Origin of the sequence: Rhodopirellula sp. UBA1907 (assembly GCF_002337565.1) — a bacterium.
Lineage (GTDB): Bacteria > Planctomycetota > Planctomycetia > Pirellulales > Pirellulaceae > Rhodopirellula > Rhodopirellula europaea.
Map to the genome: position 1 here is coordinate 81,064 of NZ_DDGH01000084.1, position 43,483 is coordinate 124,546.

Genomic DNA, 43,483 nt, shown 5'->3' on the forward strand with positions numbered 1-43,483 from the left:
TCGCGAACGGTTGGTTGGCGAAGAAGCGGTTCTTCGGGAAGGAAGTACAGAGGTGCTTTGGAGTCCAATTTGGATGTCTTGATTGCCGCGTTCAATGCGGTCGATTGATCGTCGGGGACTTGGTTGATAATTGTCGCGATCAGTTGAGCACCTCGGTCGACGAAACTTTCGTTTCCAATCAGCACCGATTGAACGCACTCATCGACCGAGCGATTTCCCATCGCGTAAACCGACAGAACACGGGAACCGATGTTCGCGGCGATGTCCGCGTTCAATTCGAATTCGAGTTCGGGTGCCAGGCCTTGGTAGCTGGTGCCTTCTACAACAACGAAGTCGGCTTTTGCTTCGAGCGTTTTGAATCGTTGTTGAATGAGTTGAATCAGATTGCTGTAGCGATCGTCGGCCAGCAATTGCCTGGCCTGGGTACGCGTGACGCCAAACATCTCATCGGACGGAGTGACGATCCCGTATCGAGATCGCATCATGCGGATGCTTTGGTCCTCGTCAGGGCCGACACGAACGACTGGCGAAAGAAAGCGACGCGACCGAATCGCCGAGCGGCCAGTTCCATCATGCCCAAGGCGACCATGCGTTTGCCGGTCGCGTTGCCATTGGTGCCGATGTAGATACTTCGTTGAATCACAGGTCTACCGTGCCGCAGTTTGAGTCGCCCATCCGAATCACGAAGTCGTCAACGTAGACGCCCCCGCAGACCGCGGCAACTGCGGCAGAAGCGACCTTCGCCGGACAGCCTAATTTCGGATTCCGATGAGAACCGGATCATGATCCGAACTGCGATAAGGATCGGCATGAAAGAGTTCGGCAGGGTTGTACTCTTGGTTGTAGTCCAAAGATCGTGGCTCATCAGCGTTGATGTGCCATGTTGCGACGCCGGAAACGTTGTTCGCCAATGCCTCGGTGGCGAAGGCATGGTCGAGGCTGCCGGACTGCCCGTAATAGACGTACGAATAGGGAGTCTTCTCATTGCCGGTTTCAGAGCTTTGCTCAAAGCGTGCCTGCAAATCCACCAAGCCATTGGCTCGCAAGACGTCGATCGGGTCCTCTTGTTGGTAGGCATTCAAGTCGCCGATGACGAGGACTCTTGGTTCTGTGCCATCTGACTTCAGCGAAACGATGTGTTCACAAATCGCCAAGGATTGAGAACGTCTTCCCGCGTTGAAGGCACCTTGCCCGTCACCTTTGTTTTTGTTGTCTGGTTTTGCGTCGCTTGCACCGCCCTTCGATTTAAAATGGTTGACGATCACCGTGAATGGTTCGCCTCCATCGTTTGTTTGGAAGGATTGTGAGATCGGAGTTCGGGCAATGTGAAAGGCGTCGTCGCGAATCATGGCGACATCGCCGTTGGGTGAAACTCGATCGGATCGATAGATAATTCCAACGCGGATCGCGTCCCGCCCACCTGGTGCATTTCGAAAGTCATCGGGCAAGCCACAGCCCTGGAAGGCTTCTTTGCCGATCGCTTTGTTCAACGCCGCAACGAGTCGTTTCTCAGCGTCGAGGTTGTTCTCGATTTCCATCAGACCGATGACATCGGCGTCCAACGCAACCATCGCGGAAACGAGTTTGGCTTCCTGGCGTTCCAGTTCTGCAGCGGAGTCCGCACCGCGAGCGTTGTTGTTTCCATTGTCGAGTGTGGTGAAGTAGTTCAGCACGTTGAAGCTGGCCACGGTCACATCCGCTTCACCAACGTCGGGGCGTTGCGGTCGCTCGGCGGCTGTCCATCGCAGAGGTTGATCTGCAACGAGAAGAAGTTTGCTGCCGGCCTGGACCATCTTTCCTGAGACGCCATGCAAGACCGATCCTAGCCGGACTGTCGCATCCGTTGTCCCCAAGTTCGGGAACAACAATGGTGGAAAGATGTTTTGGGTTGCCGGTCCATCATCGAGCGTGATGATGGCGGTGTCGTTGAATTTCTGAGCCTCGGTCACTTTGGCAACGTTGCTGCCGCCCTCAAAGGAGTTGGCACTCGGATCAACGTCGTTTGGGTCCACTCGGCTGGTCGGCACATACAACCGTTGGCGGGCCACGTTGATCTGTCCCCGGCGGACGAGATCGTAGGTGTCCACGATGACGAGGTCGCCTTCGATGGCGACCTTCTTTCCGACCAGCGATTGCCAATCAACCGAGTTCAAGTCGCCGCGAATGACGACTTCATCGGTGCTGGATGCTCGAGTCTCAGGCTGCTGCAAATCCGACGTGACGGTCAATGCTGAGGTATCGGGCGACTCTGGCGTTTCAAGCGTGGTGTCTACGGAAACGTCGGGTGCAGTTGCTGGTTTGCATCCCAATGATGTTAGCAAGCCAAACGTCAGCGAAGAGATTAGGGCGATTCGAATTGGATTGTTCAATTGATGCATGAATCGTAGAAGTGGCTGTAGCGGGAAGAGGGGAGCGGTCCTCACCCAATGATCTCCACGCTAGGGATTCTTTGAACATGATCTTCGAGATGGTGGTTCGCCTGTCAATCGTGATAAACGCTCTTAAGGAGGCTCTGGTTTGGCAAACGTTCTTTCTAAACCGATTCTTCATGGATCGTTCGCAGCCTCAAGCTTCTAGCCCGTAGAAAGCGAGCGTCGGTTCATCGAAAAATCAGGCTTTACCGAGGTTCGGGCAATTCGTCTTCCTTCGATTGTGGATAGGATGTTGCGGACCGCACACCTGGGAGCCATTCAATGCGAAGCGTTTTAATTTTTCTGTCCGCCAGTCTTCTGAGTGGTTTGCCCTGTTCGGTTGGGTTGGCTGAAAGACCGCACATCCTGTTCATCATGGCGGATGACATGGGATGGAAGGATTTGCACTGCCAGGGCAACGACGTGTTGCGGACGCCCAACATCGATGCATTGGCAGAATCAGGGGTGCGTTTCGACAACGCCTACGCGGCTTCCACGGTCTGTTCTCCAACTCGTGCGGCTCTGATGACGGGGCTTGCTCCCGCGAGATTGCACATCACTCAGCACGGGGCGGATAGCAATTCTTTCTGGCCGGAAGATCGATTGATTCAACCTCCGTCGACCAAACATGAATTGCCTCACGAAACCACGACGATGGCGGAGCGATTGAAGGCAGCGGGGTACACCACTGGATTCTTTGGCAAGTGGCATCTCGGCAGCGACAAAAAGTACTGGCCCACCGAACATGGTTTTGATGTCAACGTTGGCGGTTGCGGGCTGGGGGGACCTCCGACGTACTTTGATCCTTATCGAATTCCCGCGTTGCCACCTCGCAAAGAAGGCGAGTACCTGAGCGATCGTTTGGCCGATGAAACAATCGATTTCATGCGGCGTGAGAAGGACCAACCGATGTTCGTGTGCCTGTGGACTTACAACCCACATTATCCATTTGAGGCACCGGAGGATTTGATCGAACACTACAAAGGCAAAGAAGGTCCCGGCCTGAAGAACCCCATTTACGGCGGCCAGATCGAAGCCACCGACCGCGCCGTCGGACGCGTGCTGCGTGAGTTGGATTCGCTCGGCATCTCGGACGAGACCTTGGTGGTGTTCACCAGTGACAACGGTGGTTGGTCGGGTGCGACTGACAACCGACCGCTGCGAAAAGGAAAGGGGTATCTGTTCGAGGGCGGTTTGCGAGTGCCTTTGATCGTTCGCTGGCCTGGCGTGACCGAAGCGGCGACGGTGAATGCAACTCCTGTGATCAGCATGGATCTGACAGCAACCGTGTTGGATGCTGCAGGGGTCGGGCTTGCCGGCGATGAATCACTTGATGGCGAAACATTGCAACCGTTGTTCAGCGGTGGCAATCTGCAGCGTGATGCGTTGTACTTTCACTACCCACACTTCGCGTTTCACAAAGACAATCGTCCTGGTTCGGTGATTCGCAGCGGCCAATACAAGCTCATTCTCCGTCACGACGATGATTCCGCTGAACTGTATGACTTAAAGAATGATCTGAGCGAACGGAAAGATTTGGCCGCTGACAAACCTGAGATGGCTCAGAAGTTGAAGGGTCGCTTGACGGAATGGCTGGAGGAAACCGGCGCTGGGATCCCTGCAAAGCGATAGACAAGCTGTCTCTCGTTTCGCGGCAAGCTGAAGGCAGTTGTGTTGGGAACTCACGACATGCGATGGATCGCCTGACCTTCCATGAAAGACGGTGGGCGACGATGTTGGGTGTGTCTCCCTCTGTTTTTCAACTGCAACGATTTTTCAGGAATACTCCCGCGTGACGATCGCCATCGCTTTTTGTTGGGGTGTGTTCGTCATCGTGGCGATTCAGGCTGCGTTTTCACTGATTTTCGTCGTGTGGATGTCACGACGAGCCCGTTTGCCTGAGCAGAGCTTCACACCCAAGGCAGCGGTCATCCTGTGTCTTCGCGGGGCGGACCCGTTTTTGAAGCAGTGCCTGCGGAGCTTGCTCGACCAGGATTATCCCGAGTTTCAGTTGCAGGTGGTCGTGGACAGTCAAGAAGATCCTTCACGAGCCGTTCTTCGCGAATTCGAATCCGACGAACGAGTGCGGGTCAGTGTCTTGCGGGATCCACCGGAAACATGCAGCCTGAAGTGCGCCGCGATTGTTCAGGTGATCCGAGAGCTCGACCCATCGTTTGAGGTCGTCGCGTTTTGCGATGCAGACACGGTTCCACATCCAATGTGGTTGGCTGAACTGGCTGCACCGCTTCACGACCCAACGGTGGCGGTGACGACCGGCAATCGTTGGTACCAGCCTCAGGATCCAACTGGTGCTTCCTTGGTTCGGTACCTTTGGAACATCCCCGCCGCCATCAACATGATCGTCTTCCGGATCGCTTGGGGCGGCAGTCTGCTGATTCGACGGCAGTTGGTTGATGAAGCCGGTTTGTTGAAGAAATGGTCGCATGCTTTTTGCGAAGACACGATGCTCGATCGAGTTGTGCGTCGTCAGGGGTACCGACAGGTCTTCGTGCCCAACGTGATGGTCGTGAACCGGGAAACGTGCACCTTCTCTGATTTGATGAACTGGGTGCCTCGGCAATTGCTGACCGCGAAGCTTTATCATTCGAGTTGGCCAGCGACAGTCGGCTACGGCATCATTTCGTCGGCCATTCCGTTCCTCGCTGCCGTCGTCGCGATTGTGGGATGGATGCATTCTGATTGGGGATCGATGCGAGCCGCTTTCTTCGCGTTCATCGCCTTCGAGATTTCAAACGTGGTGTTGGTTTTGTTGTGTGAAACCAGCTTTCATCGAAGTGGATCCCACTGCGGCGCACCGACAAGTGGTTTGTCCACGGCGTCACTCGTGAAACTGCCGTTTTGGATTGTTGTCAGTCAGATCGTTTCACCGTTTTGGTTTTGCAAGTGCTTCTTCACGACCAAGGTGACTTGGCGCGGAATCGTCTATCACGTGCGAGGCGACAAGATTCAACGCGGGCCGCACACCTCGTATTCCGAACCCGCGCCAGAGACTCGATCGCTGTGATCGAACGGCAGTCTGGGGATGTTTGCAGAAGCTTCGTTGCAGGACAGGTTCTTTGATTGGGCGACTTTGCGGGTTAGGTGGTCCGGTCGGGAGATGCCGGTATTGCTGCCGGGGCGTGCTTACAACTCCGATAAACGTTCAGGTCCGGCAATCTCAAAGCATGCATCCGAGGACTCAGCGAACCACGAATGCGTACTTCGCGATCATTCGAATTGACTCACCATGCGATCGCATCGCTGCTGATCGCGTTGGTGACCACCAGTTTCCCGGGATGCCGGACGTGGCTCCCGCGTGCGCCACAGCAACCACGGATGACGGAATCAGATTGGTCGGCGATCTCACTTGAGAAACCCGTGGGGAAACCCGCCATTGGCCAGTCGAACCAACCGCCTGAGATCGCGACGGTTTCGCATCTCGAATCGGTGGGGCAGCGATCGCCGCCAACCGCCGACGAGTTTGATCAACTGACGCCTTGGCCATTGGCGTTGGACGAAGCGATCCAGTTGGCGCTCGGAAACAGCCAAGTCATTCGCGACCAAGGTGGCCGAGTGTTGTCGTATCCGGACATGGTACGCACGACGTTGGACCCGGCGGTGCTTCGCAACGATCCGAACCTGGGGCTCGACGCCAGCTTGTCCGCTTTTGACACCCAGTTCCAATCGAGTTTTGTTTGGAACGGCGATGGCAACTCAGTCAATTCCGCGTTCTCAAACGGCCAATTTGGTGTGTTTTCTCAGCCCGAGACGTTGGCAAGATTGGGTGTCGGCCGCATCTTGCCATCGGGAACTCAGGTGTCGATCGGCGGTATCGGTGGTTATGACGAGGAGCTGGCCGGTGGGCTGTATGCGGCTTATGGAGCAGAAGTTCGGCACCCGCTGATGCGAGGGTCGGGAACCGAGATCAACCAGATCGCAGGTCCTTTGGCCAAACCCGGTGTGTACCGAGGCATTCGGATTGCCCAAATCGATCACCAACAGGTCAGCCTCGAAGTCGAGCAAGCGGTCTCTGAATTGGTGCGAGATGTCTCGATCGTTTATTGGGAGTTGTTCTTCGCCTACCAAGATCTTGAGGCCAAGCGAACGGCGATGGAGAACGCTCGTCAAGCGTGGCAATTGGAGCAGCAACGCGTCGAACAACGAGTCAGTCCGCCTGATGTCGAAGCGTTGGCGAGACAGCAGTTCTATTCTGCCGAGGCCGCTGTTCGGAACGCAATCTGTGGCACGGTTCCAGGGCAAACCGGCGTCTACAACGTCGAGCTGAAACTGCGAACGTTGCTGGCCCTGCCGGCTTGCGGCGACCGGTTGATCCAACCCATCGGGCCTCCGCTGCAGGCACCGATTCGATTCGATTGGCATGAAAGTGATGCGCTCGCGCAAGGCAGCCGAATCGAGCTTCGAAAACAACAGGCGGTCATCACCAAGCGTGTGCTCGAAATCAAAGCCGCAAAGAACTTGCAACGTCCGCAATTGGATTTTATCGGCCAGTATCGACGACTGGCTGATGACCCGACCAATGACACCGAACTGTTTGACAGTGCGTTGCAAGGTTGGCAGGTGGGAGTCGACTACAGTCGGCCCGTGGCAAACCGACGAGAGAACGCGGCGGTTCGACATGCTCAACTTCAATTGCAACGAGAGCGAGCGATCGCCGAGGAACAACGCCGACAAATCTCGGCGCAGCTTCGCACCACGTTCATTGACCTGGATCGCGCTTATGGCACCATGAACTCAATGGCAAAGAGCCGCGAAGCGTCACAGATTCGGTTGGCTGCCCAGTCGCAACGGCATGCGGAAGGCGAGATTCAAGTGGAGGACGTGTTGGAAGCTCAGATCCGTGCCACGAAAGCGGAGACCGAGTTTCAACGCAGTGTGGTCGACTACAACCTCGCGTTCATCAAGGTCCACCACGCTCGGGGCACATTGTTGCAAGCGATGGGCGTGGGCTTTGGCCAGCCAACCTACGACGAATGTCGATTCGCGTTGAACTCAGCTTCGGTGTTTGCCCGGCCTGAGAAACTCGACAACAACATGACTGGCACTCGAATCGCCAGCCCATCGGCGACTCAGCGAAGAGCAATGCCGCAGCCGGGAACGTTTCGCTAACTCGTGTTGGGGCAACCGTCATTTGGGGCGACCGTTCGTGTCGGCTCGTCTACCGAAGCGTTTTGACCTTCGGAATGATTCTGGCCAGCGTGGTGCGTTTGACTTCGCCAACCACCACCGGTGAATCTGGGGCCAAGCCAGTTCCGATCACTTCGGTCTGCACGCCGTCGTCGATACCGACTTGAACCGAGATCGGACGGACTTTCCCGTCGCGGGACGGCACCCAAATGTAGGCGGTGTCGCCTTTGTCGGGGCCACTGGAATCAAGGCTTGGAGAGATCAAATCAGTGGCGATGGTCCGTTCCATCTGTTCCGATTCTGGCCACCACTGAAGAGCACCCGTGGGCACCAGCCAAGCTTGTTCACGCTTGGTGATTTCAAATTCGACGTCGGTGGTCATGTGTGGCAAGAGATTTAAATCGGTTTGATCAATCGCCACGATCACGTCGTAAGTCACGAAGTTGCCGTGCATCCGGGCGTTGAGCAAGATCTCTTTCACGTGACCCGTCATCACTTGGTCGCGATGGGCGTCAACGGTGAAGGTGACAGGTTGGCCTCGTTGGACTTTGCCGATGTCACTTTCGCTCACGGATGCCCGGATTTGCATTTGGTCCAGGTCCTTCGCCAATAGAAAGAGTCCCGGATGACCAACGCTGACGTACTGGCCCAGATTGGCGCGTCGGTCGATCACGATGCCGTCGATTGGGGAGCGGACGTTGGTGTTCTCCAGGCTCACTTTGGCGTGATGAACTTCGGCTTCGGCTTCCTCCAACTTGGCTTTGCCCACGGCGAGCATAGCCGTCGCCATTTCGTTGGCGGTGACGATCTCATCGTAGACACTTTGGGCATTGGTCGATCGCAGGCGGTTGGCTCGATCAAGGTTTCGTTGAGATTGTTGAAACTGTGCCTCCAGCCGAACCAAATCGGCATTGGCCAATCGGTAAGCGGCATTGGCCTTTTCCAAAGCAATCTCGTATTGCTGCGTGTCCAGTTGGAAGAGCACCGTGCCTTTGGCAACACGTGATCCAACACCGATGGATTTGTTTGGATCACGCGAGTCCATGCCGAAGCGGACGATCTTTCCGGCCACATCGGGCCCCACTTGGACAACTTCGTCGGGTTCGATGGTTCCTGTGGTGCCGACCGTGATGACCAGGTCTCGACGCTCGACATTGACGGTGCGTAGTTCCGGTAATTCGTTGCGTTGGCTGAACAGACGCAATCCGATTGCTGCCACAAGCAGGCAGCCAGCGGCAAGCGTACCAATCAACAGACGGGACGACAGCGAGTGTTTTCTAGCGGGGTGACTCAAGCGGTCGTTCCTTGCCTCGACAGGACTTTCAGTTCGTCCGTCAGTGATGTTTGCCACACCGTTGACGCCAGTGCCATTGGAGTCTTCGCTCGATCGCCAATGCATGGACCTACTCCATCGGCGTGCCTCCGTTTAGCAAAGTCGGTCCAGCGAACCAATAGCATTCGGGGGCCAAGATGGCTTCCTGCATTCAAAATCCGAACGAATGAACGCGAAAGGGGCTTTGTCGAGTCGCGGTTGCGTTCGCCGCCAAAGTTGACCTCGCCACGGTGTTTGCGTAGCTTGCTGCCGGTCGTTCTCAAAATGATTCGCCGACTATGGCCTCACTTTCAAATGTTCGCATGACTCTCCTTTACCTAGCGACATTTGCGTTTTGGGCACTCATCGGATTTGCCGCGGTCAATGCACTGTGCACGACGATCACTCTGGTGGCACTGTTTCGGCACCGCCGCGAGAGGTCCGATGACAGGGAACTGCCACGGGTTGCCATTTTGTTGTGCTTGCGGGGTGCCGATCCTCAATTGGCGGGCGGCCTGCGACGGTTGATGAATCAGCAGTACCCCGACTACGAAATATTCATTGTCATTGATTCCGAGACCGATCCGGCCTGGGGAGTCGTGAAACAGAGCGTTGACGACGCGGGCGGTAAGTCCGCCGCGTGCCAGGTTCACATCTCGACGCTTCGCCAGCGATTGGAGACGTGCAGTCTGAAATGCAGTTCGTTGGACCAGCTTTTGGATCAAATCGATAATTCGTTCGAGGTGGTTGTGCTTGCCGATTCCGATCTGGAAAGCCATCCCACTTGGCTGCGTGAATTGGTGGCTCCGCTGGATGACCCACGCGTCGGAGCTGCTTTTGGAAATCGATGGTTTCTTCCGGCCGCCGGTTGGATGGGATCGCTCGTACGCCAGGTTTGCAACGCGATCGGCGTCGTCACGATGCATCTCGGGCAAATTCCGTGGGGCGGTTCTTTGGCGATCCGAGCATCAGTGATTCAAGAAAGCGGATTGCGAGAGACACTGACCCGATCCATCGTCGACGATGGACCTGTCCGAGTGGCGTTGAGAGAACAGGGACTCAAGCTTCAATTTGTCCCCTCGTTGTTGATGGCCAATCGAGAAGACTGTGATCTGCGATTTGCTCACAACTTTCTCACTCGCCAATTGAAGTGGACGCAAACCTACATGAGCAGCCAATGGCCGGTCATGTTGGTTTACACCTTGGGCGTGCTTGGCATTTATATGGTCACCGTGGTGTTGGCCATTGTTTGTGCGCTCGCGGGATTCGTCGACGAGGCTATTTGGTTTGCGGTTGGCGCGGCAATCTACAGCGGGACGGTCATGACGCTCTGGTTTTTGTTGGACGTTGCTGCCCGCCGAATCATCCGTGCCCAGGGCGAGCCGGTTCCAGGATTCTTTGGTGTCCAATTGTTGAAGCTTCCCATTGCGATGCTGTTGGCGGTTGTCATTCATGTTTCCGCCATGGTTCGTGCGTCGGTTCTTCGACGCGTGATCTGGCGGGGTGTGACCTACGAAGTGCTCGGGCCCAACGAAGTCTATTTGTTGAATGAACAGGCGATGGAGGCATCTCTGGAATCAGCCAACGTGTCACTTTGAAACACGCATCACTTTGAGTTTTTGAGCTCCATCAAGAGCGACCTGATCGTGTGAACGATGCCTGGCCAAGCCTTGGGATGCCAACCGAATTGCATCGTCCGCAACAATGCTCGCGAAGCAATTTGCCAGTCGCCGGAATACAACGCTCGACCGAACAGTGTCATGTAAAGCTCAGTGGCGCGATGCTGTTCGGTTGATTGGAAACGCCCGGTCGACATCGCGTCGTTCCAAAATCGATCGACCGTTTGGACTGGTGCGGGCACCAGGCCGGTCCGCAGGTAGAAGCTGACTTGCTCGAGGAGTTGATCGGGATCAAGGGGCGGAGAGTGTTTGAGTTGTGACTCGGCGTTTGGACTTTTTTCAGAAAGGTAGTGCCGCCAAACGGAAAGCCACCACTGCAGCGAAGTGGTCAGCTTGTTTGAGGCAGACAGATCTCCGTCACCAAGCGTCTCAAAGGCACCGATCATCTGGTGGACGTCTTCCGGATCTGAACCTGCCGCTTCCGTCCAGCTTGCAAAGTGATACAAGCAATCGTGAGCGGTGTGTCGACGATCGTTCCTGGAATAGGATTGAGTTCGCTGAAGTTGCTGCGCGGCAGCGTCTGCGTTGCCAATGTGGAATAGATGCCAAGCCAGCCACATGCTGGAGTAGTATCGCACTGACCTTTCATTGCGACGGATCGAGGAAGGGACCGACGGATTCGAGTAGAACTTGTCCAGCACCATCGTGGCATATTTGACTTGCCCTGAACCGTTGCGGCGAATGGTGCTGAAAGGGTGCCGGCGGTAGCAGAGGGTGGCGGCCTTTTGCCATTGAAAGTTGCAGCCGGCCAGAGACAGTCGTAGCAGCAAATCGACGTCTTGGGATTGCCGCAGTTCGGGATCAAAGCCGCCGACCTTTTGCAACCACTCGCGGCGAAACAGCATCGCGCCGAGCTTGGCAGGTTTGTGGACCAACCAAGTGTTCAGGTCGAGTTTGGGAGCATCGATCCAAGGCTCAATCACTTTGGTCACGGTGCCTTCTGCGTCAGTGATCTTCCATCCACTGTGCACCGCACCCAAGTCCGGATTCGCGTCGAGGATCTTGGTTTGTTGGGAAACCTTGCCGGGCAGAAACCAATCGTCTGCGTCCAAGAAAGCGACATAGTCTCCGGTGGTCTCACGCAAGCCAGCATTTCGAGCGGCAGCCGATCCCGAGTTGGATTGCCGGATCAACTGGATGCGGTCCGAGAATTTCGTGAGCACTTCCGCTGTGTTATCCGTCGAGCCGTCATCGACCACGATGATCTCAGTGCGATCGGCGTCTTGATTGAACACGCTTTGCAATGCCTGCTCGATGTAGGCGGCATTGTTGAAGACCGGAATCACAACACTGATACGCGGACGTGATGTGTGGGGTGAATTCAAACGGCCTTCGCTGTCGTACGCCATGTTGCAGAAGGCCGCGAAGTGGTTGTCAAAGGGAGTGGAAGGAGAAGGTTGCGGACGGGTCACGATACCAATTCCACATTCGAAGGCCCAGTTGAGCAATCGGCGTGGGGGAAAGTGCGTGTGTGCTTGACGCAGTTATGCGACGCCGCATCAAGTCATTCCCTGGCGTCGGCAGTCGTCACCTTTGCCGATACATTGACAGCGAACGCCATCACCCGCGAACGAGTTTTCGAAAGCACCGAGATGAACAAAGGCCGCCTCGCGGTTTACGAATGGAATGCGTGGGAGCTGTTTTCGATCGGTGAATGGTGTCCCGATGCGTACCGGATCAAAGCTCATCCGGATGACGAAGTGGAGGACGTGCTCGATCGGTTGCCACCCGATACCACCGATTTCTTGCCGCACATCAATCTCAGTCGACAAGCGTTGTTCCCAAGGCGACGCAGCGAACTATTCGAGGCTCTTCAGAAGAAAGGCATTCGCACATGGAATGCCAACGTCACCGACATGACAAAGCGGTTTGTCCAGAGTGAGTGCCGGCGTCTAGGGCTTCCGACGACCGCGGCGACTCGGGGCGGGGACCCGGACGAGAAGCTGATTTTGAAATCCGATTGCAACCACGGTGGCCGGAACGAACGCCGGCTCGATTTGGAAACTCGCCGTCGGCTGGAATTGCCACCTGAATCGACGTTGATTGATGGCAGCTTGGACTACCCGGTTATGAAGCGTTCGGAATTGACCGATCAATGGGACGATCCAGGGCTCGTTGTGGAGCGGTTGATCGAAAACTCACAGGGCATCTACTATCGTGCCTACGCGATTGACAGGCGATTGGTGATTTCTCGCTTTGTGGCACCAAATTCCGACAATCGGATTCAGCGAATTGAAGATGCGAAAGCAAGACGCAATTTCTTGTACAGGGATTACACCCAACTTGTCGGTGCATCTGATTCAGGCGATGCCCTGCCTGCTCGTTTGAAATCCGACGTGGCTTCGTTCTTGGTTGGGATCCAACTCGACTTTGGTGCGCTCGATGTGGTCGAGGACAATGAAGGGAACTTCTACATCATTGATCTCAACATCACGCCGTACTGGGGCAAGCCAGGGCAACGCAAAATGACGAGGTTTCTCCGCGGGGAATTGTCGCTGCGAGAGAAACTTTCAAAACGAATGGCTCGATGGATTCCCGGGTGTTGTTCCGAAGCTAAACGGCAAACCTAAATCACGACTTGGTCGACTCTCTTTTTCATTCACCGACGTTTCGCTGATGCCGCTCGCCTATCCGCTGACCCATTTTGAAGAGCTGATGCTGCATCAAGACAGCAATGCTTTTCCAACGAACTGCTTTGTTCGTATGCGGTTCCGCGGACGTTTCGATGAGACCGGTTTCCGTGCGGCGGCACTCACGGCGGTTGCACGGCACCCGTTGCTGCATGCGCGGGTTCAGCGACATCGTGGACGGTATCACTGGCGCGTCGACGAGCCGGAACCCAGCATCACTTGGTGCGATGGAACCGCCACCGAACAACCGTCCTTTCGCCGGTTGGACCTCGAACTGGAACACGGTCTGAAATTCGCGGTTTGTTTGTACGAAGACGAATCCGAGTTGATGGTCCAGTTTCATCATGCTTGTTGTGACGGACTCGCGATCTTCCAGGTGGTTCATGAATTGTTGTTGGCCTACGCCATGGAGGTCGATGCGAATGCAGACGTTTCGCTTCCAGAGGTCGACCTGAGTTTGCTTCGGGACCGTGGTTCGCTTGGATTGACCGCGGGCAGCTTTTTGCGACTTGCTTCACGCCAAGCCGTTGGCCTTCGTGGAGTTTGGCAGTTCCTGACGCGAAAACCGTCGCATTTGTTGCCGCATCGTGTGCCCCAGCGTGAGGAACCCGCACCGGTGAGCTTTCCGACGGTGATCGCTCACCACTTTGAACCAGAGGTTTCGGCGGGAGTGCGAAGAACTGCCAAACGCGAAAAAGTGACCCAGAACGACCTGCTGATCCGCGATCTGTTTCTGGCGTTGGAAGAGTTTCGTCGATCGCAGGGTGTACACGATCCAGCAGGCTGGCTGCGATTGATGATCCCAGTCAGCTTGAGACGAAAGCATCAGTACCAGGCACCCGCTGCCAACATTGTCAGCTCCGTGTTCTTGGACCGGCGGGCGACCGACATGGAAGATCCGGAGCACCTGCTTCAAGACCTCAGCGAAGAGATGAGTCTGATCAAACATCGCCAACTGAATCATTTGTTCCTGTATTCCCTTTGGGCCCAGCGATTGGTGCCGCGTGGATTGCAGCGGACCGCGAGACCGAAACGCTGCCAAACGACCGTCGTTTTCACCAACCTCAGTCGCGTTTTCTCGAGATCACCCTTGCCACGGCAAGAAGGACGGCTTCGATGCGGGAATGTGGTGCTGCATTCCGTCGAAGCAATTCCGCCGATCGCGAGACATTTGAATGCGGCGTTTGGCGTCAGTTGGTACGCCAAACAAATGACGATCACGCTGCACCACGATCCGCGAGCGGTGTCGACGAAAGCCGCTCAGGAATTGCTCGATCAGTTGGTCCGGCGAATACGAGAGTCCGTGACGGAGGAGTGATCTTTCCTCGTGACGAAAGACGCGTTGTTCACCGGGTGTGTCTGTTCGCGGCGGCCAACATGAAATTCGCGTAGGCGTCGGCGCATTGGTCGACGTCGTGCCATTTGGCGATGTGCTCTGCCGCTGCTGCTCCTGTTTGCTGGCGAGTAAGTTCATCACAGGCCAACTCGCGAAGGGCTTTCGCGAGTCCGGTGTTGGACGAAAGCTCGATGGGGATCTTCATCAGAGAGTCATCCGGGTAGTCCAGCGCGGATCCGGAATCGAAGACGACACAGGGCTTGCCCGCACCCATCGCTCGGATCAGTGTTGCCGACGATTCGCCAGCGGAAGGGAAACGCAGATTGACCACAACATCACTGTGATCGATGAATGCCTGGAAGGTGTCCATCTCGACTCGGCCGGTCACGTGCATCTGGTTTGCCAGCCCGGACTCAATGGCAAGTTCCCTCAGACCGAGTGAATCAGGCAATTCGCCGACCACCCACAATTCAAACGGCGGGATTCGGTCTTTGATGGAACCCAGGGCGGAAATGAGACAATCCACTCGCTTCTGGACGGTTGCCAATCCCAACGCGACGAAGATCATTCGATCAGGGTGCATTCCAAGTCGCTTGCGAACCTCGCCAGGATTCATTTCAGTGAGCGGCGTTGCTGGCGAATATAGCAGTGGGATTCTTTGAACAGGAATGTCCGGCAGCAGGTCTCGGACTCGGTACATCGAGTCGAAGGAATGCACGATCACGGCTTCCGCGTTCTGCAAGGCGGGGGCGGTCATCGGCAAGCCGAACCGAAAGGCATCGCCTGACAATTCCCGTTCGGCTAGATCGGCGATCACCGCGCCCAACGGTCCGTGGTGTTCGATGGCGAGCTCGTGGAACGTTTGTGAATCGCCTCGCCGGAGGAAGGCTTGTTCGAAGAGATGGTGCAGCACTCTGTCGTGCAACACGACGACACCGGGATGCCGCATCGCTTCCTGAACGACGTAGTCGTGGATGCTGCTGTTACCGAGATGGTAGAGCCGGGGAGTCGCACGGTCTCGTTCCTGATTGGACTTCCATTCGCTGAGTCGTTCGACCGCGAAACCAAAATGCTCCGGAGGCGGTGCGTCGTCGGCAATGATGTAGGTGGCGTTCAGCCGGGAGGCCAGTGAAGGAGCCAGTTCGGCGGCGTAGTCCGCGATGCCGGAGGCCGTTGGTGGAAGCGGGGTGAAGATCGCCCAGTCGCCAGCAAATGCACGCTCCTTTGCGGGTGGATCGGATAGCGAGTTGCTCGTCGAGGACGTGTCTTCGAGGATCCTTTGTCGCAGCAGGCGAGCCCGAAGTTCCTCGATCGGGACGCCGTACAACTCCAGCAACGCAGCATGATGCTGATGAAGGATTCGTTGAACTTCCTGCAGGCTGAATTGGCGATGCGGTGCACCGGGATCTCGGCCGATCAAAACGCCGATCTTTTCGAATATCTTGCTGAACACCGAACTTGCCAATCTTGCTTGCGGGGCGTTCGTGGCCGCTGCTGAAACCCTGCGGACTCACTCAAACGCTTTGCAATCCGTTCTAACCTTTGGGTGTCGCCACGAATAGCAACTGCTCGAAGAGATGCTACTCTGCGAGATGCTTCTCAGACAAACGCTGCTCCGGTAGACTCGACACACGCATTGGGCGACGAGCAAATTCCGCAAACCTTTTCGACTGACAATGGACGGAGTCATGTATTACGCGATCAATTCGCCAGCGCTTTCGCACAATGCGTTTGACGATGAAACCATCGTCATCCATTTCGCGACCGGGAACTACTTCAGTTTGCGAGCGATGGCCGAAGCGATTTGGCAAGGTCTTGAAAAGCAACCGTTGACGGTCCCCGCAATTGTCGACGCGGTCGAGGGAGCACCCCCGGAGGCGGCTGCCGAAGTGGAGAACTTTCTGGAACAACTGCTGAAGAATGATCTGATCTGTGAATCACCGGATCATTCCAGCTCCGAATCGGTCGAGAGCCTTGGAGCTTGGCGCACGCCGACGATGGAAGTCTTCGACGATATGAAGAACATGTTGCTCGGGGATGTGATTCACGACACCGACAAGGCTGGTTGGCCTCAGATGGTTCAAGACGACCAGACCGCTCCTGGCACTCCCTGACCTCGGGACAGTGGTGATTGGTCCCGATCATTGCGAGAGATGACATGACGACAACCACCACTTGCGACGATTCACAGGCTGCTTTGAAGCGGCAGTTTGACCGTGTGGCCGAATCGGATGGCTTGGTCGAAAGGCGATTGTCGATTGGTGGACGTCAGGTCTGTTTGAAGTTTGCTGGCCAGTCATTGCTGCGTCGTTTGATGCCCGCATTGGATCACCATCCAGAAGGCAGCGGCCAAGCCGAACTGACCATTCATTTCTGGGACAGTGCCACGCCTCCCGTGGAATACTCGTTGGCGGAATGGACGGGTTTGCAATCGGTCATTCGTCCGGTCGACGATGCCTGCTGGACGCTGATCGAACCGGGCATCGGTTTATTCAGTCGGCTGACGCAGGATGGGAACGCGTTTGTCTGCTGTCGAAATGGCGATGAGCTGCCGGTTTGGGAATCTGCGGTCCCGCTGCGATCGTTGTTGAATGCTTGGTTTGCACCACAGGGTAGCGTGGTGCATGGTGCTGCCGTGGGAAACGATCAGACGGCGGTTCTCCTGGCGGGAGTGGGCGGGTCCGGGAAATCCAGCACCGCGCTGACGTGTCTGGCTGAGCCGGATCTTTATCATTTGGGGGATGACTTGGTCATGCTCACCAACGATTCGCAGCCCTTGGTCAACAGCCTTTACAACTCGGCGAAATTGTTGCCGGATAACCTGCGTCGTTTCAGCGATCTGTCGCTGTCGGTCAATCCGAATCTGCCACGCAACCCAGAAAAAGAGACCTACTTTTTGTTCCCGCAATTCGCTGAGAAATTGGCGATGCAGCGACCGTTGAAAGCAATCCTGTTGCCGCGAGTCAGTGGCGAAGCTCAAACAAGTCTGGTCCCGGCGACTCAAGCGGAAGCATGGCACGCGATCGTGCCCGTCACGTTGACGCTGTTGGGCGGGACGCGGCCTGAGAACATTCAGTCGATTGTGGAGATCATCAAACGTGTTCCGGTCTATCGCTTGAATTTGGGCTCCGACCGCAGCGGGATTGCTCCGATCATTCGTCAGGTTTTGGACGGGCTCGAGACGGAAGCAGGAGCCTCGTCATGACGGAAACGATCAGCGTGGTGATCCCGGCCTACAACGCCGAACCGTTTCTGGCGGAGGCGATTGAGAGTTGTCTTGCACAAACGCGGCTACCCGATCAGATCATCGTGATCGACGATGGATCAACCGATCGCACGGGGGAGGTCGCACGTTCGTTCGCGGATAGCGTCACGCTGATTTCTTTGGAAAGAAGCGGTGCTGGAGTCGCTCGCAATGCAGGCTTGGCTGCGGCGGCAGGGGACTACATCGCAATGCTGGATGCCGATGATCGAATGACGTCGAATCGGCTTCAATTGCAAATGGAGTTGCTTGATTCCCGTCCGGAAGTTGGCATCGCCTTTGGCCATCAACTGATTTTTCAAGATGGGGAAGACCCGGCGGAGCATCATGCAAATGGCACGGGGCGTGTGCTGACTCAATGCGTCACGGGAACGGTGACTTGCCGTCGAAGTGTCTTCGATGCTGTCGGACCTTTTTCGAATGACCCTAACACGATCGAGGTGCTCGACTGGTTTGCCCGGATCGACGACCAAGGCATTCTCAAGGCCAGCGTCGAGGAGGTTGTCCTCTATCGACGTCACCATGAAAACAACTGGTCCACTCAGAATCAGAATCGCTTGAAGTACGTTCACATGCTGAAAACGGTCTTGGACCGGAGACGCGCTCAGTGAAGTTTTTGGCGCGTTGGATGGACGGGGATCAGGCTTGGCCACGCGGTTGTTGGCCGAATGAAGCACAACGATTGTTGCTGCAAGCATGTTTGCTCGAGGACGATGCCGCCGCGACACAAGCTTGGCGGAAATGGGAAGAGTTGGTCCCGTGGGACTTCATCGACTTTGGTTCCCATCGATTGCTGTTGTTGCTGCACGATCGTTTGCGACGCCTTGGACTGACATCCAAGGATCAAGGTCGGCTGGCAGGAGTGGCACGGTACTACTGGGTGCAGACGGAACTGCGTCAGCGACAAGCGATGGGGATTCTTCAATTGTTTGAGAAGGCCCAGATCCCAACGTTGTTGCTCAAAGGAGCGGCACTGAACGCGACGGTGTACCGGACTGGGTTTCGGGCCATGAACGACCTCGATGTGGCGGTTCGCCGGGAAGATGCTCCGAGGGCGGTTCAGCTTTTGAACGAAGCGGGAACCGCACCTCCGCGGAACGTGTCGGAGGAATCGTTTCGTCATGGCCATGGCACCAACTTCAGTTTGGCCGATGGCACCGAGGTTGATCTTCACTGGGACTTCTTTCACAGTCGGTCACTATCAGCCGCTCAGCAACAATCGCTGTGGGACGCCAGTTTGCCAGTGAAGATTGGACCCGCCAGCAGTCGTGTTTTGTGTCCCGCCGATCAGTTGTTGCATACGTGTGAGCATGGTGTTCGATACAACGAAACCCCTCCGTTTCGTTGGCTGGCAGACGCTTTTCAAATCACGCGAGCGGCGGGAACCGAGATGGATTGGCAGCGGATTGCCAGTCAGGCGACGGAATACAACGCTGTGCTGCAAGTTCGTCGAAGTCTGCAATGGCTGAACGAGCACTTGGATTTGCCGATTCCAGACGAGGCATTGGCAAACTTGGATGACCAAGAAGTGTCGCTTGCCAATCGGATGGAGTACCGAGTGACGGGGCAACGCGGACTCGCCGGGCAACATACTTTTTGGCAGACATTCCCCGAGCACGTTTTCGCGTGGCATCGTCAGGGGCGTCCTGGTTCGCTTGCTAAATATCACTGCTTGCAACACAATATCAGCCAGAATCATCGGTCTCGATTCGCTGAATTCATGAAGCTCGGCATGCTGCAAACCGTGTCGCGTGTGAAAGCGGTGGTTCCATCGATTCGAAAGAGACAGCGTTTCGTCGTCAGCACATTAGCGGACGATGAGATGATTGGTTGTCATGAAGTCGAACGATCGGGGCATCGAACGTTTCGTTGGACCAGTGGTGAATCAACGTTGGTCGTGACGCTCCCACGCGGTGAGTACGACGTGGATGTTCACGTGTTTTCGTGGCGTGATTGGGGATCCGATTTGGCGTCGGAATTAAAAGTTGATTTCAACCGACATGGTTGCCTGGTCACGCCGGTAGGGGATCGCAATCGTGTTTTGCGGTTTTCAATCCAGCGTGATATGTTCTGCCCCGCGTCGCAGCAACGGCTGACATTTCGATGTGGCAGTTTTCGAGATGTGCCGGAAGAGGAAACGCGACATCTTGGGCTTCCGTTGCAATCGGTTTGCTTTCGCCCACGAAAATGCGGTGGCACGGAGTCGTGAAAAGCACAACCGCATCATCGCCCGTTCCATCGCGTCTCGACTTGTTGGGTCCGACCAACCTATTCATTGAAAGAGAATTGATGTCCAACCAGCGTTCTGTTGGTGTTGTGCCGGGATCAACGGATTCAACGGGGATTCAGACCGATCGCTACGAAATTCCATCCAATCCACAAGGCCGAATTCGGCTCGCGCCGCAAACGACGTTCACGATGCATCGCAGCGGATGGGCTGGAGCGATGGATGCGTTGATACCGGAACACAATGTTAACGGGGTGATCTTCGATGGCTTTTTGGATCGCCTCTTCGATCCTCATTGGCCGCATGAGACGGGACCAACGTTGCCGCTGACTCAGCCTTGGACGGGTGTCTTTCACAATCCGCCCGATATGGAGGGTTGGCACAGTCCGTCTGGGGCTCCTCGACGTCTGATTGCCTCCGCTGCGTTTCGCGACAGCATGCCGGCATGTCGAGGGCTTTTCACCCTATCGGATTACTTGTCCGATTTTCTTACGAAGGAAACCGGACTGCTCACCTCGACGCTCAGGCTTCCAACGGAAATTCCTGAACGGCTGTTTTGCATGGATGCGTTTGCGAACGAAGCGGAAAAGAAAGTTGTGATGGTCGGTTGGTGGCTGCGGAAGTTGGCTGCCATCTATTTTCTTCCCTTGGACCATGCCAGTGGGTTTCGAAAGTATCGACTGATCAGCAACCCATGCACCGAGTTGGAACACGCGAGTCTGTTGAAACAAGAGTTCGTGCGGCAGTCGATGGCTCTTCGGCAACCGCTCTTGCCCGCCTATCGTGACAACACTTTCGCATTGCCGCGGCACGATGATTCTGAATATGACGAGTTGCTTTCCAAAAGCATCGTGTTTCTCGACCTCTATGATGCATCCGCCAACAATGCCGTGGTGGAATGCATCGCACGTGCGACCCCAATGCTGATCAATCGCATTGCACCCGTCGAAGAATACTTGGGTGCGGACTACCCGTTTTACTTTGAGTCGTTGGACGAGGCCGCTCGAAAGGCTCAAGACTTGAACCTGGTCGCAGCAACTCACGAGTATCTGATGCAGTGTCCGATGCGGAAGAAGCTTTCACCGTCGACTTTTCTTGACGATCTTCGTAACAGTGATGTTTACCAGAACCTGAAGATCTGATCCGTCTTCGTTTGCGATTCATAACCAGACTGATCATGAAAGCGACTCGGCAATTTTTTGAACTGACCCCAACGACCTCCCAATCATTCACAACGTGACTACACAAGTGAACAACCGCACCCAACGACGAATCTTGATCGACGGCACGAAGTTGGCCGATTCGGTGTCCGATGGGATTCGTCGGTTTGTCTCAGGGCTCCTGGGGGCGATGCGATCCGTCGCGGATCTGCATCCCGAGTGTTGCGTGGATGTTCATGTTGGTTCGCGTATGATTCCGCTCGCCGAAATTGATTCGTGGTTGACTCTACCGGAGCCAGCACCGACCGGCGCCATGCAGTTTTTGCGTGGGACGTTGGATCTGATTCGATTGCAGCATCAGGTACGGACGTCGCAGTACGATGTCGTCCATCAAACCATGCCGAATACCTTTGACACGTTTCGTCGTTTCCGAGGCGGACGCTTGGTCACGGTGCATGATCTTTCGCATTTGGCATGCCCCCAGTGGCAAGCCGCCGTCAACAGCGAAAGCCTGGAGCGAGGGCTGCGTGATGCGACGCAGAGAAACGCGTGGTTCAGCACCGACACGGATTTCATTCGCCAGGAAATGATTTCGCGTTGTGGTCTCTCGAACATCGCCGTCACCGGTGCCGGTTGCGATCGATCGCTTTTCCATTCGCGGTATTCGCAAGAATCCAAAGACGCTGTTCGGCGGAAGTATGCGATGCCCGACGCTCCGTTTTTGCTTTCGGTGGGGACGTTGGAACCGCGAAAAAATTTGTTGGGGACGGTGCGAGCCTATCGCCGGTTGTTGGAAACGAATCTGCAGACTCCGATTGAACTGGTCATCGTCGGCAAATACGGATGGGGCGATCTCGATGAGGTGTACGCCGCCGCGAAAAATTGTGATCGAATCCACTGGCTGGGCAGTGTTCCGGATCAGGATTTGCCTTTGATTTATGCTCAAGCGGAGGCCTTGTCGTATGTCTCGCACTACGAAGGATTTGGCTTGCCACCACTGGAATCGATGAATTGTGGCGTGCCAGTGATTTACGGTTCAGGAACCGCGGTGGCCGAGGTTGTGGCGGACGCCGGTTGGGCGGCTGATCCCAATGACATCGTGCAGATCTGTGACTGTTTCGTTGAACTGGTCACTCGACCTGATCTTCGCGAAGAACGGTCTCGCAAGGCGATTGCACGGGCGGAGCTGTTTGATTGGCAACGCGTGGCCGAAGCGATGTGGGAGCAATACATGCTCGTCGCGGAAAGCTCTGCCTCTCGGTTGGCAGGTTGATGCGAGTCAGGATCGCAAGCCGATGAGCGTTCCGAAAATCCTGCACCAAACGTGGAAAGATGAACGCGTTCCGGATGACTTTTCGGAATGTGTCCAGTCCTGGAGGACTCACCATCCGGATTGGCAGTTTCGATTGTGGACTGACCAAGACAACCGCGAATTGATCGCGGAAGAATACGCTTGGTTCTTGGAGACGTATGATGGCTATCCAACGGCCATCCAACGCGCCGATGCCATTCGGTATTTCATTCTTCATCGGTTCGGAGGCATGTATGTGGATCTGGACTTCATTTGTCTGAAGCCTCTCGATCTGCTGCTCGAAGATCGAGACTGCGTCGTCGGGATGGAACCACCTCAGCACTGTCGGCATCATCGAGTTCCCAATCTGTTGTGCAACGCACTGATGGCGTCGGCACCCGGACATCCTTTCTTTGAACGCGTGATCCGGCGATTGCCCGATTTCGTTGATCACGTCGAGAACAAAGAGCCGATTCTCAGCAGCACCGGACCGATCATGATGACGCGGGTCTTGGACGATTTTGAGACGCCCGAATCTGTCACGCTGCTTCCCTCTCGATTCTTGTATCCGTTGACGATGCACCAAGCGGCCCAGTACCGGCTGGCCGGGCATGTGGGCGTCGACCTTTCGGATGCGTTCGCGATTCACCTTTTCCATGGCACTTGGTGGAGGACCGATCGATGGGATCGAAATTGGCGAGGCTACTACAAGCTGAAGTCTTTGATTCAGCGGCGTGTCAGCGGACTTTGGGCTCGCGTATTGGGCAGGCCACGCTCTTAGCTTCTGAGCCGGATCGCCCGGAAAGCGTTGCTTGATCGAGCCAGATTGGTCGACTCTCGCGGGGGGAACGCCGGTCGGATCTCAATTGCGACCGGGGCTGGTTCCCTGCTATATCGAGCCGCAGCGTCTCTGCCCACGCGGCCGGAAACTTGTGTTTTCCGCATCCAGCCTGAGTTACCCAACATGCTACGTCGATGAAACTGTTTCTGATCCTGCTTCGATCGTCCTGGATTTCTGGTCTGGTTTCCGGACTTTTGGGAGCGTTCAGCGGTGTGGCGAATCTCGGCTTGATCATGCTGATCCACCACGCTTTGACGGGTGACCCGTCCGAGGCGGGTTCGTTGCCATACTTATTCGCTGGTGCGTGTGTTTTGGTGCTGATCACTCAAGTGACGGCCAAGTGCTTGCTCGTTCAGTTGTCCCAGGCAACGGCCGCTCGATTGCGTTACGAGCTGTGTACAAAGATCATTTCGGCTCCTTTGCCGACATTGGAATCCGTCGGATCGCATCGGTTGTTGGCTGCATTGATCAACGACGTCAACGCGATCACGTCGGCCTTGTCCGCGTTTCCTGCTGCTTGTGCCAACGCGATGGTGTTGGTTTGTGGACTGGTGTACTTGGCGACACTGTCCGTGCCATTGGCGGGCGGGACGATCGTGATGGCAGGCATCGGCGTGTTCACGTTCATGACCGGACTGCGGTTCGCCAACCGGCATCTGCGTCAGGCTCGGGAAGACCAAGACGAAGTCGTCAAGCAATTGCGTGCCATGATCGATGGCATCAAAGAACTCAAAGGCAACAACATGCGATGTCTGGACTTTGTCTACGACGTTCTGTTGCCAGCCGACACAAAGATGCGTCACAGCCTGATCATTGGTTCGAACATTCAGGGTTTTGCCCACAGTTGGGGACGACTGTTTCTGTTCATCGGCATCGGGTTGTTGCTGTTTGCTTGGCCGCAAATCGCGACCGTGTCGACGGCGACTTTGACCGGATATGTCCTGACGATTTTGTATCTAACTTATCCGTTGGATGGAATTTTGGGTTGGTTGCCGGCGATGAATGGTGCCTCAATCGCGGTCGCCAAAATCGAGAAGCTGGGTTTGATGATCGATCAGCCGGAACAGCAGACCTCGCACGTCGCACCGACCAAGTTTGAATCGCTTGAGATGCGAAGTGTCACCTATCGGTACGATTCATCCGGCGACGAATGCTTTGCACTGGGACCTGTGGATCTGACGCTCTCGCCCGGCGAGATTTTGTTCATCGCGGGTGGCAACGGCAGTGGAAAAACAACGCTCGCGAAATTGTTGACTGGACTTTATGTTCCCAATGCGGGCGAAGTGTGCTGGAACGGACGGGACGTGACCGACAAGGTTCGAGCCGATTATCGCCAGCTCTTTTCGACTGTCTTTGTGGAAGGCCACTTGTTCGATCGGTTGTTGGGAGTCGATGTCACGCCCGGCGAGTTGGAGCGTTGGATCTCTCTGTTGGGAATGGAAGAGAAGGTCGACGTGCAAACCGGTCGACTGTTAACGCAAGAACTCTCCCGCGGCCAGCACAAACGTTTGGCATTGTTGGTGGCGGCGCTCGACGATCGTCCGATCTTTGTTTTCGATGAATGGGCCGCCGAACAAGATCCGGGATTCAAGGATGTCTTCTACCAACAGATCCTGCCGGAGCTTCGCCGGATCGGCAAAACGGTTGTTGCGATCACGCATGACGACCGCTATTTCTCCGTCGCGACGCGAGTGCTGAGGGTCGTGGATGGTCGCTTGACTCATGCGACCGAGAAAGCGGCTGATTCGTTGCACGTCATCCACAGGAACGCAGCGTGATTCAACTGCATGGCCTTCGCAAAGATTATCGGGTCGGTGATCACGATCTGCCGGTGCTCAAGGGCATCACGCTGAACATCGAAGCGGGGGAATATGTTGCGTTGATGGGATCGTCGGGTTCGGGAAAGACAACCCTGATGAACCTGCTGGGGAGTTTGGATCATCCGACCGATGGCGACTACCATCTGGCCGGGATTGATGTTTCGAGTCTGACACCGTTGGAACTCGCCGCGTTTCGAAGCCAGCATATCGGGTTTGTCTTTCAGAATTTCAACCTGCTGCCACGTGCGACCGCGTTGGACAACGTGATGCTGCCGACGATCTATGCGTCGGATGGAAGGTCACGACGCGAGTGCATCGAAGACGCGACGAAGTTGTTGGAGTCCGTCGGTTTGGGAGGTCGCCTGGACCACATGCCCAATCAATTGTCGGGCGGCGAACGACAGCGAATCGCGATCGCTCGAGCGTTGATGAACCGCCCCAAGCTGTTGTTGGCCGATGAGCCAACCGGGAATTTGGACACGGTCACGGAACAAGAGATTCTGGCGTTGTTTCGTCAGCTCAATCAAGAACACGGCATCACGTTGGTGGTGGTCACGCACGATGCGGAGGTCGCTCATGAAGCCGACCGAGTCGTGCGAATGAAAGATGGATTGGTGTCAGAAGATGTTCGGCAACGAGCGTCCACCGTCGACCGTTCGAGGCTCGCGAATTCCAGGTCAGAACCTCTGCGTGAGCCGGCTTCTGCCTGGTCGCTGCCGGCGACTTGGAATGCGGTGATCGTGGCTGTCTTGGCACTTCGTCGCAATGCATTGCGGACCGTGCTGACGATGCTGGGCGTGATCATCGGTGTCGCCTCAGTGATTTCGACAATGGAACTGAGTGCCGGTGCTTCTACAGCGATTGAAGAGACCGTCGCAAGCATGGGAGCCAGCATGCTGACGATCAGTCCCGGCAAAGCGTCCAGCACCAGTGGGCGTCAGCGTCCGATCCAGATCATTCCCGATGATGTCGTTGCAGTCGCCGAGCAGTGCTCGGCCGTCAAGGTCGCGGCTCCGCTTGTGTATTCCCAAGTCCAATTGGTCCGCCAGAACCGCCGTTGGAGCCCCAATCTGGCTCTCGGGACTACGTCGCAATACTTGGCGGCAAGGAACTGGGATCAGTTGGAGCTGGGAACGCCGTTCACGCAGGAACAAGTTCTCGATGCGGCCAAGGTTTGCATCTTGGGCAAAACCGTCGCTCACGAATTGTTTGATTCGGAGTACCCGATCGGCGAAGAAATTCGCGTCAACGGGGTTCCGCTCCGCGTGGTCGGCGTCCTCACCGAAAAGGGCGGGGATGTGATCGGGAACGACCAAGATGACATCATCATCGGACCGTGGACGACGTTCAAACTTCGAGTGAACAGCAGCACGGGCGCGACTGCTCAGTTCAGCACGTTCGCGGATCAGATGCCACCGATGCAACTGGCATCAACCAGGCGGTCGACGCAGCGAGAAGAGATTCATCAGATCTATGTGGAGGCCGAATCGCCGGATCACGTGGAGTTGGCTCGTCAGCAGATCACGCAGTTGCTCTCGCGCCGACACAACGTCGAACCGGCGGGTGCCTATCGCATCAACGACATCACCGAAGTTTCCAAAGTGGTCGGGCAAGTCGTGGGTGGCGTTTCCGCTTTGGGGCTGGTAATCGCCGGCGTCTCGCTGATGGTGGGCGGCGTAGGAATCATGAACATCATGTTGGTCTCCGTCACCGAGCGGACGCGTGAGATTGGTTTGCGGATGGCAGTCGGAGCCAACCGCAGTGCGATCCTGCGTCAGTTTCTGATCGAGGCGACCGTGTTGTGCGTGGTCGGCGGGTTCCTCGGCATTTTCGCGGGCCACATGTGGTCCATGTTGGTCGGCCGGGTGATCGGGTGGCCGACTGCGATGTCGATCTGGGCGCCGATTGTTGCCGTGACCGTTGCCGCGTCAGTGGGCATCGTGTTTGGCTACTACCCAGCCCGGACGGCGTCCCGGTTGAATCCGATCGATGCGTTGCGGTACGAGTGATCGCGAAAGATGATCAGGGGTTGCAAGGATTCAGACAGGCCCCAGCCAAGGTGCTGGCTAGGCACATGAGACTTTCGAAAACAGTTGGCGGCACGTGTCGATCGCTTCTCGAGGGATTTTCGTGGCAGCCCAATTGCCGTCGAGGTAGTGCCCCAACTCGGTTGGGCAGAGATCTTGGTTGGTCATCAATTTCGACAGTGCACGTGAACTCGTGCGAATGGTGATCGTTTTGGGGCAGGGAAGTCCGTGGGCAACTTCCAATCTTGCTGATCCTTGGCGACTGACCACACGCCATTGCCCACCACCAGGGCCCAGGATGTTCAGGCCAAGCAATGCTTGAGACTGCGTTTCGGTCTGCTTCGCTTCATCCTGCTGCATGGATGCAACGGTTGCATCTCGCAAGTAATCGACTAAGTGATTGATGGACGCGACCCCGGGATTGCGACGCTTGCCCCATCGATCCGCCAGTCCAAAGGCGAGGTAGCGATGGACCACCGTTTCGTCGATCTCTGGACAAGGAAGATCAGCGGTGAAGGCGAGCAGGTTTGAGTTGTCGAACGTCGGATCGGTGGTGTTGTAAGACTCGTACAAGGAAACGCCGGAGAAGTAGTTCCGTTCGAAGCCATTCAGCTCATTGCTTGGAACGTCGATGTCACCGCAGTATTGAACCCCGGTGGAGTTGAAGTACGAGCAGCAGCAATCGATGATTTTTCGCGGCGTCAGATGAACCCGCGGAGTCAAATGGTACGTTTGCCCGTGAGCTTCCGGTGTGTCGAGAAGCCGCGACACCACGTCGGCCACCCAGTCAATCGGTACGACGTTGCGGCGTTCGTCTCCGGTCATCGGAAGTCGAATGGGAGTGTGGCGGACTCCGTTTTGATCTGGTTCTACCATCGGCACCAGCAGCGCCATCAATCGCAGGTAGGTGTGCAGGCCGTGGTAGCTGGTCGTGTGCCCGGTTTGAGAATCGCCGGAGATCACAGCGGGTCGGTAAACGGTCAGTTGATCGATAAACGACGCTGCCCGAACGGCTTGTTCCGCTTCGAACTTGCTCTGCTCGTAGTCGTTCCGGAAACTCTGTCCGACATCCAAATCCGATTCGCGAACCAAGTCGGTTCGGTTGCCGCAAACGTAGGCGGTGGAGAGATAATGAAAGTCTCGGATGTCAGTTTTGCGGCAGAATGCCAAGACATTTTTGGTGCCATCCAGATTGGTTTTCCAGGGGTCTCCGGAGCGGTCCGAGCCTTGAAATTTGAGCACCGCTGCACCGTGGATCATCCGGTCGCAGTTTTGACGCACCCAATCGGTCGCACCAGCACTGAGGCCAAGGTTGGGCTGGACGATGTCGCCTTCCAAGCAAACCGGGCGAGGCAGTTCACGGCCCAACTCCGATTCAAATCGTTGCAGGATCGCTTCAACACGTTCGTGTGCTGTGTTCTTCTTGGTGCTTCTCGCGATCACCGCGACGCGTTTGCCGCTCATCATCGCGTTGCGAAGCAGGTACTGGCCGACCAGACCAGTCGCGCTGGTCATCAAGGTGTATTGATGGTTGCCAATAACCATAGAGAACAGACGACACGAGGTGCCAAGAGGGCCACGGATGAAATGTGAGGGGGCGGAGATGGTCGCGGGTGATTGTAGTGGTCGCCATGAACAAGCTGCAAGGCACTTTCCAGCGAGTTGGACAGGCCGCTTCATCGGACCGTCGCCTCACCGAACTTTGAGTTCCGTTGAGATTCGCTGGAGTGGCATGGCGCCCCGGCCTTGAGGATCTTGCAGTTCGATCAAGTCGTCTGATTTGAGCACGAGCGCGTAGCAAATCGGGGGTGATTTCTCTGCGATCGCGGTTTCGAACGTTTCGCGAGTGACGGCGGGGACCGAGCTTTCGAATTCGATCAATTCGCTCTTGGATTCCGTCATGCACAGCTCCTTGTCTTTGTGAGTCCAGGTTCCTCGTTCGCGGCTGGTCACACTGTACAGTTGTTTGTTTGAGTTTCCGGCCAATATCGTCAGCGTGGAATAGGTCTCGTACGTGCCGTCAGCGTCGAAGCGATACGTGCTCCGGCTGCTTCCCGCGTTTCCGCTGGCGTAGGCTTCTTTCAATTCAAAACGCCAATTGCCGACGATCGGTGAAGCCGACTTCGCTGGTTTGGCTTCTGCTGGTTGCTTTGTCTTGTCGTTCGCCATGGTCGCTGGCGATTCTGCTTTCTCGGCGACCGGTTTCAGTGGTAGATCGAGAGCCCGCAGTTCCGAACTTGAAACCACACACGCGAAGTGGCCCATTGGAATCGGTGCACCCAGCCCGCTGTATTGGTCGACTTTGGCTCCGGACTTCCAGTCGACCAGTGTTCTGCCATCGATCAAGAGATAATCGTCGTCGCAAAAGATGGCACCGTTGCTGGTGCCGACACCGCTGATTTCGGTGTCTTGAATCCATTCGTTTTTGCGAAGATCCAGAATCAGAACGCGACCGATCGAAGACAAATAGAGTTTGTCTTCGCTGGGATTGAAGGAGAGCTTGGGATAGTAAATGCGTCCGAGATCGCTCAGCGATTGTGACCCGGTGACCTTACCTTCCAGCAGATCGACCATCACCAGTTGCGTTGCCGAAGCGATCGCCAATTGGCTCAGGTCAGCGTTCGTGTGCCAGTAGGGTGGCGACCCCATTTCGATTTGCCAAAGTGCACGTCGTTGTGGCATTTGCCAAGCCACAATGTGCCCACCTTTGCTGCAAGTGATCAAACGGTTGTCGGGGCCGGCGGTCGCGAAACGGATGCCTGGGTTGGATTGACCCGCGTAGGGTTTCCAGATGTCGCCGCGTTGCACCTTGCCATCGCGGATGTCCCAAGATTGCAAGTCCTCGTTGGTGGTCGTTCGATCCTTGCCCATGCCAATCATCACGACCGTGCTGCCATCGCCGAGGATGGCGATCGGTTGCATGGCGGTTCCTGGAACAGCAGGCAACTCGGTCAGTTGACCGGTGCGGAAGTCGCCAATCATCAAACGAGTTTGAGCCGACGGCCCACTGCCGCTGATGTCGCCGACGGCTGCTTTCATCAACAGGCTGTTCGCGGCGTGAGCCTGCCGGTTTCCATGCGGTTTCGGCAGAGCGACTGGGTTTGGTTCGAACTCCGGTGACTTTGGATCGGAGACTTTCAATTTCCATGCGGTGTTTGAAAACTTCAAACGTGGGGCGGAGTCGAGTTCCGCCGCTGGATCACTTGAAACCTCGATTGGTTTCGGCTGGTCGGTTCCCGGCGAGCGTGAGGACGGAGGAGGCGGGGCCGGAGATGAAGGGGCGGACTCCAGGTTTTTCAGATAGGTTTGATCGGCGTCGCTGAGCCGATCACTTGGGATCTCAATCTTGCGTCCTGAACTTGTCTGCAAGACGACCTTCTTGCCGACCTGTTCGATCAGTTTCGCGGTGACTTGAAAGCGACCGCTGGAATCCTTCCACACTCGTTCCGTGCTCGACAGATTGTCTTGCGCCGCTGCGAAGGTCAGGCAGAACAACAGCGACGGAATGATTCCAATGGCGATGCGGAACATACGTGGCTTTCAACGGTTCGAACGACGGGTTGAATATGCGAGCGAGGGACGCATTGTACCGTTGTTCAAAGCAAGAGTTGTTGCGACGGTTGCTGTTTGTCAGCGGCTTCGCCTGTTCATTTTTCGCCTGATGCATACTCCAGACTTTGTTTGCCTGATTGGTCGATCCGAGTGGCCGCACCGCTCGCACCGCCGACGATGAACTGGCTGCCGTCGCGATTGGAATCCAATGCGTACAGGTAATCTCCAGCGACCTTGGCATTGGTTTCTCGAGAGCCATTGTCGATGCGATAGATGCGGAAGTGACTGTCGCCGCTGGCAACTCCAATGCGATTTTCGCGGCCGACATAAACCAGTTTCGTCACTTCGGTTTTGAATCCTGTGATCGTGCGTGTGGCCTGGCCCGTTTCAATATTCCAGATTTTGACCGAGGCATCAGCAGAAGCCGTTGCGAGTTGACAACCATTGAGGTTCCACGCGATCGAGGTGACATGGTGCGTGTGTCCTTCGAGTGTTTTGATCAGCGTGCCCGATTCAATGTCCCACAGCTTGATCATTTGATCGGCACCGCCGGTCGCCAAGATCTTGCCGTCCGGCGAAAAGCGGACACACAAAACGGTGTCGCTATGCGAGTTGGGGATCTCGCGAATCAGGGAACCGTCGGAGACTTTCCAAAGCATCAATTCACCCGCTCGCGAAGGATCGCCACCACCGGTGGCCAGCAATTTGCCGGAAGGATGAATGTCGATGCTCAACACGCGATTCGCAAACGGGCTCGGGCCAGTCGTCGCACCAATGGTCTGGCGAAGATTCCATGAGCGGGAAGGAGCAACGAACGCCTGGATCTCGCCGTTGGACCCTCGAATCAGGACGCAATGATCACCGCTGGCGATCAATTGTCCGTCGGTTGGCAGTTCGGACAATTCGGCCAACCAGTCACCGGTTGCGGACCACAGACTCCATGCGTTTTGAGATGCGTCGTCGGTGTTGGCGGCGTGTGTGAGAACGCGAGATCCTGAAGCCATGACGGCGAGTGTGGCATCGGTTGCGCGAGATGAATCATGCCGTGATTGAGAAGCGGCGGCCTTGGCTTTCTTTGATTCGTGTTCTTGTTTGAGTTTTGCGAGGACCTGTTGATGACGTTTGTGTTCCGCTTCCAAGTCCGTTAGCCGAGCCTCACCGCGGGCTTTGATTTTCTCGGCTTGGCTGAGTTCTTTGATGGCAGCGGCGAGTTCGCTCTCCTTGGTCGCAAGGGCTTGCTTGGCTTCCTCAACGCTGGCCTGTTTCTCGTCTCGCAGTTTGGTTTTGGTTTCGATCTCTTTGACAATCGATTCCAAGTTCTTCTTCTCTGCCGCGACGTCGTCTTCGGCTTGCTTGACGTCTTTTTCTTGAGCCGCGACCAATGTTTCGGTGACGAGTGTTTGCCAGTTGTCGTTTGCGAATTGAGCTTTGGCGACAGGATCCGTTTTCGCAACTTCGACATAGCTTTGATCGGCGATGTTGTATTGTCGCAATGATCCTGACTCGGTGCTGACCCACAGCGAGGTGCCGTTGGGCGAGAGCGAAGCGGACACGGCGGGAGCGGGCAATTTGCCGGACGCTTCGAACGTTTGATTGGCTGGATTCCAGTTGGCAACGTTGCCGGTTGCATTGATCGCGATCAACTGATCCGGCGTCTCAGACGCCGAGTGGATCGCAAGCACGGTTTGGTCAAAAACGTTGTGCTCTGTGTTGGTCCAAGTGTCTCCGTCTCGGTTCCAAAACAAGACTTGGCCATCGTCGGTCGCGGTTGCTAAGCGATCCGGTCCGATCCATTGCATCGAGGTGATCGCGCTAGCCGCATCGAGGGTTTCGATGTCTTTGCTGTCGACGCGAACGATGCGGATTGTGCTGTCCCACTGAACTGCCGCTTGATGACCAACGTTGTCCAGCGCGATTCGAACCTGGGTAGGATCGTCGGATTCTAAATCTTCAGGCAGGTCAAAGCTTTTCATCCACAGCCATCGATCTTTACCGACTTCCGCCACACTCAGCTCTCCACGACGCGAGAGTTTCGCGAGATGAGTCCCGTTGGCATTCATCGCAATCGCCAGGGTGTCGTCCGGATTGATTGAGGGAATTGTGGCTGGTTCGAACGGTGTCCTCTCCCAAATCTTGACGTTGCGATAACCCGCCGAAATCAGTTGGTGGCCGGTTGGATCGAAGAACAAATCTTGGACGAAGTCATCGTGAGCCGGCTTAGTTTCTTCGCCTTCGACGATTGCAAGCGTTTCAATCGGTTCAGAGGACTTGGTGCCGAACACACGAATCTGGTTGCCAAAGCTGACCGCGGACAATCTTCCGTCGGCGGTCATGGCTGATCCGTAAACCGTTTGCAAGTCGGTCGGTAGCGGTTGCCATTTTTGTTCCGCCGGAACGTTGGTGGCTTGGTCGACGATGGCGCCGGATTGGATCCAACGCTTCAGCAAAGCAAGCTCCTTCGGATTCAAAATCGAAGCCGAAGCATCGTTGTCTTCCGGTGGCATCACGGGATCATCCGCGTGGGACGCGAGCAGGAACAGTCGACTTCCCGCGGGGTTTCCGGGAACGATGAGATCATCCAAGTCGGAGGTCCGGATCTGTTCTCCGGATTCCAGGTTCACTCCGCCTTCGTCGTCGCTGGTGTTGTGGCAGGCAACGCAGTTTTTTTTCAGCACCGGTGCCACGTCGCGACTGAAGAGGACTTCATGGCCGTCGGGCAACTCGTCGATTGGGAGCGTGTCTGCGCTCACTTGGTTGGGTGTGCCGACGATCGAATCAAGTCCGACGCTCCACTCAAAACTCAGTGCCAGCACGACGAGCAAAGTCTTTGTGGCTGGGCGGATCATGGTGAGGCTTCTTTGGCGGGGGCAGGAGGAACGGTGAGCCAGAACTCCGTCAGTGGGATGGATGGCCGGAGGTGGTAGGTGGCCGCAATGGTTTCTTCCGTCGGCTCGTCATTCGCGTCCAAAATGGTTCCCACGATTCGGAAGCGACCATGGCCGATCGCATTGTCTGCGGCGGTCAGTTTTAGTTTGACCGTCTTGGCGGTGTCGCCTTTGGGTTCGGAAACCACGGCGTCCGACTGGATCCCATCGGGCAAATCCGTCGCGGCGATTTTGACTTTTGAGTTGAAACCCGACTTGCGATTGACGGACACGCTGAGTTCGAGCGGTTTGGACTGAGTGACGACGAAGTGATCTTCAGTCATCGAAAGTTGGCACTCCGGTTTCAATTCGGCAATCGACAATTGATAGAAGTGTCGCGGGCCAAATTCGCCCAGCATCTCGGAGAGGGCGACGTCGATAGGACCGTCTTCGGTTGCGGTGAAGTCGACTCCGGCGTCATAGCCACCAGACGACAGGTCGTCGTTGCTGGCCAGTGTTTTGCCTGACTTCGCCTCTGTGATCGTGAGTTTGGAATCGAGCAAGAATCCGTTGGTCTTGGATCGGACCTCTGCGCGGTACTTGGTTCCTTTGTTGGCCTTGAATTCGTAGTGATGCGTTTCATCGGCTTTCAGGAAGTGACCGAACAGCAAAGCGGGCAGCGTTCCATCGAACTTGCCACCGGGTAAGACTCGATGAACCGATTCATCAACGGGTGGAACCCAAGACCACCCCAAGGCATCGGGGATCGTCGCGACGGGAGGCGAGAGGCTTTCGGTGGTGTTTGAGACCGTCGGGGTGGAGTCGTCGAGGTTGTAACCAAACGCAATGGCCTTCTCTTTGTCGGCAGCAACATGATCCACGAACGGGCCGGTGGTCACGTCCAACATGTAAATGAATGAGGCTGATCCCGCGTAGCCGATCGTGCTGTTGGGCGTTTCGGGGAACGCGAAAATGCGGATCAGGAGTTCTTGATCTGAGTCAGCGGTGAAAACGATCTGCGGGTCTAATCCGCGGACATCGTCGGAATGGAAGAGCACGTTGCCGCGAAGATCCGTTAACTGCAGCACCGCATCCATGGGTGACTTCAAGACTTGGTTGGCGGTCGCGGAAACGACCAATGTCTGGCCCGTCTTCACTGACACGCGGTAGGCATCGCTGTCGCCGCTCTTGGACAAACGACCGGCGACGACGGTGGGAAGCCCAATTGGGTTGGCTTCCGATCGTTTGTCATTGGGTTCCGTTTCAGAAAACCCGTCGGCAGGCGAGAGGATCAGGGGAACCAACGCGGTCATGGACTGGTCGTCGTGGAATCGAATCCACGCGACTCCCGGTGCCGCGTCGTCAGCGACTTTGACGGTCAACTTGCCGGAGTCTTTGCCGGCCGAGATGGAAACCTGATCGACATCGCAATCGATGTTGGGTGGCCAGTTAGGAAAAGTGCCTTCCGCGGTGACCGCTGTTTCAGCACCAACGGCAACCGCCGGCGGGAACACTCGATCCAGCTTGATTTGTGCGTGAGCCAAGTGCGGGGTGAAGCAGCATAAAATCAATGCCCACATCAGGCGATGCTGAAGTGCGGAAGCGATCACGGAGCAACTCGCACGGCGTGAACGAAGGATGGTTTCGTAGACGCACGTGTTGTTGATTGAATTCAATGAGTGACGCACTAGCTCATCAACTCGGTGATTGGAGTCGCGTCGCTGACCAAGTGTGTGGGGCGTCCTTCGCCGGTGTACATCATTTGGCCAGGATCGATGCCGAGTTTCTCGTAGATGGTCGACACGAAATTTTCTGGTGACAGGACTCGTTCGACCGCGGCGTAACCTTGTCGGTCGGTCGCCCCGATGACTTGTCCGCCCTGCGTCTGACCTCCCGCGAACACGACGCTCATGGCGTTGGACCAGTGGTCGCGTCCACCGCGTTCGTTGATCTTGGGTGTCCGTCCGAACTCACCCAAGACAACGACCAAGGTGCGCTCTAGCATGCCTTGTTGTTTCAGGTCCGAGATCAAAGCCGCGACCGTTGCTTCAAACGGTGGCAGTTTCTTATCCAGTGCATTGAAGATGTCGACGTGATGGTCCCAGCCACCGCTGTACAGCGTCACGAAGGGAACGCCGGCGCCGACCAATCGACGGGCGAGCAAGGCTTGTTGGCCAAACGGGTTTCGTCCGTAAGCATCGCGGACTTCGTCGGATTCTTGGTGAATGTCGAACGCGGCTTGGGCTTCTTTGCTGCTGATGATTTGCAGGCTTTGCTGATAGAACTCATCGACTGCCAAGGTTGGATCGGCGACGCTGGCGTCATTGAAACGCATCATCGTGTCGATGCGTTGGCGGATTTGTTGCCGGGAACTGAATCGGCCGTCGGTCAGTCCCGTGGGGATCGTGACATCGCGAACACGGAAGCCGGAACTGTTCGGATTGTCGGGAACGACGAACGGTGCGTACTTGCTGCCGAGGAAATTCGGGCCTCCCGAACGCGACATGCGGGGCAGAGAAAAGTAGGCGGGAATCCCGTGAGGGGCACCGATCTCTTTGGAGACCACGCTGCCGAGGCTGGGGTGAAAACTGACAAACGCACCACAACCAACCGGAATGCGAGGCGGGGCCCCGGTCATCATGTAGTGATTGCCGGCGCCGTGGTTGCCCTGGTCGTGCCGAATCGAACGTACGATTGCGAGGTCATCGCTGATCGCCGCCATTTTTTGCATCGGTTCAGCGAACTGGATGCCGGGCGTTTGAGTCGCAATGGGCTGGTAGGTGCCGCGAATTTCGACGGGGGCGTCTGGTTTGGGGTCAAACGTTTCGTAGTGGCTGGGCCCGCCGTCCATCCAAACCAAGATGCAAGCATCCGCCTGAGCGTTTTGGCGCCGTGCACCGGAGTTCTCTGACGCGCGAGCCTGCGCACTCAAGGCTCCCGACAGGCCTCCGCCGATCAGTCCGCCAAGACCCAATTTCAGACCGTCGCGGCGCGTCAGTCCTTCACAGTTTGTCCAAGTGTTCGACATGATTCATCAGTTTTGAATAATAAACTCAGGCGAATTCATCATCGCCCACATCAAGTCCTCAATCACACGCCGACGACCTTCATCGGTGGTTTCCTTTTGTTCTTCATCGCCACTTTGATTCGCAGTGTCGCTCTCGCTGGTGATGTTATCGCTGGAGTCGCGAATCAATGTCTCGGCATAGCTTCGTTCTTCGTCGTTTGGCATTCGCGAAAAAATAGCCAAGTACAGATCGGTCACGATCTCTGCCGGAGTCAGGTCGCTGTTGGCCAGCCGCGCCGCACGACCGGTATCGCTTCGGACCCGTGCGTCGAGTTCTCGCGAATTCATCAGGTGCAATGTCTGAGTGACGGATGAATCAGGAATGCGTTCGCACGGTGGATCCTTGTTCTCATCCGGTCTGCCAAACGTATCCAGGAACGTCGAATCGATCCGGTGCGTCCAGACTTGGTTGGCTCGCGATTCGGGGGCCAAGCCGGAAAAGGATTCCGACGTTTCGGTCACGTCCGCGACCGCTTGAGCGAGCACCTCGGCCCGCAATCGATGACGGTAGTGACGCGAGTGATTCAGTCGGTCGGCCGCGTTGGTTTCGTTGGGAACGGAACTGAGCGAGTAAACGTTGGACAGGACGATGGTTTTGATCAGGTCCTTTTGATCGAAACCGGATTGTTGAAAGTGCTCCGCCAACGCATCGAGCAGCGCTGGGTTGCTGGGTGGATTCGTGCTGCGAAGATCGTCGACCGGATCGACGATGCCTCGACCCATCAACTGTGCCCACACGCGATTGACGTGAACCTGAGCGAAGTAGTCGTTGTCCGGGGACGTCATCCATTCCGCGAGCGCCTCCCGTGGATCCGATCCCTCGGCCACCTCGGCGGTGCCAAACAGAGGCGAGGGAGGCAGCACTTCGTCGGTCACGGGATGCTTGACGCTTCCCTTGGTTGAAACGTAAACGATCTCTTCGCCACCTGAGATCGGCGGCGACAATCCTTTGCCTTTGCGGCCGACTCTGCCGAAGTAGGCGGCGAAGGAATAGAAGTCGTGTTGGCTCCACTTTTCAAATGGATGATGGTGGCACTTGGCACATTCCAAGCGAACGCCGAGAAACAGTTGGCTGACCAGCGTGGCGACTTCATCAGGGCTGCGTCGATCTCGGAACAGTGTCACGGCGCCGTTGTGCCACGTGCTGCCTTTGGCCGTGATCAGCCGCCGTGCAAATTCGTCGTAGGGAACGTTTTCTCGAAACTGCTGACGGATCCAATTGTCATAGTTCAGGACCGCTTTGATCCCGACGCGATAAGGATTGGGACGCAGCAGGTCCGCCCATTGGTTGGCCCAGTGATCGATGTATTCCGGTTGATCGAGAAGTTGGTCGACGAGCCTTTCGCGTTTGTCGGGATCTTGAGACTCAAGAAATTCGCGAGCCTCGTCCGCCGTCGGTGCTCGTCCGATCACATCGGTGTACACACGGCGCAAGAACGTAGATTCGCTGGCCGGATCTGAAACTTGAATTTGAAGTTGGTTCAGTTTGTCGTGGACCAATTCATCGATGAAGTTGGCACGCGGTTGTTGGTCGTAGAATCCTTCGGGCAATGCCGTTGTTCGTGGGATGCTGACGTTGGCCACACAAATGTGATTCATGTAGCGAGCCATCAAGGCGGTCTCGCCAGGAATCGGTCCGGCAACGATCTTTCCTGTTTTGTCGACCGATGTGATCGCGGCGTCGTTGGAAAGGTAGCCGGTCATCGAGGTGACATCTCGCTGGCTGCCGTCGCTGTAGCGAGCCAAGACAGCAAGCTGAGCTGTTTCGGATGGCTTGAGTAGAAACTCGGTCTCAGCAATTTCGACGGAAGTCAACGTGGGTTCGTCTGCCAGTCGACGTGGTGCTCCTTGGCGAATCCAGGCGGTCAGTGTCTGGTAGGCCGGCGAGCCGACTTCGATCTTTCGCCCGCCACCATGAGGCAATTCTGCCGTCGCTTTCTGAACCAACAGGCTGGATTCCGGTGCCCGGATGGTGAGTCGTCGCCCGCGGGCCTGTCGAACAATCGCGTCGTAATCGAAGTTGGAATCAAACCCCAGCAGCGAAAGTTGGAATCCGTTCTGTCCGCGTTGTTTGCCGTGGCAGGCACCCGCGTTGCAGCCTTGAGCGGCCAGGATCGGTTGCACGTCCAGTTCAAAACTGACCGGCGATTGAGCTTGCTTGGGCGATTCCGAATGGTTCGGTTGGTTCGCACTGGACGCAGAAGCAGGCTGGGTCGGATCCGCGAACACTTTGCCAGGGCCGGCAGTGCTTTGATGGATGATCCCCAACAGCGTCGCTGCGATGGCGACGTGAATGGGCGACAACCTTGGGGAAAGGCGATCTGACATGGCGGGCGGGAGGTGGGTGGGGTCTGAGGAGGGACCCTCAGCATAGCCAATTGCGGAACTCCGTTGGGAACTAATCTTTGCCCGGTGCCAGATCGCCTTCCTATTACTCGCCGCAACCGTTCAAACGAAGTCGCACCAGCAGATCGTTCAGAGCTGGGCGGGCGGACGGAATTTCCGGTAGTCCTGACTGCTCGTGGGCCTTCTCGAGTTGGCTGAACAATCGCTCAAATTCATGCGTGTGGAATTCGAGATCAGCGGCATCGAGCGTCCCTTTTTCCGGCCCCGTTTGCTTGCGATCAATCAGCTCGTCGATGTACGAGAGTCTCGCGTTTTCGTTGAGAGTCACGAGGTTCGATTCGACCTCGCCGGATCTCATCAAGTGAATTCCAGTCAGCAGCACGCGGTAGACATACAGCAACGGTTTGACTCGTGGCGGTGTCTCCTTTGCGAACAGTTTCCACTGAGTCGCGGCGAACCCGAGGTAGTGGTGGGCGTGATGCCGAGTGATGCAGCCTTGAGCGATCGACTTCAGTTCCTCGTGTTCCGGCATGGAGTGAACGATCAGTGGCGAGAAGACTTGTTCGAGCACGTAACCATTTCGCTTGAGCATCAGCCCAAAGAATTTGCCGACGTCGTGAGTGACCAAGTCGATCTCAAGGCCGTCGTAAACACCTTCCTTTTCGATCGTCTGTTCGCCATCCTCCAGACCGACGACCGTCTTCAGCGGCAGCAGGTGCACGCCGCGAAGATCGAAGTCGGAATCTGGGGACGGGAAACCGTACAGGTGGGCTCCGCTGATGGTGGCGAACAATAGCGGATACGGTGCAGCACGGACGTGCGGCATCATCTTGTCGTAGTCGATTGTTCGGGCGTCAGTCATGGAAGGTTCTCTTGGATGGCTTTGCGGCGAGCATCGACCAAGAACGCGTTGACTCGTTCGTAGTCGGGACGATCGGGCAGTGGGGTGGTTCGAAAGGCGACTTCGAAATCTTGCTGCAGTTTCTTACGCCATTCATCTGCCTCATCGAACGGCATCTCGCCACCCTTGATGGTCAGCAGACGGTCTCGGTGTTGGCCGGCATCGACCACCATCTCGCCGCTTCGCAGGACATGCGTTCCCGACAACAGCAACCGAATCAGGTGCATGACGTGTTTCCACTTCACGCGGCCTTGGTTACGGATGTCTGTTTGCATCTTCTTGAATTGCGAAGCGACGTAGCCTGAGAACGTTTGGAAAACGAGCTTGGAAAGAAAAGCGTCACGCATCGCCAGCAAGTCTTTGCCGAGCGGTGTGACGGATTCGACGATTGGCGAATAGAGGCATTCGAGAACGTTCGGGTTCGCTTTGAGTGCCAGCACAATGAACTTTTGCAGTTCCCAGTAGACCTCTTGCGTTTGATCGTTCTCAAGTTGTTCGGGGACGCCGTAGAGTGACCAATGGAGCTCCGCCGGCGGAAGGTAAATGCCGCGTCGATCCGTGTCGGAATCTTCGTCTTCGAGACCATAGGCTCGCGAGCCGATCACGCAGCGATAGATCACTCGGTCGTACAGGCCCGAACTCATCAGCGGTGCATTCGCATCACGGATGGTTTGGTTTTTGAACTCCGACAATTGCACCAATTGGTCGTGATGAATGGCCGCTTCAAACCCGTCGCTGAATTTGACGCGATAGGCGTGCGTGCGATCCACCGGTGACCGCACGACCACTCCGACCGCTCCCGCCGGATGAGCGATTCGATCGTTCGACGTCATGACGTCTTTTTGCGAGACGACCTGGGTGCCCGGCGAGTGGATCAGCGAATGGTTCTTGGGAAGCGACATTGAGTTGGATGAGTGCGGTGAGAATGGAGGTGTTCGATTGTAGGTGGTGGAAAGAGTCGAGCGGTTGAAGGTTCGGTGCAGATTGGGATCGCTCACATGATGAACCTCATCATGTCATGATGTGTCCTTTGATGTCGGAACATTGTGCGTCGTTAGGAGAACAGCATGACACTCAAGCAGCTCGCGAAAGAAGTCCTCGACTTGATTGATGCGGGTGAGTATCGCGTCGGCGACACGGTCGTCCGCTTTGCCGAGCAACAAGCTCAGGCGGTGCAATCGACTCGGTTGTATCGACCGGACGAAATTGAATCTTTGCAAGCCAAGCCGGCAGAGGCGAGCCAAGTCGTTCGTGTGGTCGATGGAACGACTCAGGTTGTTGCTCAGCAATTGTCCGGTGCAGGCGATACCGCGCTGTTGAACTTCGCTTCCGCTCGTAATCCGGGTGGCGGCTTCCTCAACGGTGCCAAGGCGCAAGAAGAAGATCTGTGTCGATGCAGTGGTTTGTATCCCTGTTTGATCGAGTGCATGGAATACTATGAAGCGAATCGATCGCAATCGTCGCTGCTGTACACCGATCATGCCATATTCAGCCCCTCGGTTCCTTTCTTTCGAACCAAGGGCACCGGCGAACTGCTCGAGAATCCCTTTTTCGCGTCCGTGATCACTGCACCCGCTCCCAACAGCAGACCTTTATTGCGTGGCAATCCCGATGCGTCCGAGGAATTGGAGAGCACCTTTCTGCGAAGGTGGCGGAACGTTCTTCGAATCGCGAAGGATCAGAACGTCCGCTGTCTTCTTTTGGGAGCTTGGGGATGCGGAGCGTTTGGAGGCGACCCAATGATGGCGTCACGCACCGCGAAGTCCGCCATCGAATCGGACGGCGGTGATATCAGCGAGATTGTTTTCGCGATTCCTGGTACCGGACGGCAAAGCAAAGCGAACTTGGACGCCTTTCGCGAAACGTTCGAATGATGGTCGGAGATGTGATGTGAACTTGGTGTGTGGCTTGTCTATCGTTTGCTCACGCTGCCTGCGATGCGGTCCCGGGCGATGCGTTTGACGACTTCCATGAGTCGTTGTTTTCGGCCATGTTTTGTTTTGACTGCACTTTAGGCGATTTCATTTGTAACTATGGAAGGTCAGGCCGCGAGGGCAAGCAACTGCTCGAAGCGTTCGCGAATTTTCCGTCCATCCGTCTCGGGTTGCAGATCGACCAAAAATGTTTCGCGTAGCATTTCGCGGGCGATTCGACGCCGGCGGTCCGCGTGCGATGGCCGCCGATCAGGATTGTCCCACGGACGATCACCACGGTCGACTAGCGTTTCACTGGACTGATCCCAGCACTCCAGTTCCACCATCGCGTAAGTCCAACCGCACAAGTGCCAACAACCGATACTCGACCACACATTGCGAACCTGTTGCTGACCGGCACCCCAGATTTCCTTGACGTCGTGGAAGTGTTCTTCGATCGACCAGCGGTCCGAAACGATCTTCAAGACCGTCTCCACTGTCATCTCGAGGTCACTGCTGGCGTAGGCCGCCCAATTGCCGCTGGCATGCTCAAGCAACACCACGCGAATGCTACCACCAAAGACATGACTGGTCGCGATGAATGTCTTGTAACGACCCTCGGTCATTTGACCACGGCAGGTATACCGGATCGTCGTCCAGCCGTCATGCCTGTCGGCCCGCTTCTTCAAGCTGATCTTATTCTTGCCATACTTGCGAGGCCGACCACGCTGCCCCTGCTTGTTCATCGGGACATCGAACAGCTTGGCGTCGCTGCGAAGCCGCGTCACGACGTGCGCACCTTCGGCAAGCAGCGGACGAACCAACGTCTTGGCGGCATACGCACCGTCAAAGACGACCACGAAGCGAGCAAGCGAACCGAGTGCTCGAAGATGACCGATCACCTGCCGGCAAAGATCCAGAGCCAGTTCGTGTTTGGTGCGAAATTCCCAGTCGTAGCGGGCCTGAAGACTTTCAATGTCAACCTTTCGAACGTACAGACTCGACAACAGCGGCAAGGCAATTGGACCGAAAACGGGATGACTCAAGACCATCGCCAAGCAAACCCAGTTGTGGCCATAGAGCCAGTCGCCATCGCCAGGACCGGGCGTGGGGTTGTGGTGGATGTTGGCCGCTTCGACGCATCGTCCGTATCGCTTCGTGGGGGAATCGTCGATCGCAAGCGTCCAGTAACCGGTCTCGCCAGGGGCAAACTTCTTGAAGATGAACATCAACAGCGGCACCATCAACGAAGCGGTGTCACGTCCGACCGACTGCAGCGTTTCGTAGAACCGATCCCAGTCGTCCTTAACGCCCGCCACGCGGAACCAACTGGCAGCCGTTCGGCGTCCGCCGGCAAGCATGGCCCCGGCGATGATGATGGGCAAACGAAATGCGATTCGCGAATCAAGCATGCGGCTCATGGCGTCGACCAGTGTCGCGATCGTCCCAACCAAAGGTACAGCCGGCTCGATCGTGCGGCGACGCTGGGGGTTGGGACGCGAGAGGCGTTTTCGCTTGTCATGCTGGGACGGTTTGGACTTATCGCCATGTTGAGCTTGCGGCGGTTGGCCGTTGGTCTTACGCTTTGCCATCCTTGGCTCCGTGGTGCTTGGATTGGTGTGAGAACCTCCATTTTCCACGTGAGCCTTTTTCGTGCCTATATCAATTTCACAATGGCATCCGTTCGCCTAAAGTGCAG

General features: G+C 56.1%; 31 protein-coding genes. 16 read left to right on the plus strand and 15 right to left on the minus strand.

Annotated elements, in window-relative coordinates:
- The 3 genes from B2R17_RS18820 to B2R17_RS18830 form a co-directional block, all read right to left on the minus strand.
- Positions 1 to 485 (minus strand): AAA family ATPase (locus B2R17_RS18820; protein ID WP_286765170.1); only part of this gene is annotated, 485 nt, incomplete at its 3' end.
- Positions 482 to 643 carry a hypothetical protein gene (locus B2R17_RS18825; RefSeq protein ID WP_286765171.1) on the minus strand — a complete coding sequence of 54 codons (162 nt, stop codon included), beginning with the start codon at positions 641 to 643 and terminating at the stop codon, positions 482 to 484. The genes B2R17_RS18820 and B2R17_RS18825, both read right to left, overlap by 4 nt.
- Before the next feature lie 109 nt (positions 644 to 752).
- The gene (locus tag B2R17_RS18830; protein WP_286765172.1) at positions 753 to 2,369 is read right to left on the minus strand and encodes an ExeM/NucH family extracellular endonuclease; all 1,617 of its coding nucleotides are present in this window, start codon (positions 2,367 to 2,369) and stop codon (positions 753 to 755) included.
- Between the two features lie 324 nt (positions 2,370 to 2,693).
- On the opposite strand from B2R17_RS18830, the gene B2R17_RS18835 reads away from it, so the two are divergent.
- From B2R17_RS18835 to B2R17_RS18845, 3 genes are all read left to right on the plus strand, one after another.
- Positions 2,694 to 4,043 carry a sulfatase gene (locus B2R17_RS18835; RefSeq protein WP_286765173.1) on the plus strand — a complete coding sequence of 450 codons (1,350 nt, stop codon included), beginning with the start codon at positions 2,694 to 2,696 and terminating at the stop codon, positions 4,041 to 4,043.
- A 160-nt stretch (positions 4,044 to 4,203) separates the two neighbouring features.
- Positions 4,204 to 5,436 carry a glycosyltransferase gene (locus tag B2R17_RS18840; RefSeq protein WP_286765174.1) on the plus strand — a complete coding sequence of 411 codons (1,233 nt, stop codon included), beginning with the start codon at positions 4,204 to 4,206 and terminating at the stop codon, positions 5,434 to 5,436.
- Between the two features lie 188 nt (positions 5,437 to 5,624).
- On the plus strand, positions 5,625 to 7,538 hold the full coding sequence (locus B2R17_RS18845) for a TolC family protein (RefSeq protein ID WP_286765175.1): 1,914 nt from the start codon (positions 5,625 to 5,627) through the stop codon (positions 7,536 to 7,538).
- A 49-nt stretch (positions 7,539 to 7,587) separates the two neighbouring features.
- Here B2R17_RS18845 and B2R17_RS18850 read toward each other — a convergent pair whose 3' ends face one another.
- The gene (locus tag B2R17_RS18850) at positions 7,588 to 8,955 is read right to left on the minus strand and encodes an efflux RND transporter periplasmic adaptor subunit (protein WP_286765176.1); all 1,368 of its coding nucleotides are present in this window, start codon (positions 8,953 to 8,955) and stop codon (positions 7,588 to 7,590) included.
- 236 nt (positions 8,956 to 9,191) lie between these two features.
- Between B2R17_RS18850 and B2R17_RS18855 the strand changes: the two genes are divergently transcribed.
- Complete coding sequence (locus B2R17_RS18855; protein ID WP_286765177.1) at positions 9,192 to 10,466, plus strand: glycosyltransferase; 1,275 nt, start codon at positions 9,192 to 9,194, stop codon at positions 10,464 to 10,466.
- An 8-nt stretch (positions 10,467 to 10,474) separates the two neighbouring features.
- Here the strand turns inward: B2R17_RS18855 and B2R17_RS18860 are convergent, their stop codons facing one another.
- Entirely contained in the window at positions 10,475 to 11,959 is a 1,485-nt protein-coding gene (locus B2R17_RS18860) for a glycosyltransferase family 2 protein (protein ID WP_286765178.1), read from the minus strand.
- A 180-nt stretch (positions 11,960 to 12,139) separates the two neighbouring features.
- Here B2R17_RS18860 and B2R17_RS18865 point away from each other — a divergent pair, with 180 nt between their 5' ends.
- Both B2R17_RS18865 and B2R17_RS18870 read left to right on the plus strand, forming a co-directional pair.
- Entirely contained in the window at positions 12,140 to 13,117 is a 978-nt protein-coding gene (locus tag B2R17_RS18865; RefSeq protein ID WP_286765179.1) for a hypothetical protein, read from the plus strand.
- 46 nt (positions 13,118 to 13,163) lie between these two features.
- A complete protein-coding gene (locus tag B2R17_RS18870) occupies positions 13,164 to 14,495 on the plus strand; it encodes a chromosome condensation protein (protein WP_286765180.1) in 1,332 nt (443 codons plus the stop codon).
- 28 nt (positions 14,496 to 14,523) lie between these two features.
- Here the strand turns inward: B2R17_RS18870 and B2R17_RS18875 are convergent, their stop codons facing one another.
- Positions 14,524 to 15,966 (minus strand): glycosyltransferase family 4 protein, encoded by a 1,443-nt coding sequence (locus tag B2R17_RS18875; protein WP_286765181.1) that lies wholly within the window; start codon positions 15,964 to 15,966, stop codon positions 14,524 to 14,526.
- A gap of 235 nt (positions 15,967 to 16,201) precedes the next feature.
- Between B2R17_RS18875 and B2R17_RS18880 the strand changes: the two genes are divergently transcribed.
- The 9 genes from B2R17_RS18880 (at position 16,202) to B2R17_RS18920 (ending at position 27,123) form a co-directional block, all read left to right on the plus strand.
- Complete coding sequence (locus B2R17_RS18880; RefSeq protein WP_286765182.1) at positions 16,202 to 16,627, plus strand: PqqD family protein; 426 nt, start codon at positions 16,202 to 16,204, stop codon at positions 16,625 to 16,627.
- A gap of 44 nt (positions 16,628 to 16,671) precedes the next feature.
- Complete coding sequence (locus B2R17_RS18885; protein WP_286765183.1) at positions 16,672 to 17,718, plus strand: serine kinase; 1,047 nt, start codon at positions 16,672 to 16,674, stop codon at positions 17,716 to 17,718.
- Positions 17,715 to 18,386 carry a glycosyltransferase family 2 protein gene (locus tag B2R17_RS18890; RefSeq protein ID WP_286765184.1) on the plus strand — a complete coding sequence of 224 codons (672 nt, stop codon included), beginning with the start codon at positions 17,715 to 17,717 and terminating at the stop codon, positions 18,384 to 18,386. The genes B2R17_RS18885 and B2R17_RS18890 overlap by 4 nt, the downstream gene beginning before the upstream one ends.
- Positions 18,387 to 18,457: 71 nt before the next feature.
- Entirely contained in the window at positions 18,458 to 19,984 is a 1,527-nt protein-coding gene (locus B2R17_RS18895; protein WP_286765185.1) for a nucleotidyltransferase domain-containing protein, read from the plus strand.
- Between the two features lie 80 nt (positions 19,985 to 20,064).
- Positions 20,065 to 21,144: a hypothetical protein gene (locus B2R17_RS18900; RefSeq protein ID WP_236616246.1), complete on the plus strand. Its 1,080-nt coding sequence runs from the start codon at positions 20,065 to 20,067 to the stop codon at positions 21,142 to 21,144.
- Between the two features lie 94 nt (positions 21,145 to 21,238).
- Positions 21,239 to 22,435, plus strand: coding sequence for a glycosyltransferase family 4 protein (locus tag B2R17_RS18905; protein ID WP_286765186.1), 1,197 nt, complete (start codon positions 21,239 to 21,241; stop codon positions 22,433 to 22,435).
- A 22-nt stretch (positions 22,436 to 22,457) separates the two neighbouring features.
- On the plus strand, positions 22,458 to 23,234 hold the full coding sequence (locus tag B2R17_RS18910; protein ID WP_286765187.1) for a glycosyltransferase family 32 protein: 777 nt from the start codon (positions 22,458 to 22,460) through the stop codon (positions 23,232 to 23,234).
- 194 nt (positions 23,235 to 23,428) lie between these two features.
- Complete coding sequence (locus tag B2R17_RS18915; protein ID WP_286765188.1) at positions 23,429 to 25,072, plus strand: cyclic peptide export ABC transporter; 1,644 nt, start codon at positions 23,429 to 23,431, stop codon at positions 25,070 to 25,072.
- Positions 25,069 to 27,123 (plus strand): ABC transporter permease, encoded by a 2,055-nt coding sequence (locus tag B2R17_RS18920; protein WP_286765189.1) that lies wholly within the window; start codon positions 25,069 to 25,071, stop codon positions 27,121 to 27,123. The genes B2R17_RS18915 and B2R17_RS18920 overlap by 4 nt, the downstream gene beginning before the upstream one ends.
- A 57-nt stretch (positions 27,124 to 27,180) precedes the next feature.
- Here the strand turns inward: B2R17_RS18920 and B2R17_RS18925 are convergent, their stop codons facing one another.
- The 8 genes from B2R17_RS18925 to B2R17_RS18960 form a co-directional block, all read right to left on the minus strand.
- Complete coding sequence (locus tag B2R17_RS18925) at positions 27,181 to 28,656, minus strand: SDR family oxidoreductase (protein WP_286765190.1); 1,476 nt, start codon at positions 28,654 to 28,656, stop codon at positions 27,181 to 27,183.
- A 177-nt stretch (positions 28,657 to 28,833) separates the two neighbouring features.
- Positions 28,834 to 30,672 (minus strand): SHD1 domain-containing protein, encoded by a 1,839-nt coding sequence (locus tag B2R17_RS18930; protein WP_286765191.1) that lies wholly within the window; start codon positions 30,670 to 30,672, stop codon positions 28,834 to 28,836.
- Between the two features lie 116 nt (positions 30,673 to 30,788).
- On the minus strand, positions 30,789 to 33,539 hold the full coding sequence (locus B2R17_RS18935; protein ID WP_286765192.1) for a c-type cytochrome domain-containing protein: 2,751 nt from the start codon (positions 33,537 to 33,539) through the stop codon (positions 30,789 to 30,791).
- Positions 33,536 to 35,167: a PPC domain-containing protein gene (locus tag B2R17_RS18940; RefSeq protein WP_286765193.1), complete on the minus strand. Its 1,632-nt coding sequence runs from the start codon at positions 35,165 to 35,167 to the stop codon at positions 33,536 to 33,538. The genes B2R17_RS18935 and B2R17_RS18940 overlap by 4 nt, the downstream gene beginning before the upstream one ends.
- A 77-nt stretch (positions 35,168 to 35,244) precedes the next feature.
- Positions 35,245 to 36,585, minus strand: a complete 1,341-nt coding sequence (locus B2R17_RS18945) for a DUF1501 domain-containing protein (RefSeq protein ID WP_286765194.1) — start codon at positions 36,583 to 36,585, stop codon at positions 35,245 to 35,247.
- 6 nt (positions 36,586 to 36,591) lie between these two features.
- Positions 36,592 to 38,952 (minus strand): DUF1549 and DUF1553 domain-containing protein, encoded by a 2,361-nt coding sequence (locus B2R17_RS18950; RefSeq protein WP_286765195.1) that lies wholly within the window; start codon positions 38,950 to 38,952, stop codon positions 36,592 to 36,594.
- A 103-nt stretch (positions 38,953 to 39,055) separates the two neighbouring features.
- On the minus strand, positions 39,056 to 39,832 hold the full coding sequence (locus tag B2R17_RS18955; RefSeq protein ID WP_286765196.1) for a nucleotidyltransferase domain-containing protein: 777 nt from the start codon (positions 39,830 to 39,832) through the stop codon (positions 39,056 to 39,058).
- Complete coding sequence (locus B2R17_RS18960; protein WP_286765197.1) at positions 39,829 to 40,704, minus strand: nucleotidyltransferase domain-containing protein; 876 nt, start codon at positions 40,702 to 40,704, stop codon at positions 39,829 to 39,831. Before B2R17_RS18960 ends, B2R17_RS18955 begins: the two co-directional genes overlap by 4 nt.
- Before the next feature lie 234 nt (positions 40,705 to 40,938).
- Here B2R17_RS18960 and B2R17_RS18965 point away from each other — a divergent pair, with 234 nt between their 5' ends.
- Entirely contained in the window at positions 40,939 to 41,745 is an 807-nt protein-coding gene (locus B2R17_RS18965; protein WP_286765198.1) for a TIGR02452 family protein, read from the plus strand.
- 167 nt (positions 41,746 to 41,912) lie between these two features.
- Here B2R17_RS18965 and B2R17_RS18970 read toward each other — a convergent pair whose 3' ends face one another.
- The gene (locus B2R17_RS18970; RefSeq protein WP_286765199.1) at positions 41,913 to 43,376 is read right to left on the minus strand and encodes an IS701 family transposase; all 1,464 of its coding nucleotides are present in this window, start codon (positions 43,374 to 43,376) and stop codon (positions 41,913 to 41,915) included.
- Positions 43,377 to 43,483 lie beyond the last annotated feature (107 nt).

Excerpts from the sequence above, each read along its gene's own strand:
- B2R17_RS18835 (WP_286765173.1), top strand. The coding sequence starts at position 2,694 with ATGCGAAGCGTTTTAATTTTTCTGTCCGCCAGTCTTCTGAGTGGTTTG.
- B2R17_RS18845 (WP_286765175.1), top strand. The coding sequence starts at position 5,625 with ATGCGTACTTCGCGATCATTCGAATTGACTCACCATGCGATCGCATCG.
- B2R17_RS18850 (WP_286765176.1), bottom strand. The coding sequence starts at position 8,955 with ATGCATTGGCGATCGAGCGAAGACTCCAATGGCACTGGCGTCAACGGT.
- B2R17_RS18855 (WP_286765177.1), top strand. The coding sequence starts at position 9,192 with ATGACTCTCCTTTACCTAGCGACATTTGCGTTTTGGGCACTCATCGGA.
- B2R17_RS18865 (WP_286765179.1), top strand. The coding sequence starts at position 12,140 with ATGAACAAAGGCCGCCTCGCGGTTTACGAATGGAATGCGTGGGAGCTG.
- B2R17_RS18870 (WP_286765180.1), top strand. The coding sequence starts at position 13,164 with ATGCCGCTCGCCTATCCGCTGACCCATTTTGAAGAGCTGATGCTGCAT.
- B2R17_RS18880 (WP_286765182.1), top strand. The coding sequence starts at position 16,202 with ATGTATTACGCGATCAATTCGCCAGCGCTTTCGCACAATGCGTTTGAC.
- B2R17_RS18885 (WP_286765183.1), top strand. The coding sequence starts at position 16,672 with ATGACGACAACCACCACTTGCGACGATTCACAGGCTGCTTTGAAGCGG.
- B2R17_RS18890 (WP_286765184.1), top strand. The coding sequence starts at position 17,715 with ATGACGGAAACGATCAGCGTGGTGATCCCGGCCTACAACGCCGAACCG.
- B2R17_RS18900 (WP_236616246.1), top strand. The coding sequence starts at position 20,065 with ATGTCCAACCAGCGTTCTGTTGGTGTTGTGCCGGGATCAACGGATTCA.
- B2R17_RS18910 (WP_286765187.1), top strand. The coding sequence starts at position 22,458 with ATGAGCGTTCCGAAAATCCTGCACCAAACGTGGAAAGATGAACGCGTT.
- B2R17_RS18915 (WP_286765188.1), top strand. The coding sequence starts at position 23,429 with ATGAAACTGTTTCTGATCCTGCTTCGATCGTCCTGGATTTCTGGTCTG.
- B2R17_RS18925 (WP_286765190.1), bottom strand. The coding sequence starts at position 28,656 with ATGACCAGCGCGACTGGTCTGGTCGGCCAGTACCTGCTTCGCAACGCG.
- B2R17_RS18930 (WP_286765191.1), bottom strand. The coding sequence starts at position 30,672 with ATGTTCCGCATCGCCATTGGAATCATTCCGTCGCTGTTGTTCTGCCTG.
- B2R17_RS18935 (WP_286765192.1), bottom strand. The coding sequence starts at position 33,539 with ATGATCCGCCCAGCCACAAAGACTTTGCTCGTCGTGCTGGCACTGAGT.
- B2R17_RS18945 (WP_286765194.1), bottom strand. The coding sequence starts at position 36,585 with ATGTCGAACACTTGGACAAACTGTGAAGGACTGACGCGCCGCGACGGT.
- B2R17_RS18950 (WP_286765195.1), bottom strand. The coding sequence starts at position 38,952 with ATGTCAGATCGCCTTTCCCCAAGGTTGTCGCCCATTCACGTCGCCATC.
- B2R17_RS18955 (WP_286765196.1), bottom strand. The coding sequence starts at position 39,832 with ATGACTGACGCCCGAACAATCGACTACGACAAGATGATGCCGCACGTC.
- B2R17_RS18960 (WP_286765197.1), bottom strand. The coding sequence starts at position 40,704 with ATGACGTCGAACGATCGAATCGCTCATCCGGCGGGAGCGGTCGGAGTG.
- B2R17_RS18965 (WP_286765198.1), top strand. The coding sequence starts at position 40,939 with ATGACACTCAAGCAGCTCGCGAAAGAAGTCCTCGACTTGATTGATGCG.
- B2R17_RS18970 (WP_286765199.1), bottom strand. The coding sequence starts at position 43,376 with ATGGCAAAGCGTAAGACCAACGGCCAACCGCCGCAAGCTCAACATGGC.